The 56,410-nt window shown below is 57.8% G+C and carries 55 protein-coding genes and 1 pseudogene (1 of these 56 only partly in view); 38 read left to right on the top strand and 18 right to left on the bottom strand.

Annotation, left to right across the window (positions count from 1 at the left end):
* Positions 1-192: 192 nt before the first annotated feature.
* Positions 193-2,484 carry a beta-glucosidase BglX gene (gene bglX, locus IF654_RS16425; RefSeq protein WP_083333338.1) on the bottom strand — a complete coding sequence of 764 codons (2,292 nt, stop codon included), beginning with the start codon at positions 2,482-2,484 and terminating at the stop codon, positions 193-195.
* Positions 2,485-2,746: 262 nt separating this feature from the next.
* On the opposite strand from bglX, the gene IF654_RS16420 reads away from it, so the two are divergent.
* The 6 genes from IF654_RS16420 (at position 2,747) to IF654_RS16395 (ending at position 7,183) form a co-directional block, all read left to right on the top strand.
* Positions 2,747-3,358 (top strand): LemA family protein, encoded by a 612-nt coding sequence (locus IF654_RS16420; protein WP_047276808.1) that lies wholly within the window; start codon positions 2,747-2,749, stop codon positions 3,356-3,358.
* Between the two features lie 65 nt (positions 3,359-3,423).
* Positions 3,424-4,167 (top strand): TPM domain-containing protein, encoded by a 744-nt coding sequence (locus tag IF654_RS23135; RefSeq protein ID WP_047276805.1) that lies wholly within the window; start codon positions 3,424-3,426, stop codon positions 4,165-4,167.
* Positions 4,168-4,194: 27 nt separating this feature from the next.
* Positions 4,195-4,809 (top strand): TPM domain-containing protein, encoded by a 615-nt coding sequence (locus tag IF654_RS16410; RefSeq protein ID WP_194862224.1) that lies wholly within the window; start codon positions 4,195-4,197, stop codon positions 4,807-4,809.
* A 107-nt stretch (positions 4,810-4,916) separates the two neighbouring features.
* Positions 4,917-6,134: a class I SAM-dependent methyltransferase gene (locus IF654_RS16405; protein WP_047278048.1), complete on the top strand. Its 1,218-nt coding sequence runs from the start codon at positions 4,917-4,919 to the stop codon at positions 6,132-6,134.
* A 146-nt stretch (positions 6,135-6,280) separates the two neighbouring features.
* Positions 6,281-6,862, top strand: a complete 582-nt coding sequence (locus tag IF654_RS16400) for a DJ-1/PfpI family protein (RefSeq protein ID WP_047276800.1) — start codon at positions 6,281-6,283, stop codon at positions 6,860-6,862.
* Positions 6,863-6,877: 15 nt separating this feature from the next.
* Entirely contained in the window at positions 6,878-7,183 is a 306-nt protein-coding gene (locus IF654_RS16395) for a ribbon-helix-helix domain-containing protein (RefSeq protein ID WP_047281031.1), read from the top strand.
* Positions 7,184-7,216: 33 nt separating this feature from the next.
* On the opposite strand, the gene IF654_RS16390 is transcribed toward IF654_RS16395, so the two are convergent.
* The 3 genes from IF654_RS16390 to IF654_RS16380 all read right to left on the bottom strand — a co-directional run bounded on the left by IF654_RS16390 (position 7,217) and on the right by IF654_RS16380 (position 11,373).
* The gene (locus tag IF654_RS16390) at positions 7,217-9,766 is read right to left on the bottom strand and encodes a TonB-dependent receptor (protein ID WP_194862225.1); all 2,550 of its coding nucleotides are present in this window, start codon (positions 9,764-9,766) and stop codon (positions 7,217-7,219) included.
* Between the two features lie 120 nt (positions 9,767-9,886).
* The gene (locus IF654_RS16385; RefSeq protein WP_048376294.1) at positions 9,887-10,837 is read right to left on the bottom strand and encodes a FecR family protein; all 951 of its coding nucleotides are present in this window, start codon (positions 10,835-10,837) and stop codon (positions 9,887-9,889) included.
* Positions 10,834-11,373 (bottom strand): RNA polymerase sigma factor, encoded by a 540-nt coding sequence (locus tag IF654_RS16380; protein WP_047276793.1) that lies wholly within the window; start codon positions 11,371-11,373, stop codon positions 10,834-10,836. The genes IF654_RS16385 and IF654_RS16380 overlap by 4 nt, the downstream gene beginning before the upstream one ends.
* A 174-nt stretch (positions 11,374-11,547) precedes the next feature.
* On the opposite strand from IF654_RS16380, the gene IF654_RS16375 reads away from it, so the two are divergent.
* A complete protein-coding gene (locus tag IF654_RS16375; RefSeq protein WP_194862226.1) occupies positions 11,548-11,880 on the top strand; it encodes a YegP family protein in 333 nt (110 codons plus the stop codon).
* Positions 11,881-11,938: 58 nt separating this feature from the next.
* Here IF654_RS16375 and IF654_RS16370 read toward each other — a convergent pair whose 3' ends face one another.
* Both IF654_RS16370 and IF654_RS16365 read right to left on the bottom strand, forming a co-directional pair.
* A complete protein-coding gene (locus IF654_RS16370; protein WP_047276790.1) occupies positions 11,939-12,826 on the bottom strand; it encodes a dihydrodipicolinate synthase family protein in 888 nt (295 codons plus the stop codon).
* A 30-nt stretch (positions 12,827-12,856) separates the two neighbouring features.
* Positions 12,857-13,639, bottom strand: a complete 783-nt coding sequence (locus IF654_RS16365) for an aldolase (RefSeq protein ID WP_047276788.1) — start codon at positions 13,637-13,639, stop codon at positions 12,857-12,859.
* A 150-nt stretch (positions 13,640-13,789) separates the two neighbouring features.
* Here IF654_RS16365 and IF654_RS16360 point away from each other — a divergent pair, with 150 nt between their 5' ends.
* Positions 13,790-14,332 (top strand): helix-turn-helix domain-containing protein, encoded by a 543-nt coding sequence (locus IF654_RS16360; protein WP_047276786.1) that lies wholly within the window; start codon positions 13,790-13,792, stop codon positions 14,330-14,332.
* 14 nt (positions 14,333-14,346) lie between these two features.
* Here the strand turns inward: IF654_RS16360 and IF654_RS16355 are convergent, their stop codons facing one another.
* Entirely contained in the window at positions 14,347-15,372 is a 1,026-nt protein-coding gene (locus tag IF654_RS16355) for a DUF4917 family protein (RefSeq protein WP_194862227.1), read from the bottom strand.
* Positions 15,373-15,519: 147 nt separating this feature from the next.
* Between IF654_RS16355 and yiaY the strand changes: the two genes are divergently transcribed.
* Positions 15,520-16,668: an L-threonine dehydrogenase gene (gene yiaY / locus IF654_RS16350; RefSeq protein ID WP_047281025.1), complete on the top strand. Its 1,149-nt coding sequence runs from the start codon at positions 15,520-15,522 to the stop codon at positions 16,666-16,668.
* A gap of 123 nt (positions 16,669-16,791) precedes the next feature.
* Here yiaY and IF654_RS16345 read toward each other — a convergent pair whose 3' ends face one another.
* Complete coding sequence (locus IF654_RS16345) at positions 16,792-18,315, bottom strand: fumarate hydratase (protein ID WP_047276780.1); 1,524 nt, start codon at positions 18,313-18,315, stop codon at positions 16,792-16,794.
* A 311-nt stretch (positions 18,316-18,626) separates the two neighbouring features.
* On the opposite strand from IF654_RS16345, the gene IF654_RS16340 reads away from it, so the two are divergent.
* Together IF654_RS16340 and IF654_RS16335 are read left to right on the top strand one after the other, a co-directional pair.
* Positions 18,627-19,565, top strand: a complete 939-nt coding sequence (locus tag IF654_RS16340; protein ID WP_094987787.1) for an iron-sulfur-binding ferredoxin reductase — start codon at positions 18,627-18,629, stop codon at positions 19,563-19,565.
* Positions 19,566-19,595: 30 nt separating this feature from the next.
* The gene (locus IF654_RS16335) at positions 19,596-20,351 is read left to right on the top strand and encodes an enoyl-CoA hydratase-related protein (RefSeq protein WP_047278034.1); all 756 of its coding nucleotides are present in this window, start codon (positions 19,596-19,598) and stop codon (positions 20,349-20,351) included.
* Positions 20,352-20,408: 57 nt separating this feature from the next.
* Here IF654_RS16335 and pyk read toward each other — a convergent pair whose 3' ends face one another.
* Positions 20,409-21,860 (bottom strand): pyruvate kinase, encoded by a 1,452-nt coding sequence (gene pyk, locus IF654_RS16330; protein ID WP_047276775.1) that lies wholly within the window; start codon positions 21,858-21,860, stop codon positions 20,409-20,411.
* A 160-nt stretch (positions 21,861-22,020) separates the two neighbouring features.
* Here pyk and IF654_RS16325 point away from each other — a divergent pair, with 160 nt between their 5' ends.
* From IF654_RS16325 to sbcB, 3 genes are all read left to right on the top strand, one after another.
* Positions 22,021-22,395 (top strand): tetratricopeptide repeat protein, encoded by a 375-nt coding sequence (locus tag IF654_RS16325; RefSeq protein ID WP_047276773.1) that lies wholly within the window; start codon positions 22,021-22,023, stop codon positions 22,393-22,395.
* A 207-nt stretch (positions 22,396-22,602) separates the two neighbouring features.
* Positions 22,603-22,962 (top strand): pilus assembly protein PilZ, encoded by a 360-nt coding sequence (locus tag IF654_RS16320; protein ID WP_047281023.1) that lies wholly within the window; start codon positions 22,603-22,605, stop codon positions 22,960-22,962.
* 71 nt (positions 22,963-23,033) lie between these two features.
* A complete protein-coding gene (sbcB, locus tag IF654_RS16315; RefSeq protein WP_194862228.1) occupies positions 23,034-24,470 on the top strand; it encodes an exodeoxyribonuclease I in 1,437 nt (478 codons plus the stop codon).
* A 90-nt stretch (positions 24,471-24,560) separates the two neighbouring features.
* Here sbcB and mvaT read toward each other — a convergent pair whose 3' ends face one another.
* On the bottom strand, positions 24,561-24,938 hold the full coding sequence (gene mvaT, locus IF654_RS16310) for a histone-like nucleoid-structuring protein MvaT (protein WP_047276768.1): 378 nt from the start codon (positions 24,936-24,938) through the stop codon (positions 24,561-24,563).
* Between the two features lie 352 nt (positions 24,939-25,290).
* Here mvaT and purU point away from each other — a divergent pair, with 352 nt between their 5' ends.
* Entirely contained in the window at positions 25,291-26,139 is an 849-nt protein-coding gene (purU, locus tag IF654_RS16305; protein ID WP_047276766.1) for a formyltetrahydrofolate deformylase, read from the top strand.
* 116 nt (positions 26,140-26,255) lie between these two features.
* Positions 26,256-26,429, top strand: a complete 174-nt coding sequence (locus IF654_RS16300; protein ID WP_162841624.1) for a hypothetical protein — start codon at positions 26,256-26,258, stop codon at positions 26,427-26,429.
* Positions 26,430-26,461: 32 nt separating this feature from the next.
* On the opposite strand, the gene IF654_RS23400 is transcribed toward IF654_RS16300, so the two are convergent.
* Positions 26,462-27,226, bottom strand: a complete 765-nt coding sequence (locus tag IF654_RS23400) for a methyl-accepting chemotaxis protein (RefSeq protein ID WP_428982728.1) — start codon at positions 27,224-27,226, stop codon at positions 26,462-26,464.
* Positions 27,227-27,319: 93 nt separating this feature from the next.
* Positions 27,320-28,351: pseudogene (locus tag IF654_RS23395) on the bottom strand (HAMP domain-containing protein); the annotation flags it as partial.
* A 196-nt stretch (positions 28,352-28,547) separates the two neighbouring features.
* Between IF654_RS23395 and IF654_RS16290 the strand changes: the two are divergent.
* Positions 28,548-30,026 carry a helicase HerA-like domain-containing protein gene (locus IF654_RS16290; RefSeq protein WP_047278027.1) on the top strand — a complete coding sequence of 493 codons (1,479 nt, stop codon included), beginning with the start codon at positions 28,548-28,550 and terminating at the stop codon, positions 30,024-30,026.
* Between the two features lie 13 nt (positions 30,027-30,039).
* Here the strand turns inward: IF654_RS16290 and IF654_RS16285 are convergent, their stop codons facing one another.
* Positions 30,040-30,504 (bottom strand): DUF721 domain-containing protein, encoded by a 465-nt coding sequence (locus IF654_RS16285; RefSeq protein WP_047278025.1) that lies wholly within the window; start codon positions 30,502-30,504, stop codon positions 30,040-30,042.
* Positions 30,505-30,812: 308 nt separating this feature from the next.
* On the opposite strand from IF654_RS16285, the gene secA reads away from it, so the two are divergent.
* The 3 genes from secA to IF654_RS16270 all read left to right on the top strand — a co-directional run bounded on the left by secA (position 30,813) and on the right by IF654_RS16270 (position 35,989).
* Positions 30,813-33,566 (top strand): preprotein translocase subunit SecA, encoded by a 2,754-nt coding sequence (secA, locus tag IF654_RS16280; protein ID WP_047278023.1) that lies wholly within the window; start codon positions 30,813-30,815, stop codon positions 33,564-33,566.
* A 117-nt stretch (positions 33,567-33,683) separates the two neighbouring features.
* The gene (gene argJ, locus IF654_RS16275) at positions 33,684-34,901 is read left to right on the top strand and encodes a bifunctional glutamate N-acetyltransferase/amino-acid acetyltransferase ArgJ (RefSeq protein ID WP_194862229.1); all 1,218 of its coding nucleotides are present in this window, start codon (positions 33,684-33,686) and stop codon (positions 34,899-34,901) included.
* A gap of 143 nt (positions 34,902-35,044) precedes the next feature.
* On the top strand, positions 35,045-35,989 hold the full coding sequence (locus IF654_RS16270; RefSeq protein ID WP_047282929.1) for a Nudix family hydrolase: 945 nt from the start codon (positions 35,045-35,047) through the stop codon (positions 35,987-35,989).
* A gap of 89 nt (positions 35,990-36,078) precedes the next feature.
* On the opposite strand, the gene IF654_RS16265 is transcribed toward IF654_RS16270, so the two are convergent.
* From IF654_RS16265 to IF654_RS16255, 3 genes are read right to left on the bottom strand one after another with little or no spacing between them, the layout of a single operon-like run.
* The gene (locus tag IF654_RS16265) at positions 36,079-36,660 is read right to left on the bottom strand and encodes a cob(I)yrinic acid a,c-diamide adenosyltransferase (RefSeq protein ID WP_047276751.1); all 582 of its coding nucleotides are present in this window, start codon (positions 36,658-36,660) and stop codon (positions 36,079-36,081) included.
* Between the two features lie 2 nt (positions 36,661-36,662).
* Positions 36,663-38,675, bottom strand: coding sequence for a sensor histidine kinase (locus tag IF654_RS16260; RefSeq protein ID WP_047276749.1), 2,013 nt, complete (start codon positions 38,673-38,675; stop codon positions 36,663-36,665).
* A gap of 45 nt (positions 38,676-38,720) precedes the next feature.
* Positions 38,721-39,674: a putative 2-dehydropantoate 2-reductase gene (locus IF654_RS16255; RefSeq protein ID WP_083333353.1), complete on the bottom strand. Its 954-nt coding sequence runs from the start codon at positions 39,672-39,674 to the stop codon at positions 38,721-38,723.
* 115 nt (positions 39,675-39,789) lie between these two features.
* Here IF654_RS16255 and IF654_RS16250 point away from each other — a divergent pair, with 115 nt between their 5' ends.
* Together IF654_RS16250 and IF654_RS16245 are read left to right on the top strand one after the other, a co-directional pair.
* Positions 39,790-40,275 (top strand): YajQ family cyclic di-GMP-binding protein, encoded by a 486-nt coding sequence (locus IF654_RS16250; protein WP_047276745.1) that lies wholly within the window; start codon positions 39,790-39,792, stop codon positions 40,273-40,275.
* Positions 40,276-40,418: 143 nt separating this feature from the next.
* Positions 40,419-41,261: a mechanosensitive ion channel family protein gene (locus IF654_RS16245; RefSeq protein ID WP_047278015.1), complete on the top strand. Its 843-nt coding sequence runs from the start codon at positions 40,419-40,421 to the stop codon at positions 41,259-41,261.
* A gap of 230 nt (positions 41,262-41,491) precedes the next feature.
* Here IF654_RS16245 and IF654_RS16240 read toward each other — a convergent pair whose 3' ends face one another.
* The gene (locus tag IF654_RS16240) at positions 41,492-42,775 is read right to left on the bottom strand and encodes an OprD family porin (RefSeq protein ID WP_047276741.1); all 1,284 of its coding nucleotides are present in this window, start codon (positions 42,773-42,775) and stop codon (positions 41,492-41,494) included.
* Between the two features lie 733 nt (positions 42,776-43,508).
* Here IF654_RS16240 and IF654_RS16235 point away from each other — a divergent pair.
* Together IF654_RS16235 and IF654_RS16230 are read left to right on the top strand one after the other, a co-directional pair.
* Positions 43,509-43,940 (top strand): HIT domain-containing protein, encoded by a 432-nt coding sequence (locus IF654_RS16235; RefSeq protein WP_083333354.1) that lies wholly within the window; start codon positions 43,509-43,511, stop codon positions 43,938-43,940.
* Positions 43,937-44,143, top strand: coding sequence for a SlyX family protein (locus tag IF654_RS16230; RefSeq protein WP_047278009.1), 207 nt, complete (start codon positions 43,937-43,939; stop codon positions 44,141-44,143). The genes IF654_RS16235 and IF654_RS16230 overlap by 4 nt, the downstream gene beginning before the upstream one ends.
* A 71-nt stretch (positions 44,144-44,214) precedes the next feature.
* Here the strand turns inward: IF654_RS16230 and IF654_RS23170 are convergent, their stop codons facing one another.
* Positions 44,215-44,817 (bottom strand): cold-shock protein, encoded by a 603-nt coding sequence (locus IF654_RS23170; protein WP_083333355.1) that lies wholly within the window; start codon positions 44,815-44,817, stop codon positions 44,215-44,217.
* Between the two features lie 735 nt (positions 44,818-45,552).
* Between IF654_RS23170 and IF654_RS16220 the strand changes: the two genes are divergently transcribed.
* The 14 genes from IF654_RS16220 to ybgF form a co-directional block, all read left to right on the top strand.
* On the top strand, positions 45,553-45,915 hold the full coding sequence (locus tag IF654_RS16220) for a ribbon-helix-helix domain-containing protein (RefSeq protein WP_047278006.1): 363 nt from the start codon (positions 45,553-45,555) through the stop codon (positions 45,913-45,915).
* Positions 45,916-46,093: 178 nt separating this feature from the next.
* Complete coding sequence (locus IF654_RS16215; RefSeq protein ID WP_047276733.1) at positions 46,094-46,315, top strand: FmdB family zinc ribbon protein; 222 nt, start codon at positions 46,094-46,096, stop codon at positions 46,313-46,315.
* Positions 46,316-46,427: 112 nt separating this feature from the next.
* Positions 46,428-48,203 (top strand): aspartate--tRNA ligase, encoded by a 1,776-nt coding sequence (gene aspS / locus IF654_RS16210; RefSeq protein ID WP_047276729.1) that lies wholly within the window; start codon positions 46,428-46,430, stop codon positions 48,201-48,203.
* 120 nt (positions 48,204-48,323) lie between these two features.
* Positions 48,324-49,070, top strand: a complete 747-nt coding sequence (locus IF654_RS16205; RefSeq protein ID WP_047276727.1) for a YebC/PmpR family DNA-binding transcriptional regulator — start codon at positions 48,324-48,326, stop codon at positions 49,068-49,070.
* Between the two features lie 128 nt (positions 49,071-49,198).
* The gene (gene ruvC / locus IF654_RS16200; RefSeq protein WP_047276725.1) at positions 49,199-49,723 is read left to right on the top strand and encodes a crossover junction endodeoxyribonuclease RuvC; all 525 of its coding nucleotides are present in this window, start codon (positions 49,199-49,201) and stop codon (positions 49,721-49,723) included.
* A gap of 107 nt (positions 49,724-49,830) precedes the next feature.
* Positions 49,831-50,439 (top strand): Holliday junction branch migration protein RuvA, encoded by a 609-nt coding sequence (gene ruvA, locus IF654_RS16195; RefSeq protein ID WP_047276723.1) that lies wholly within the window; start codon positions 49,831-49,833, stop codon positions 50,437-50,439.
* Positions 50,440-51,498 (top strand): Holliday junction branch migration DNA helicase RuvB, encoded by a 1,059-nt coding sequence (gene ruvB, locus IF654_RS16190; protein ID WP_047276721.1) that lies wholly within the window; start codon positions 50,440-50,442, stop codon positions 51,496-51,498. It abuts the gene before it with no gap.
* Between the two features lie 138 nt (positions 51,499-51,636).
* On the top strand, positions 51,637-52,104 hold the full coding sequence (gene ybgC / locus IF654_RS16185) for a tol-pal system-associated acyl-CoA thioesterase (RefSeq protein ID WP_047276719.1): 468 nt from the start codon (positions 51,637-51,639) through the stop codon (positions 52,102-52,104).
* Positions 52,094-52,789 (top strand): protein TolQ, encoded by a 696-nt coding sequence (tolQ, locus tag IF654_RS16180; protein WP_047276717.1) that lies wholly within the window; start codon positions 52,094-52,096, stop codon positions 52,787-52,789. The genes ybgC and tolQ overlap by 11 nt, the downstream gene beginning before the upstream one ends.
* Positions 52,790-52,812: 23 nt before the next feature.
* A complete protein-coding gene (gene tolR / locus IF654_RS16175; RefSeq protein WP_162199712.1) occupies positions 52,813-53,265 on the top strand; it encodes a protein TolR in 453 nt (150 codons plus the stop codon).
* Positions 53,265-54,359: a cell envelope integrity protein TolA gene (gene tolA / locus IF654_RS16170; protein ID WP_047276713.1), complete on the top strand. Its 1,095-nt coding sequence runs from the start codon at positions 53,265-53,267 to the stop codon at positions 54,357-54,359. The genes tolR and tolA overlap by 1 nt, the downstream gene beginning before the upstream one ends.
* A gap of 47 nt (positions 54,360-54,406) precedes the next feature.
* A complete protein-coding gene (tolB, locus tag IF654_RS16165) occupies positions 54,407-55,657 on the top strand; it encodes a Tol-Pal system beta propeller repeat protein TolB (RefSeq protein ID WP_213936080.1) in 1,251 nt (416 codons plus the stop codon).
* A gap of 55 nt (positions 55,658-55,712) precedes the next feature.
* A complete protein-coding gene (pal, locus tag IF654_RS16160) occupies positions 55,713-56,213 on the top strand; it encodes a peptidoglycan-associated lipoprotein Pal (RefSeq protein ID WP_003441254.1) in 501 nt (166 codons plus the stop codon).
* A gap of 6 nt (positions 56,214-56,219) precedes the next feature.
* A protein-coding gene (gene ybgF, locus IF654_RS16155; protein ID WP_047281010.1) for a tol-pal system protein YbgF crosses the window boundary here: on the top strand, positions 56,220-56,410 show its beginning. 631 nt of this gene lie beyond the right edge of the window; 191 of the gene's 822 nt are visible here — the first part of the coding sequence; the start codon lies at positions 56,220-56,222; the stop codon falls past the right edge of the window.

The raw sequence follows: 56,410 nt of genomic DNA, 5'->3' as shown, positions 1-56,410 counted from the left end.
GCATTCCACCGTCTGTCACTGTTTTTGCCGGGATGAAATCGGGCGCGCTGGATTTTGAGGGCGCGAACCCTACCACAAAAAACAGCGCTGTCCGAACGCATTTTGAGGCGGGCGCAAAGATCGAAAAGGTCAAGCGGATATTGCGCTCAAGAAGTGCCGGGAAGACCGTTCAAAGCCTCCCCGGCGGCGTCGTCAGAGCAGTTGGAAACTCGTCTGCTGGACGTTTTGCGAATCCAGGCCAATTTGCACGTTGAATTCGCCGGGTTCGGCAGCGTACTGGAGTTGGGTGTTGTAAAACTTCAGGGCGTCTTCGTCGATGCTGAACTGCACGACCTTTTCTTCCCCCGGCTGGAGCATCAGCTTCTGGAAGTTTTTCAGCTCTTTGATGGGGCGGCTCATCGACGCACTCACGTCCTGTATATAAAGCTGCACCACGGTTTCACCGGCGCGCTGCCCGGTGTTCTTCACCGTCACGCTGGCCGTCAGGGCTGACCCTGGCTTGAGGGTGTTGGCCGACAGTTGCGGCGCCGACACACTGAAGTCGGTGTAGCTCAAGCCATAACCGAACGGGTAGAGCGGGGTGTTCGGGGCATCGAAATACTGCGAGGTGTAGTTGCCCGGCTTGCCCGGCGTGAACGGTCGACCGATGCGCAGGTGGCTGTAGTAACTCGGAATCTGGCCCACCGAGCGGGGGAAGGTGATCGGCAGCTTGCCCGAGGGGTTGTAGTCACCGAACAGCACGTCGGCAATCGCATTGCCGCCTTCTGTGCCGCTGTACCAGGTTTCCAGCACGGCATCGGCCTGTTGCACCTGATCGCCGATTGACAGCGGGCGGCCATTCATCAAGACCAGCACCAGCGGTTTGCCGGTGGCCTTGAGGGCACTAATCAACGCGCGTTGCGTCGCAGGCAAGTCGAGGTCGGTGCGGCTGGCCGCTTCGTGGGACATGCCCCGGGCTTCGCCTACCACGGCCACAATCACATCGGCCTGTTGCGCCACCTTGACGGCTTCATCGAGCATCGCTTGCGCCGGGCGCGGGTCGTTGGTCAGGTCGAGCATGTTGGGGTTGGAGTAATTGAGGTAGTCGACCACGGCCTGATCATCGGTCACGTTGGCACCACGGGCGTAGGTCAGCGTGCCCGGTTTGCCCACGGCAGCGCGCAAGCCTTCAAGCACGGTCACCGACTGCGCGGGAACCCCGGCGCCCGACCAGCTGCCGAGCATGTCGATCTTCGAATCGGCCAGCGGCCCGATCAACGCGATGTTCGCCCGCTTGTTCAAAGGCAGGGTGCGCGATTCATTCTTGAGCAGCACTTGGCTCTTGCGCGCCACTTCGCGGGCCTCGGCCCGGTGCAGGCGACTTTCGGCATTGATGTCAGCCGGGTCGTCTTCGGCTTTGCCGATACGCAGGTACGGGTCTTTAAACAGGCCCATGTCGTACTTGGCGCCCAGCACTTCACGCACCGCGTTGTCCAGATCGCTTTGTGGCACTTTGCCGGACCTGATCAAGCCCGGCAGCTCCTTGCCATACACCAGGTCATTCATGCTCATGTCGACCCCGGCCTTGATCGCCAGCGTGGCGGCTTCACGCTCATCCTTGGCCACGCCGTGCTTGATCAGTTCCAGAATCGCGCCGTGGTCACTGACCGCCACGCCTTTGAAGCCCCATTGCTTGCGCAACAAATCCTGCATCAGCCAGGTGTTGGAGGTGGCCGGTACACCGTTGATCGAGTTCAGCGCCACCATCACGCTGCCCGCGCCAGCGTCAATAGCGGCGTGGTAAGGCGGCAGGTAATCCTGAAACATGCGCGTCGGGCTCATGTCGACGATGTTGTAGTCGCGGCCGCCTTCGACGGCGCCATACAGGGCGAAATGCTTGACGCTGGCCATGATGTTGCCGGGCAGGGCCGGGGACACGCCTTGATACGCCTGCACCATGACTTTGGCGATGCGCGAGACCAGGTAGGTGTCTTCCCCGAACCCTTCAGAGGTGCGCCCCCAGCGCGGGTCGCGGGCGATGTCGACCATCGGGGCAAAGGTCAGGTCAAGGCTGTCGGCGCTGGCTTCTTTGGCCGACACCCGACCGCTCAGGGCGATGGCGTCCATGTCCCAGCTGGAGGCCAGCGCCAGGCTGATCGGGAAAATGGTGCGGTGCCCGTGAATCACGTCGTAGGCAAAAAACATCGGGATTTTCAGCCGGCTGCGCATGGCAGCGTCTTGCATGGGGCGGTTTTCGGGGCGCGTCACCGAGTTGAACGTGCCGCCGATGCGGCCTGCCGCAATTTCCGTGCGAATCAACTCTCGCGGCATGTCTGACGCAATGCTGATAAGGCGCAACTGCCCGACTTTTTCATCGAGGGTCATCCGGTTCATCAAGTCCGTGATGAACGCCGCTTTATGCTCCAGCGCGACGGACGGGGTCTGCGCCCACGCGCAGGAACTGGCCAGGCTGATGGCGATGCCCAGCAAACACATTTTTCTCATGGAATTCTTCTACGCAGCCGCTCACATAAAGCGAGGAAGCCCTGCGCTCTTGAAGCGATATTGTTCTGGATTGGGATAGGGACTACTTAACCTAAAGAATTACCCTATCTTTAGTAGGAGTAGCCCTACATGCGAGAAGTCTTTTATCTGATTCGTTGCCCGCAATCCAGTGCTGCTGGCGATATTCAATGAAGGCGATGGAGTTTTTCTCGGGCAGGCGGTGTCTATGAATTCAATGCGATCATTTTGGAGCGTCACGACCATGGGAATACAACGCGTACAGGCCGCCACCGGCTGGAAAGTCATGGCGTTGCTGCTGATGAGCAGCGTCTTGGCCGGATGCGGTATCAACACCATTCCGACCCTTGACGAGCAGGTCAAGGCGGCCTGGTCACAGGTGCAAAACCAATATCAGCGTCGTTCGGATCTGATCCCCAACCTGGTAGAGACAGTCAAGGGCGCGGCCAAACAGGAGCAGGCGACGCTGACCGCAGTGATTGAAGCGCGGGCCAAGGCCACCTCGATTCAAGTGGATGCCAGCACCCTCAATAACCCTGAAAAACTCAAGCAGTTTCAGGATGCGCAAAATCAGCTGACTGGGGCCTTGAGCCGATTGATGGTGGTTTCCGAGCGCTACCCGGACCTCAAATCCAACCAGAACTTCCTCTCGTTGCAATCGCAGCTCGAAGGCACGGAAAACCGCATCAGCGTGGCCCGTCGCGACTTCATTCTCGCGGTCGAGCGCTACAACACCGAGATCCGCACCTTCCCGGGGCGTCTGTGGCATGCCGTGATGTATAGCGATTTGCCCGTGCGTCCGACGTTCGAAGCCACCAGCCCGGACGCCGACAAAGCGCCTGAAGTGAAGTTCTGACGCTCGGCCCGTGTGCCAGCCTGTGGCAGCGGCCACAGGCGCTGTGTCCCATTGATGAGGTGCTAATGCGCGTATTGAAACCGGGTCTTTGCGTGTTGCTGTGGCTTTTTATGGCCACGGCGCACGCGTTGACTTTTCCCGCGCTCAGCGGCCGCGTGGTCGATGACGCCCACATGCTCGACCCCGCCACGCGTCAACAGCTGACGCAAACCCTTGAAAGCCATGAAAAAGCCACGGGCGAGCAAGTGGTGGTGGTCACCGTGCCTGACCTGCAAGGCACCTCCATTGAAGACTTCGGTTACCAATTGGGGCGCGCCTGGGGCATCGGGCAAAAAGACAAGAACAACGGTGCATTGCTGATCGTCGCCCGCGATGATCGCAAACTGCGCATTGAGGTCGGTTATGGGCTGGAAGACCGCCTGACAGACGCGCAGTCGTCCGTCATCCTCAACCAGGTCATCACCCCTGCGTTCAAGGCGGGCCAGTTCAGTCAGGGCATCAGCGACGGTGTGGCCGCGATGCTGCATGTACTGGGCGGCGATCCCCTGGCAGAACCGGCCTACGCCAGCGGCCAGGGGGAGGGCAGTGATTTCATGGCCGAGCATCCCTTTGTCGTACTGCTGCTATTTGTCCTGTTTGTCATAGTGGTCGCCGCCTGCCAGTTTTATGGCATTTGTACTGCCGGGGGCTCAGGCGGTTCGCGCTCCGGTGGCTTTGGCGGGGGCGGCTTCGGCGGTGGCCGAGGAGGTGGCGGCTTCAGTGGCGGTGGCGGCAGTTTTGGCGGCGGCGGTGCTTCTGGCGGCTGGTAATTCATTTTTAGACGAGCATTGATCCCCATGGCTTTACTCACACAAGCGCAACAACGGCAGGTCGAAGACGCCGTGACCCGTGCCGAACAACGCACAGACGCCGAAATCGTCACCGTCCTGGCGCCGCGCGCAGACGACTACAGTTACATCCCCTTGTTGTGGGCGAGCCTGATTGCGCTGCTGGTGCCTGCACTGGTGCACTTCTTCATGGCCGGTATGCAGACGTATTCCTTGCTGATGCTGCAATGGGCCACATTCGTGGTGTTAAGCCTGATTTTTCGCATTCCTGCGATCACCACGCGGCTGATCCCGCCCCGCGTACGGCACTGGCGTGCGAGCAACCTGGCGCGCCGCCAGTTTCTTGAGCAAAAACTGCACCACACCGAAGGGCGCACGGGCGTACTGATTTTTGTCAGCGAGGCCGAGCGCTACGTCGAAATCATCGTGGACGAAGGCATTTCCCGGCATCTGGACAACAGTGACTGGGGCACCATCGTCAGCGATTTCACGCGTCGCGTGGGGCTGGGCCATACCGCCGAAGGGTTCATTGCCTGCATCGACGCCAGCGCTGAACTGCTGGCCACCCACATCCCGAAAACCCATCCGCGTAACCAACTGCCGAATCGGTTGGTGGTGTTGTAATTGACGCCCCTTGAAATAACCCCGTGCTCATGGCGGCCAACACGCCTAAAATGGCCGCCATTCCTTTCCTGATTTCCCCTCCTGCATCCCCCGAGGCGCTTTTTTCAATGTCAGTGACTGCTACCACCGCCGCGTCTGCGCCGGATCATCGTGCGCAATTTTTGAACCTGCTGGACACCGGCCTGGCGCAAAACTCGTTTATCAAGCTGGTGCTGGCCAAGTACGTGGGGCCTGAGCCTGAGCTGCAGCGGGTCATCATCAAGCAGGTCACGGTCAAGGATCAGCCTTGCCTGTCGTTTGTGTACCGCTACAAAACCCGCGATATCACCAAGAATTTACCGCTGGACGAGGCGGTGACGACGATTGCCGGTTTGTTGCCGCAAGCGTTCAAGAACGCGCACCTGCTGACCCTGACCGACGAAGTGCAGCTGGAGTACAGCAAAAAAGGCAAAAGCTCACTGTTCAAGGGCAAAAGCCAGCACGCGCGGGAAGTGCCGTCAGCTGAGCATAATCGTGAGAAAAATCGCTTTCTGGACCTGACGCGTCCGTTTTTGGCTGATCTGGGCGTGACCAATAAACAGCAAGAACTGATCCCGGCCATGTCGCGCAAGTGGAAGCAGATCAACAAGTTCATTGAAGTGTTTTCCCACGCGCTGAGCAGCTCGCCGCTCACGCTGGATCAGCCGGTCAAGGTGGTGGATTTCGGTTCGGGCAAGGGCTACCTCACGTTTGCGATTCACGATTACCTGCGCCACAGCCTGCACGCTGAAGGCGTGGTCACCGGCGTTGAGCTGCGTGAAGACATGGTCACGTTGTGCAATAACGCGGCGCAGCGTCTGGAGCATCCGGGCCTGAGCTTTCTGCATGGTGACGTGCGCAGTTTTGCACCGACGCCGATTGACGTGATGATCGCGCTGCATGCCTGTGACATCGCCACCGATTACGCGATTCACATGGGCATCCGCTCGGGCGCCGCGATCATCATGTGTTCGCCGTGCTGCCATAAGCAGATCCGCCTGCAAATCCAGAGCCCGGCGCTGCTCAAGCCGATGCTGCAATACGGCCTGCACCTGGGCCAGCAGGCCGAGATGGTGACAGACAGCCTGCGGGCGTTGTTTCTGGAAGCCTGCGGTTATGACACCAAGGTGTTTGAGTTCATCTCGCTGGAACACACCAACAAGAACAAAATGATCCTCGCGGTCAAACGCGCCGAGCCTGTAGACCCTGCGCAGTTGCTGGTGAAGATTCAAGAACTCAAGGCGTTCTACGGCATTGAGGAACACTGCCTCGAAACCCTGCTCCGGGCCGATGGGTTGCTGAAGTAAGCCTGTGTAGTACCGGGTTATTACCCGTGTAGGTACTCAGTGACTACTCTTGTGGGGTTTCCGAGCTTTCGAAAACCAACGATGACCCGCAGGCCTGCCTCCGGCAGCGCCTGCCAGGGCAATCCTCACTCACGGGAGTACGCGACATGGCGGCGAAAAAAATTCTGATGCTGGTGGGCGATTACGTCGAAGACTACGAAGTGATGGTGCCGTTTCAGGCGCTGTTGATGATCGGCCATCAGGTGCACGCCGTCTGTCCGGGCAAAACCTCGGGGCAGACCGTGCGCACGGCCATTCATGACTTTGAAGGCGATCAGACCTACAGCGAAAAGCCCGGCCACCTGTTTGGCCTGAATTGTGATTTCGACACGGTCAAGGCGGGCGACTACGACGCCTTGTTGGTGCCAGGTGGTCGTGCGCCGGAATACCTTCGCTTGAATGAAAAAGTACTTGAACTGGTGCGCGACTTCGACAAGGCCGGTAAGCCCATCGCTGCGGTGTGCCACGGTGCGCAGTTGCTGGCGGCGGCCGGGATCCTGGAAGGTCGCGAGTGCAGCGCCTACCCTGCGTGTGCCCCGGAAGTGCGACTGGCGGGCGGTACGTTTATGGATATCGACGTCAGCCAGGCCCATGTGCAGGGCAATTTGGTCACCGCGCCTGCCTGGCCCGCGCACCCTGCGTGGCTGGCGGCGTTTGTGAGCCTGCTGGGCACCACCATTACCGTGTAAGACGAGGGCGTGACCATGTGTGAACTGTACGTCAAAGCCGATCCGATTCTGTACGAGTCACGCTCGCGATCGTTGCGTATCGGTGGCGTGGTCACGACGTTGCGTCTGGAAAACCAGTTCTGGGACATCCTCAGTGAAATCGCCGACGCCGATGGCATGACCACCAATCAACTGGTGGCCAAGCTCTACGAAGAAGTGATGGATTACCAAGGCGAAGTGGTCAACTTCGCCTCGTTCCTGCGGGTCAGTTGCACCCGTTACCTGAGTCAGCGTCGGGTGCCGTCGATCGGTTTGAATGTGGTGCCGCGCAAGCACGGTTGATGGTCGTGCTCGCCGCAGCGGCCAGGGTCGCTCTCAGAAGAAACGGGTCACGCTGATCTTGGCATTGCGGCCCTGGCTGTAGGCGTTATCCCCACTGAGCATCGGCTGGTAACTTTTGTTGAACAGGTTGTCGACCGTGAAGTTGACCTCGGTGCCTTTGAGGTAAGGCTGCTGAGGGGTCCAGTTGGCGAACAGGCCCTGCACGTTGTACCCGTCATTGGCGTGTTGGTCGTAGTAGCGATCCCCTAACACACTGATCTCGTTACCCGAGTACTTGTCGCTTGGCAGACGGTCGGTCTTGCGCACGAACTCACCTTTCCAGCCCACGCGTGCATCCCATGCCGGAATTTTGGTCCCCAGCACGGCGACCCATTTAGGCGCCGGAATGTCACGTGCCCAGACGTTTGGCCCCCACGGGTTGGTGTAGGCACCTTGGTGTTTGCCAGTCATCCACGCGTACGACAGTGATCCGAACAGGTACGTGGATTCGTAGAAACTTTCAACTTCAAAGCCCTTGATGGTCACACTGCCAATGTTGCGGTAGTTCGGTATGTTGCCCGGCCCGCAGTCTTTGGACAGGCTGCCCGCCGCTGTCTGGGCGGCACAGCCGACGCCGGTGGCCTTGAATATTTCATTGTCGACGGTGTTTTGAAACAGCGTGGTGCGGATCAGTGCATGGTCGCTGTCAGTAAAGATCTGATCGAAGTTGGTGATGTTGCCTGCTCGCCAGCCTGTGATCCTTTCCGGTTTCAGATTCAGGCTGGTCGCTGTGCGACTGCCGAGCCCTTGTAGCTCGTATTGTTCGTCGATGACCGGGGCGCGCCAGGTTTTGCTGTAGTCGACAAACAGCGCTGTGTTGGGGGTGATTTTCCAAAAGGCTGACAGGCGAGGCGACCAGCCCGTGTAGGTTTTGTCGCTGTAGTCGTGACCCAATTCCGCGTGGTTATAGAACGGTGCATCGTTTTCTTCACCGCGGTTACGCACGTGGTCGTACCGCACGGACGGGGTCAGGGTGAAGTCACCGAGAGTGATCGCGTCTTGCAGGTAAAAGCTGTGGGTGTCGACTTTGCCTTTGGGCATGAAGCTGGGCTGGTAGTGGCCGTAGTTGTATTTTTCTACTTCGTAGGTCTTGCCCGGCATCCACATGTCGACATCACGCTGGTGCTTGCGCACCTGCATGCCCGTGGTCACGGCATGGTCCAGCGGGCCGCTGGCAAACAGACTGACGTTTTCGATTTGCACCATGTCGTCGGTGTAGCCGGTTTCCATCTTGCGACCGCCGGTGGACGGCTGGAAATAAGCTTGAGCGCCCCGCGTATCGGTTTGCTCGGTATTGGAATGCGAGTACTTGACCTCAAGGTTCACCAAGGGGTTTTCAAGGGGCTGGTACTTGTATTTGGCGGACCACGTGGTGTCGATGGTCGAACGGTTCGACAAGTAACGCCGGGTGGCGATGTCGTACCCATATTTGTCGATGTTGGCCTGGCTCGGCGGGGCCGGGTAGCTGATGGCCGAGAAGGGCACCCACAGGTAGTTGTTGGAGCGTGAGTACGACATCCCCAGGCTGTGCTCTTCGTTGAAGTGCAGGTTCACTTTGAGCAGTTGCGCGTCCAGGTCCTGGGCGGTGTTGGGCAAGCGTTTGGGGTTGATCGGGTAGGCATTCTTGGGGTCTGGCATGTGCCCGGCCAGCTTCATGTTGTCGCCATCGCGCTTGGTGTAATACACCAGCGCATCCGCGCGACCATCATCGGTGCGGCCATACACGGCGCCACTGTAAACCTGCTGGTGATCGTTGCTGCTGTAGCCGTACTTGAGCATGGCGCCGGTGTCTTTGCCTTCTGCGAGCAAGTCCGGGGCGTCTTTGGTTTCCATGTGCACGGAGCCGGCAAAGCCGCCGTTGCCGGTGCGTATATCGTGCGGGCCTTTCTCGACCACCAGCCCCTTGATCAACTCCGGCTCAATGAAAATGGTGCCTTGCATGTAGCGTTCGAAGCCGCTTTTGGTCGCGCCATCGACGGTCATCTGCACGTCTTCGGCTTCGCCCATGCCCCAAATGTTGATGGTCTGGCCACCGGGCTTGAGCGAGCCGCCGAGGTTGATGCCGGGCAGTGTCGCCAGCAGGCTGGGAATGTTGTTGGCCTGATAGCGATTGATTTCAGCTTGGGTCAGGGTCGATTTACCGACGTTGCTGGAGTCGACTTCATTGCCGGTGCCGATCACGCTCATGACACTGAGCTGCAGGCTGTTGCTGGTCGTCGTGCCTTCTTCCTTGGGGCGCACGACGAAGGTGCGGTCGACTTGGGTCAGGCTGAAATCGGTGCCGCGCAACAATTGGTTGATGGCCTCTTGCGCGCTGTAACGGCCGCTCAGCGCCGGGGCCTTGATGTTGCGCAACAGTGCTTCGTCAAACAGCAACTGGATGTTGGCTTGCCGGGCCACGGCACTCAACGAATTGGCCAGCGACTGTGCAGGCAGTTGCAGTTGGACCGACTCGGCGTGAGCCTGCAGGCAGAACGCCAGGCAGGCGGCCAGCAGGGTCGGGCGTGTGCAGAAATGCGAGACGTGATGCGGTGCGCGAAACATGAAATCCCCCAGTGCGGCAACAAAGGCCAAAAAGACATGCGTTAACAACGCAGACCGAAGGAAGACGCGGGGCCATTAAAAAACCACATATGCGAATGCAAAATATTCGCATATGTTTTTTTAGCGGGGTTCGATGCGGATTTTTCCGTTGTCCAGCCACACGGTGTTCACCGGGATCAAGGCGGGCAAGGCTTTCACCAGTGCCAGCGGATCATTGACGTCGAGGTGGCCTGACACTTTGTACTGTTGGAGCGGCCCATTGGCCAGTTCGATGATGCCGGGCCGGTAGAGGTCCAGTTCGTCGATCAGGCTGGCCAGCTCGCGGTTGCGAAAGGCCAGGTGCCCGTTGCGCCAATCGCCGACTTCGCTGGCCGTGAGGGTGTGTTCAGTCAATGTCTGGCGCGCGTAGTCGTACGTGGCACGCTGATCGGCGCCGAGCAGGGCAGAGCGCTTGGCGTCAGGCACGAACGCAACCTGGCCGTGGGCGACGCTGACCACCAGTTGGCGTGGGCTGCGCCGCACATCGAAACCGGTGCCGACCACCCGTATGCGCGCGTCACCGGCGTGCACCACCAGCGGCTGGTCTTTATTGGCCGCGACCTCGATGTACAGCTGACCGCGTTCCAGGTAAATGTCGCGTTGTTGTGCGTTGAAATCGAGGCGCAGTTGGGTGTTGGCATTGACGTAGAGGGTGCTGCCATCGGGCAGTGTCAGGGTTTTCGCACCTTGGGACTGGGTCGTGAGCTGTTGCTGGTGCAGCGTGACGGGGGTGCCGATGTTCAAGGCCAGCACGGCACCCAACACGGCTGCCGCCGCAGCCAGGGCAAACGTCGAACGACGCTTGATCGCCGGTTTTACTGGCAGTGGCAGCGGTTTGTTCCGGTGTTGCAGTTCGCCCAAGTCGGCCCATAGCGACTCGAACTCGGCATACGCCCGTGCATGCGCCGGTTGCGCATGCCAGGCGTCGAATTGCGCGCGGGTCTGTGCGTCGGGCCGATTGCGATTGCGTGCAAACCAGCTGGCCGCCTGCGCATCAATGCTGTCGTGGGCGGCCGATTGAAAAGGGCTCATTGTGGCTGCTCCTTGCCGCTGTCCCGCTGTAAATGTTGCTTGCAGTGCAACAACGCAAAGGCGATGTGCTTTTCTACCATGCTGACCGAGATTCCCATGCGTTGCGCGATCTGCGCCTGACTCAACCCTTCGAAGCGGTGCAGGATAAGGGCTTCACGGCGCCGGGGCGAGAGCTCTGCGAGTACGGTCTTGAGCTGTTCAAGCCGTTGCAGGCGGTGTGCGGCCAGCATGGGGTCATCCCTCTCATCGCTTAACGGCTCGTCTTCGCGTTCAACCTGATCCGCATGAACGGATTGGCGCACCTGCTGGCGTCGCCAGTGATCGCGCAGCAGGTTGCGCGCCATCTGAAACAAAAACGCCCGGGGTTGCTGGACCTTGGCCCGGTCCTGATAGCCCAACCATTGCGTGAAAACGTCTTGCGTCATGTCAGCTGCATCGCTGGCGTTGTCGGTGCGCTTACGCAGGAAATGCAGAATCTGCGTATAGAACTCGCGTAAGGATTCGGCCAACGCGGGGTCAGGTTTAAAGCGAGACATGAAAATCCTTGTGGACTCAGCGATGCAAAATAAGCTGCGAATGGTATCGAGAATTATTACTATTTGTCTCTATGTAAATTCACCTTTTCTTTTTTCCTACAGATAAATGGCTAATTGCTGGGTGAGCGCTTTACTGAAGGGGACACATGACCTTCAGCCACAAGGAGAAACGCTATGTCGGGTTGGTATGAGTTGAGCAAGACCAGCAACGGGCAGTTCCGATTCGTATTGAAAGCAGCGAATGCCGAAACCATTTTGGTGAGTGAGCAGTACACCACGCACGAGGCGGCGAAAAAGGGCATTGCTTCGGTTCAGGCCAACAGCTCGCTGGATGAACGCTATGACCGCAAGGTGGCGAAAGACGGCAAACCGTATTTCAACCTGAAGGCGGCCAATCACCAGATCATCGGCACCAGTGAGCAATACAGCACCGAAGCGGCGCGAGAGAAGGGCATTGCCAGTGTGAAAAGCAATGGGCCCACCACGGTCATCAAAGAGAAGCTGTGAGGGGCCGGTGGCCGACGTGCCGGGCGAGGCAGCCCGGTGCGCGTCGGCCGGAGCAGGGTTATTTCAGTTGAGCCAGCAACCCGTGTAACTGCGTTACGCCAGCGTCGGCCAACGGGAACACGGGCAGTCGCGGGTCGCCCGCTTCCAGGCCGGTCAGGCGCAAACCCGCCTTGATGGTGGCCGGCAGACCGCCTTTGAGGATGAATTCAAGCAATGGCAACTGGCGGTAGAACAGCGCGCGTGCGGCGTTCAGATCGTTGGCCAGTACGGCGTCATACAGCGCCAGATTCAGCGCCGGGATCAGGTTCGGCGCCGCTGTGCACCAACCTTTCGCACCCGCAGCGAAGGCCTCCAGTGCCAGCGGGTTGCACCCGTTGTAGAACGGCACTTGGCCTTCCCCTCGTTGTTGCAAGCGGTGCATGCGCTGAATGTCGCCCGTGCTTTCCTTGACCATGGTCACGTTGTCGACCGTGTTGAAAATGTTCAGGATCAAGTCCACCGACATGTCAGTGCCGCTGGTGGCCGGGTTGTTGTAGAGCATGATCGGGGTGTTGATGCTGTCGCCGATGGCACGGTAATGGGCCAGGATTTCAGCCTCGCTGAGTTTCCAGTAGGAAGCCGGCAGCACCATGACCACGTCCGCGCCGTGCTGTTCAGCAAAGCGGGCGCGGCGCACGGCTTTGGCGGTGGTCAGGTCGGAGACGCTGACAATGGTCGGCACGCGTTTGGCCACGTGGGCGAGGCTGAATTCGCTGACCTGATCCCATTCGGCGTCGCTCAGGTACGCGCCTTCGCCGGTGCTGCCCAGTGGCGCGATGGCGTGCACGCCGTTGTCGATCAATTGGTCAATGGAGCGCCCGAGCGCGGGCAGGTCGATGGCGCTGCCGTCTGCGCTGAACGGGGTGATGGTGTAGCCGATGATGCCGTGGATTACTGGAGTCGTCATGGTGGGTGTCCTGTGGGGGAGGGAGGTGGCTCAGTTCAGGCAGTCGGCATGACGACGCAGGTTTTGCCGGGCGTAGTAATTGAAAGCGGCCGCATGACGTTTGGGGCGGCTGATCCAGTCATGGGCTTCGCGGCCCAGGGCCGGGATGATGGGCTTGAGGGTGCCTGCGGCCATGGCCAGCAATTGCAGTTTGGCTGCCCGCTCGATCAGTTGCGCGATGACGCAGGCTTCTTCAATGCTGGCGCCGGTGGACAATTGACCGTGGTGCGAGAGCAGGATTGCCCGCTTGTCCCCCAGCGCACCGGCGATCAGTTCGCCCTCTTCATTGCCGACCGGCACGCCCGGCCAACCTTCCAGAAACGCGCAGTCTTCGTACAGCGGGCAGAGGTCCATGTGCGAAATCTCCAGCGGCACTTCCAGCATCGACAGCGCGGCCACATGGGTGGGGTGCGTGTGGATGATGCAGTTCACATCCGGACGGGCACGGTACACCCAGCTGTGGAAGCGATTGGCCGGGTTCGGCATGCCGTGGCCTTCAAGCACCTCCAGGTCTTCGTTGACCAATAGCAGATTGCTGGCAGTGATTTCATCAAACCCCAGGCCCAGTTGCTGGGTGTAATAGGTGCCGGGTTGTGGCCCGCGGGCGGTGATTTGCCCGGCCAGACCGGAGTCGTGGCCGTTTTCGAACAGAATGCGGCAGGTGAGTGCCAGCTTTTGCCGGTCAGTCCACGTATTATCCGCCAGCGTATTTTGCATCTGCACAAGCGCTTGCTTGACCAGTTGCTCTTTCGGGAGTGCTAAGGTCTTGGCCATGTCGGTGTCCTCGGTGATTGCCGGATGTGTCTGCCCCCATGGCGTCGAAGGTGATGGGTGGCAGTGCTTATGACACTTAAGAGGCTATATGACACAAAGTGTCATTGGCAAGTAAAACTCGCAGCTCCCTTGATGGATTAATCGCTCTACATGTCTATCCGTTTGAAATTACTCAGAAAAAAACTGGGCATCACCCTTGAGGCGTTGGCTGAACATTCCGGCCTGACCAAGAGCTATTTGTCGAAAGTCGAGCGTGGCTTGAACACCCCTTCAATCGCCGCCGCGCTCAAGTTGGCCAAGGCGCTGAACGTCAATGTCGAAGAGTTGTTCGCTGAGGACAAGGCCGGGATTGAGGGTTACAGCCTGGTGCGCAGCGATCAGCGCCAGTTGCTATCGGGCAGCGAGCACTCACCGGGCTACGCTGTGCTGGCACACCAGGTCAGTGAGCGTAACTTGCTGCCATTCATGATTTACCCGCCCGCAGCGTTCGCTGATCCCAGCTTCAAAGCGCATGTGGGGGAAGAATTTTTGTTTGTGCACGAAGGTGCGGTCGAGGTCGACTTCATGAATGAGCGGGTGATTTTGCAGCGCGGCGATGCCCTGCATTTCAATGCGCAAAAACCTCACCGCGTGCGTTCGGTGGGTGAGGTTCAAGCGCAATTGTTGGTGGTGGTGCACAGCACCGAGGAGTAAGGCGAAGGGCGTTTTCAGCGCTCGACCGGTACTGAGTGACGGCTGTCGCCCAATGGGTGCGTTTTAGCGTTAAAGAAGCGCAATGCCACCTTGTTCTGTGCAAATAGCTGCGTGTAATGGTTTTTCTGGAAGCGGATGAAGGCTTCGCTGCGCGGATAAATCGAGATGCACAAGGTTTTGAGGGGCGCCAGGCGCAGGGCGTCAATCAGGTGTTGATCTTGCTCACCCAGGCTGTGGCCGAAGATGCACAGGCTGTCTTTGTGGGCCATCAACTGTTCATGGCAAAACGACAGGTAATCCGACATCCGGATCGACTTGCGCTTGTCGTCGCTGGTGCCTTCGCTGACAAACAGCGGCACGTCATCCAGCGCGCTGATGGAGTGATTGATGGCGAAGTTGCTGAGCAGCGCGGCGGGATCGCCCACGGATTTGCGTGCCTTGCCTTCCTGATTTTTCACCAGGTGCAGCGCGCCGTGCAGGTACAGCACGCGGGTGGTTTTGCCTTTGGCTGCGGCCTGCGCCAGTTCAAAAGTGGCGCCCGGCGTCTGGAACAAATCGTTGAAACGCTTGGGCGCCTGCATCAGCGCCCACGGCGCCAGCAGGTCATAGTTGGAGCAATACACCGTGCTGTAGCGGGCCAGTTCTTCCTGCCAGCAATCCAGCGTGGCGGCGGACATCAAGCGCCAGGGAATATGGACATCCTGAGTGCTGTTGATCAGGGCTTCCTTGATGGCGTAGTAGCGTTTGCGCGGTGATGCAGAGCTGATGGCCAGCGCCTTGTTGACCTTGCTCGCGGTTTTCAGGGCACTGAGTACGTGCTCGAAATTGCGCGTGTTCAAGGCGTCAAACACGCTGAGTTCCGTCTGGCTGAGGGGTTTTTCGGCCACGCTTTTGGTTTTTTCAAACAGCGAGTCGTAATAAAAGTCATGCCACACGGCCATGCTTGCGCCATTGCCGAGCAGCAAGCCGCTGCACGGGGTGCTGGTGCGTAGGGCGTTCCAGTCTTCTAGTTCGGCATCAAATTCCTGGAAGGGGGTCATCGCGTAGGTCATCTCAAAGCGTGGGCGGTGCGGGACTTTATCACGACCATGTGTTGAGCCAGATCAACATCCGGATGCGCTGATGAGTTGAAGCTATGCTCATTGACTTCATCAGCGTCGCGGGTGCGCCCGCAAAGAGGACTCGCCATGACCAGTACCTTTTTTATCCCGGCCGTGAACATCATGGGCAACGGTTGTCTGGATGAAGCCATGACTGCAATTCGCAATTATGGGTTTCGCAACGCGTTGATCGTGACCGACGCCGGGCTGGCCAAGGCGGGCGTGGCGGCCATGATTGCCGAAAAACTGGCCGCGCAGGACATCAATGCGGTGGTGTTCGACGGGGCCAAACCCAACCCGAGCATTGCCAACGTGGAAGCCGGTCTGGTTGTGCTCAAGCAACATCAGTGTGATTTCGTGCTGTCGCTGGGCGGTGGCTCGCCCCACGATTGCGCCAAGGGTATTGCGCTGTGCGCCACCAATGGCGGGCATATTCGCGATTACGAAGGCGTCGACCGCTCGGCCAAGCCGCAACTGCCCCTCGTGGCCATCAATACCACCGCCGGCACGGCCAGTGAAATGACGCGTTTTTGCATCATCACCGATGAAGAGCGCCACGTGAAAATGGCCATCGTCGACCGCAACGTGACGCCGCTGCTGTCGGTCAACGACCCGCAATTGATGGTGGCCATGCCCAAAGGCCTGACGGCGGCCACCGGCATGGACGCGCTGACGCACGCCATTGAAGCGTACGTGTCCATTGCGGCCAACCCGATTACCGATGCCTGTGCGATCAAGGCGATGGAGCTGATCAGCCAAAACCTGCGTCAGGCGGTTCATGACGGCAAGGACCTGACCGCGCGCGAGAACATGGCGTATGCGCAATTTCTGGCCGGCATGGCGTTCAACAATGCGTCGCTGGGGTTTGTGCACGCGATGGCGCACCAGTTGGGCGGCTTTTACGACTTGCCCCACGGCGTGTGTAATGCCGTGCTATTGCCCCACGTGCAGACCTTCAACGCCAGCGTGTGTGCGTCACGCCTGACTGACGTGGCCCATGCGCTGGGCGCGGATATCCGCGGGTTGAGCCCGGAAGAGGGTGCTCAGGCGGCGATTGCGGCGATTCGGACCTTGGCCAAAGCTGTCGACATCCCGGCGGGCCTGCGGGACTTGGGCGCCAAGCTGGATGACATCCCGATTCTGGCGACCAACGCATTGAAAGATGCGTGTGGTCTGACCAATCCGCGCAAAGCCGATCAGGCGCAGATTGAAGAAATCTTCCGTAACGCGTTTTGAGTCCAGGCCTGCCCTCACCCCAACCCTCCCTTTAGCAGAGGGTTGAGTGAGGGGCTTGTGCATTGCGCGCATAAAAAAACGGCCGGTTTAACCCGGCCGTTTTTGTGTCTGACTTAAAAGCGCTTACTGCACTTCTACCGCCAGGCTTTCGCTGATTTTCTTCTGCCAGATCGCCGGGCCGGTGATGTGCACCGACTCGCCTGAACTGTCGACAGCCACGGTCACCGGCATGTCTTTTACGTCGAACTCGTAGATCGCTTCCATGCCCAGTTCGGCGAACGCCACCACGCGCGACTTCTTGATCGCTTGAGCCACCAGGTAAGCCGCGCCGCCGACGGCCATCAGGTACACCGCTTTGTGTTCCTTGATCGCTTCGATGGCGGTCGGGCCACGCTCGGATTTGCCGATCATGCCCAGCAGGCCGGTCTGATCGAGGATCTGGCGCGTGAACTTGTCCATCCGCGTTGCAGTTGTCGGACCGGCAGGGCCCACCACTTCGTCACGCACCGGATCAACCGGGCCCACGTAGTAGATAAAGCGGCCCTTGAGGTCGACCGGCAAGGTTTCGCCCTTGTTCAGCATTTCAACCATGCGTTTGTGCGCGGCGTCACGGCCGGTGAGCATTTTGCCGTTCAGCAGGACGGTTTCGCCCGGCTTCCAGCTTTGCACGTCTTCCGGGGTCAGGGTGTCGAGGTTGACACGGCGAGCCGACGGGCCGGCTTCCCAGACGATTTCCGGGTAGGCGTCCAGCGGTGGCGCTTCGAGCGCGGCCGGGCCGGAGCCGTCCAGTACGAAGTGGGCGTGACGGGTGGCGGCGCAGTTCGGGATCATGCACACCGGCAGCGAGGCGGCGTGGGTCGGGTAGTCCATGATTTTTACGTCGAGCACGGTGGTCAGGCCGCCCAGGCCCTGGGCGCCGATACCGAGTTGGTTGACCTTTTCGAACAGCTCCAGACGCATCTCTTCGATACGGTTGGACGGGCCGCGCTTGATCAGCTCGTGAATGTCGATGGATTCCATCAACACTTCTTTGGCCATGACGGCTGCTTTTTCAGCCGTGCCGCCGATCCCAATGCCCAGCATGCCCGGTGGGCACCAGCCAGCGCCCATGGTCGGAACGGTTTTGAGCACCCAGTCTACGATCGAGTCGGACGGGTTGAGCATGGCCATTTTCGACTTGTTCTCGGAACCGCCGCCTTTGGCCGCTACGTCCACTTCCACGGTGTTACCCGGGACGATGGAGTAGTGGATGACCGCCGGGGTGTTGTCCTTGGTGTTGCGACGGGCACCGGCCGGATCGGCCAGGATCGAAGCACGCAGGACGTTTTCCGGCAGGTTGTAAGCGCGACGCACGCCTTCGTTGATCATGTCGTCCAGGCCCATGGTGGCGCCATCCCAGCGCACGTCCATGCCCACACGTACAAACACGGTGACGATGCCGGTGTCCTGGCAGATCGGGCGGTGGCCGGTGGCACACATGCGCGAGTTGATCAGGATTTGTGCCATCGAGTCACGGGCTGCCGGCGATTCTTCGCGCAGGTAGGCCTCGTGCATGGCCTGGATGAAGTCCACGGGGTGGTAGTAGGAAATGAATTGCAGGGCGTCAGCAACGCTCTGAATCAGGTCGTCTTGCTTGATCACGGTCATGGGTCGCGCTCCTCTATAAGACGGGAACATTCAATAAGGTGTTTGCGACCTGGGTCGTTCGGTCTGTCGTAAACATCTTTGCAGGGATGCACCGGGCACGCATGACCGGCACAAAAAAGGCGCGGCAGTATAACCCGGCCCTCTCATTGATACACCTGAGCAGGCAAAACTTGTAGTCGCCGCCCAAGGCTGCGATAAGGGCCCAGAGCCTGCGCATGCTATTGATTGCACGGGTTTGCGGGCGTGCGGGGCACTCGGCCCCTCACAACCCGCTAGCGTCTATAAGACTAATTGCCCACAGGAGCCCCGAAGTGCCCGAGTTACACGTCGCCAATCAGTGCTGGCCGGTTACCGTCGGCAGTAATTTGCTCGACAGCCTGAATCAGGCCGGGGTGGGTGTGCCCTACAGTTGCCGTGCGGGCAGTTGCCATGCGTGTCTGGTGCGTTGCGTGCAGGGCGAGCCGCTGGACTTGAAGCCCGAAGCCTTGACCCGTGCCCAGCGCGAGCAAGGCTGGCGCCTGGCTTGTCAGTGCCAGGTGGTCGGGGATTTGCAGGTTGAGGCGTTTGATCCGGTGCGAGACGGCCTGCCTGCCCGGGTGGCAGCGCTGGACTGGTTAAGCCCGACGTTGTTGCGGCTTCGGCTCGTGCCGGAGCGCCCGCTGCGCTATCGCGCCGGGCAGCATCTGGTGTTGTGGACGGCCGACGGGGTGGCACGGCCGTATTCGTTGGCCAGTTTGCCGGGAGAAGACCCGTTTCTGGAGTTTCATCTCGAGTGCGCCAAGCCCGGTGCCTTTGTCCGCGCGGCGCGTCAGCTCGCGGTGGGGGATGCGGTGCGGTTGGGCGAGTTGCGCGGGGGGGCGCTGCATTACGACCCGGACTGGCAGGAGCTGGCGTTGTGGTTGCTGGCGGCGGGTAGCGGGCTGGGCCCGTTGTATGGCGTATTGCGTGAAGCCTTGCGCCAAGCGCACCACGGCCCGATTCGTGTGGTGCATGTAGCCCGTGATGAGGCCGGGCATTACCTCAAGGCCGAACTGCAAGCGTTGGCCCAAGCCCACCCTCAGTTGCAGGTCGAATACGTACGGCAGGATGAATTGGCGGATTTTCTAGTCCGGATGCGCCTTGTTTCGCGCCAGACACGTGCCCTAGTGTGTGGGCATCCTGACACGGTGGAGGCGTTCGCCAAGCGTTTGTTCCTGGCCGGGTTGTCGCGCAACCAACTGCTGGCGGATGCCTTTTTAAGTCGGGGTTGAGTGCTGTCTTTCCCCTTTTTGAGCGTGCCCATGACTCAAACCATCGTTAGTGAACGTGACGGCGCGGTGTTGACCCTGCGCCTGAATCGCCCCGAAAAGAAAAACGCCCTGACCCGCGACATGTACAGCCGCCTGGCCACTGCGCTGCAGCAGGCCGATGCTGACGCGTCGGTGCATGCCATCGTGTTGTGCGGCAGTGCGCACTGTTTCACCAGCGGCAATGACATCGTGGACTTTCTTGAAGTCCCGCCGACGGACATGGACAGCCCGGTGTTTTGCTTTATGCGCAGCTTGCTGGCCTGCCGTAAACCGGTGGTGGCTGCGGTGGCTGGCGCTGCGGTGGGCATTGGCACCACGCTGTTGCTGCATTGCGACCTGGTGTATGTGGCCGGCGATGCACGGCTGCGCATGCCGTTTGTCAACTTGGGCCTGAGCCCGGAATTCGGGTCGAGCCTGCTGTTGCCGCAACGGCTGGGGCAGGCAAGGGCGGCCGGGTTGTTGCTGCTGGGTGAGGGGTTTAGCGGGGAGCAGGCGGCGAACTGGGGGCTGGCCAATGCCGCGCTGGAGGACGGTGAGGCGGTGCTGCGCCAAGCCCATGCGGCTGCGCATCGACTGGCTGCGCTGGCCCCGGCCGCGGTGCAGGACAGCAAGCGGTTGATGAGGGCGCCGGGGCGTGAGCAGTTGCAACGGGTGATTGAAGAAGAAAGCTGGCTGTTTATTCAGCGCTTGAAATCGCCTGAGGCAGTGGCGGCGTTATCCGGTTTTATCCATAAAGCCGCTCCCTGAAGCAAAAAGCCCCGCCGGATTGCTCGGGCGGGGCTTGGGGTGTGGGCCGGTTAAGGCTTACACCATTTTGTCGCCGACATGCAGGATCTTCATGCCGTTGGTGCCACCGATGGTGTGGTAGCTGTCGCCCTTGGTCAGGATGACCCAGTCGCCTTTTTCGACAACGCCGCGCTTGAGCAGCTCGTCAATGGCAGCCTGGCTGACCTGTTCTGGCGGCAACGAGGCCGGGTCGAACGGCACGGTGTAGACGCCACGGAACATGGCGGCACGGGCCTGGGTTTCGCGGTGCGGGGAAAACGCGTAGATCGGCACCGAGGAGCGAATGCGCGACATGATCAGCGGCGTGTAACCACTCTCGGTCAGGGCGATGATGGCCTTGACGCCCGGGAAGTGGTTGGCGGTGTACATGGCCGCCAGCGCGATGCTCTGGTCACAGCTTTCGAAGGTTTTACCAATGCGGTGGCTGGAGGTTTTGCTGGTCGGGTGCTTTTCAGCGCCGACACAAATACGCGCCATGGCTTGTACGGCTTCCAGCGGGTAAGCACCGGCAGCACTTTCAGCCGAGAGCATCACGGCGTCGGTGTAGTCGAGCACGGCGTTGGCCACGTCGGACACTTCAGCGCGGGTTGGCATCGGGTTCTGGATCATCGACTCCATCATCTGGGTCGCAACGATCACGGCCTTGTTGTGACGGCGTGCGTGCAGGATGATTTTTTTCTGGATGCCTACCAGCTCGGCGTCACCGATCTCGACGCCCAGGTCGCCACGGGCAACCATCACCGCGTCGCTGGCCTTGATCAGACCGTCGAGGGTTTCGTCGTCGGCCACGGCTTCGGCACGTTCGATCTTGGCCACCAGCCAGGCGGTGCCGCCGGCTTCGTCGCGCAGTTGACGGGCGTATTCCATGTCCGCCGCATCACGCGGGAACGAAACGGCCAGGTAGTCGACCTGCATCTCGGCCGCGAGTTTGATGTCTGCTTTGTCTTTTTCAGTCAGTGCCGGGGCTGTCAGGCCGCCACCGCGACGGTTGATGCCTTTGTGGTCCGACAGCGGGCCGCCGATCAGCACGGTGCAGTGCAGGGCGTCATCGGTGGCGGTGTCGACACGCATGACCACGCGGCCATCGTCGAGCAGCAGTTCGTCGCCCACGCCGCAATCCTTGACCAGATCCGGGTAGTCGATGCCGACGATTTCCTGAGTGCCTTCTGTCAGCGGGTGGCTGGTGGAGAAGGTGAAACGATCACCGATTTTCAGCTCGATGCGTTTGTTGGCGAATTTGGCGATGCGAATTTTCGGGCCTTGCAGGTCACCCAGCAGAGCGACGAAGCGGCCGTGCTTGGCGGCGATGTCGCGCACCAGCTTGGCGCGGGCCTTATGCTCATCGGGCGTGCCGTGGGAAAAGTTCAGACGGGCAACGTCCAGGCCAGCCAGGATCAGCTGCTCCAGCATTTGCGGTGAATTACTGGCAGGGCCAAGGGTGGCAACGATTTTGGTTCGACGAACGGACATGCAAAGACTCCTGAGTTCAAGCGCTGCCAAAGGCTACTATGGTCTCAAGTTGTAGTCATTGTTCCTCTGCACTACTTTCGACTTAAGTTGTGGTGCATACGGTCATTGGTTGAAGAATTCGCTCGCCGGGTCGATACCCTGCTGAGAACAGGAGATACCCATGCGAATTTTGCTCGTTGTACTGTTGGCCACCAGTGTGGTCGGTTGCACCCGCTGGTCGATGAATCACCACTTGAACAATGCTTATCGCGCCTACGACCGAGGCAATTGCGAGGCGGTCATGCTGGAGCTGTCGGAAGTCGATCGCGACAGCCGTAGCCGTCCTTATATCTGGCCACAAACGGCCATGCTGCGCGGTTTGTGCCTGGAGCGTACGAAGTTTTACCTGGATGCTGCCCAGACCTACGAATGGATCATCAAGGAGTTCCCGCAGAGCGAGTGGGCGTATCGGGCCAAGGCGCGTATTGAAACGTTGCGCATCCTCAAGTTCATACCCGGCAACGCCAATTCGCAGGCCATCCCGGCAAAAATTTAACCGCGAGCTGGCCATTTGCCCTGCATTTACTAATATTGCTGTGCGATATGCGAAGTGACGTTTGTGTGTCTGCACAGTCTGACCGTGAGTGACATAAGCCTTTGCGAACCACTTGAGTGGTCATTTCAGCTCCCGGGCGTCGTGCAGCTTTGGGGGCCCTGGTACTAGCGCGGCCATGCTTAATGGCCTTTCAAAGTGATATTCAGCATGTTTACTGATCGCCGTATCGAGCGTCATCAACTGCCGTATTTCTTGAAGGTGTTCAATCGCTTCACGGACAAACCCATGGGGTATCTGGGCAACGTCTGCGAGGACGGGCTGATGCTCATCAGCCAGCTCCCGTTGTTGGTCGATGCCAATTTCGAATTGCGACTCAAGCTGCCGGACAGTGATGGTCATGTGCAAGTGGTCGACCTGACAGCGCGCTGCCTGTGGTGCCATGAAGATGTCACGCCGCGCTACTACGACGCCGGTTTCACCCTCTATCAGCCGCCTCCCGAATACACCGCCCTGATCACGGCCTTGCGCCAGTATTTCAGCTTTTATCCCTTGCCAGCGTCGGCCTGAGGCCGCACAGGGCTGGTCTTGCTCAGGGCTGAACGCCTAGACTTGCGGGGTCTACTGTTCAGGAACACCCCGTGACCACTATCTTCTGGTACGACTACGAAACCACCGGCATCAACCCTCGTTGTGACCGGCCAGTACAAGTGGCCGGCATTCGCACTGACCTTGAATTGAACGAGATTGACGAGCCGCTCAATCTCTACTGTCAGCCCAGCGACGACATCCTTCCGCACCCTATGGCCTGCCTGATCACCGGTATCACGCCCAGTCGCCTGGAAGACCGGGGGCTGGTCGAAGGCGAGTTCATGACGCGCACTCACGCGCACCTGTCATTGCCCGGCACCTGCGGCGCAGGCTACAACACCTTGCGATTTGATGACGAAGTGACGCGCTACAGTCTGTACCGCAACTTCTTCGATCCCTACGCCCGTGAATGGCAGGGTGGCAACAGCCGCTGGGATTTGATCGATGTGGTGCGCACCGCCTATGCCTTGCGCCCTGAAGGGATTGTGTGGCCTGAAGAGGAGGGGCGCGTCACCCTGAAGCTGGAGCGCTTGACCGCGGCTAACGGGATTGATCACGGTCAGGCCCATGACGCGTTGTCGGATGTGCGCGCCACCATTGCCCTGGCCCGATTGATTCGCGACAAACAACCCAAGTTATATGAGTGGCTCTTCCAGTTGCGAACGAAACAGCGGGTGCTGGATCAGGTTCGACTGTTACAGCCGATGGTGCATATCTCAGGACGGTTTTCGGCGGCGCGTCATTATTTAGGGGTGGTGCTGCCCTTGGCGTGGCATCCGAAAAACCGCAATGCGCTGATTGTCTGTGATTTGCACTTTGACCCACGGCCATTATTGGAATTGGACGCAGAGTCACTGCGTGCACTGCTCTATACACGTCGAGAAGATTTGCCCGAAGGGCAATTACCGGTGCCGCTCAAGCTAATACACGTTAATCGTTGTCCGGTGGTGGCGCCGATGAATGTAGTGCGTGCACAGGATCAGGCGCGTTTGCAATTGGACGTTGGCCAATACCAGGCACGGGCGCAAACACTTATCGAAGCGCAGGAACTTTGGCGGGATAAATTAACGGCGATTTATGCCGGTGAAGACTTTGTGCCGAGCAGCGATCCCGAGCAGCAGTTATATGATGGTTTTATCGGTGACCGTGACCGGCGCTTGTGCGAACAAGTAAGACTCAGTGATCCGCAGGCTCTGGCCAAAGATACGTGGCCTTTTGATGACGAGCGATTACCTGAATTATTGTTTCGGTACCGGGCGCGTAACTTTCCCGATACGTTGAGCGAGCAAGAGCAGGCACGCTGGCGGGTGTTCTGCCAGCAGCGATTGTCCGATCCGCAGATGGGCGCGCCGTTGACCCTCGATGCATTTCTGGAGAGCCTGGCAGCCCTGTCACGCAGCGCAACGCCTGCGCAATTGACGTTGTTGGATGAGTGGCGCCGGTATGCCGAAGGGATCAGCCGTCGCCTGTTTGTCGAAGGCGAGTAGGGCAGCGAGGATTAACCGGCGCCAATAAAAAAACGCCAGCGAACTGGCGTTTTTTTAGAGCATCGCAACTAGGCTGCGAGCGGGTGTTACTTAGTCGAGCAAAGTTGCCCAACCTTCTACCACGTCACCGCCCCACTTGGCTTTCCACTCTTTCAGCGTTTTGTGGTTGCCGCCTTTGGTTTCAATCACTTCGCCGTTGTGCGGGTTTTTGTATTGTTTAACCTTACGGGCACGTTTGGTACCGGTAGTTTTCACAACACCGCGTGGCGTTTTGCTTACTTTGGACTCTGGGTCCAGAAGCGCAATAATATCGCGTAGCGATTTTTGGTATTCGCCCATCAGCGTGCGCAGTTTGCCTTCGAATTCCAGCTCAGTTTGAAGTTTGTCGTCTTCCGACAGGTTCTTCAGGCGAGCTTGCAGCTCTTTGATAGCTTCTTCAGTTGCGCGGTATTCGTTGATCAGGGACATGAGGATAACCTTATGTTGAAAAGGGTTAACAGGGACACAGTGGGGCAATAATAGTCAGACACTTTGAGCAAGTAAACCTGTCTTCGCACATTTAGTTAAATTTTTATTCATTAACTTCGCGGTATTGAATAAGCGCGCTATTAAATAGAGGTCACGCTATCAGCCTAATAAAAACGATTAATCAGCTACATTCGGGCCGTGTTAAAAAGCATGCAGGCCGCGGTACTGTTGAGGCTGGCCCGTGACAGCGCGAGTGCAGGGGGGGCGCGTAATCAGTCTCAACGAATACTGTCGTTTTGCTGCGCACTCGCTAGAATGGCGGCCTTAGTAAAGTTTTTGGAGTTTGCCCTACATGCGCACTTTTCGACTGGTGATTGCGTGCCCCGATGGCGTCGGCATTGTCGCCAAGGTCAGTAATTTTCTGGCCTCACACAATGGCTGGATCACTGAAGCGAGCCACCACTCGGACGACCAGAGTGGTTGGTTCTTTATGCGTCACGAAATTCGTGCCGATTCGCTGCCGTTCGGCATCGAGGCATTTCGTGAAGCATTTGCACCTATCGCTGAAGAGTTCTCGATGGTGTGGCGCATTACGGATACGGCGCAGAAGAAGCGCGTGGTGCTGATGGCCAGCCGCGAATCGCACTGCCTGGCGGATTTGCTGCACCGCTGGCACAGCGATGAACTCGATTGCGAGATCGCGTGTGTGATCTCTAACCACGATGACCTGCGCAGCATGGTGGAGTGGCACGGTATTCCTTATTACCACGTGCCGGTTGATCCAAAAGACAAAGAGCCGGCGTTTGCCGAAGTCTCGCGTCTGGTCAAACAACACGAGGCTGAAGTGGTGGTTCTGGCGCGCTACATGCAAATTCTGCCGCCGGACCTGTGCAAAGAATACGCAGGCCAGGTCATCAACATTCACCACAGCTTCCTGCCTTCCTTCGTCGGCGCCAAGCCTTACCACCAGGCGTCGCTGCGCGGCGTAAAACTGATCGGCGCTACGTGCCACTACGTGACCGAAGAGCTGGATGCGGGCCCGATCATCGAACAAGACGTGGTACGTGTGAGTCACAGCGACAGCATTGAAGACATGGTGCGCTTCGGCCGTGATGTCGAGAAGATGGTGCTGGCTCGTGGCCTGCGCTATCACCTGGAAGATCGCGTGTTGGTGCACGGCAACAAGACGGTCGTGTTCTGACCAAACCTTTGTCGAGCACCCACCATGACGACCCACGCGAGGCTGCGCTCTGAGTGCAGCCTCGCGTTGTCTTTCTATGACACCAAGCGCTGTAATTCCACGCGGGGTGATGTGCGATGACCGATCCACTCGACAAGGCGACGTCCAGCGCACCGGCCACGTTGGGTGAGGGGTGTTTGAGTCGTTACGACCCGCAAGCTCTGGGCCCCGAAGATGGAACCGAGTTTCCTGACGCTGCCCGGCTGTGGGAGGCGTTACAGCAAGAGGGAGAAACCGAACCTGATCTGTAGCCGCGTCCGGCGGCCACAGATCAAGCGTTCCTTTATATGCGGAAGCTGCCGACCAGTTGTTTCAGGCGGGCGGCTTGTTGCTCGAGGTCAGAACAGGCGCGCAACGTCGCCTGCAGGTTTTCCACGCCTTCCTGATTGAGGGTGTTGATCTCGGTAATGTCCATGTTGATCGATTCCACAACCGACGTTTGCTCCTCGGTGGCAGTGGCGACCGACTGGTTCATCCCGTCGATTTCCCCAATGCGTTCGGTCACGCTGGTCAGGCGCGCGCCGGCACTGTTGGCAATCTCTACGCTGTCTTTGCTGTGACGCTGGCTCTCTTCCATGGTGTTTACCGAGTCGCGGGCACTGACTTGCAATTCCTCGATCATCTTTTGCACTTGTTGCGCAGACTCTTGAGTGCGATGCGCCAAATTGCGAACTTCGTCGGCCACGACCGCAAACCCGCGTCCGGCCTCGCCGGCACGTGCCGCTTCAATCGCGGCGTTCAAAGCCAGGAGGTTGGTTTGCTGAGAAATGCTGGTGATGACCTCCAGGATCTGCCCGATATTCACGGTCTTGTCATTCAGCGACTCGATATGGCCGCTGGAGGTGCTGAGCATCTGCGACAGTTGCTGCATCGAGCCAATGCTGCGCTCAACCACTTGCTGGCCTTCTTCGGCCAGGCCGCGTGCATCGCTGGCCTGATGCGAGGCCTGGGCCGCATTGCGGGCGATTTCTTGCGCCGCGGCGCCCAGTTCGTTGATCGCTGCGGCCACGCTGTTGGTGCGGCTGGCTTGTTCGTCTGAGTTAACCATGGACGAGTTGGACGCACTGACCACACGCAGCGCGACTTCATTGACGTGCTCGGTGGCGGAGGCCACTTCCGTCATGGAGGTGTGGATGCGTTCCACAAACTGGTTGAACGCGCTTCCCAATGTGCCGAATTCATCTTTGGACTCGACGACCAGGCGGCGCGTCAGGTCGCCTTCACCTTCCGCGATGTTTTGCATGGCACGGGTCATGACGTGCAGCGGCCGCATGAGTAGACGAATCAGCAAGCCGAGCAAGGCAATGATCGAGATCACCGCAATCACGGTGGCGATGATCGCTGAAGTGCGGAAGGTGCTGAGCATGGCAAATGCCTGCGCTTTATCGATCGACAGCCCGACGTACCAATTGACGGACCCCAGGCCTTTGACCGGGGCAAACGTCACGATGCGTTCTTTGCCATCGAGTGTGACTTCGCTGATGTCGGAGCTGATTGGCGGGGTGTCTTGCGGGTAGATATCCTTCAGGTTTTTCATCACCAGCGTGTTATCGGGGTGAACCAGAATTTTGCCGTCCCCGCTGATCAGGAAGGCATAGCCCATGCCGCTGAAATCAAGTGCGTTGATACTGTCGGTGACCGTCTTGAGTGTCAGGTCGGTGCCGACGACGCCGAGGGTTTGCCCGGCTTTTTTCACTGCCGTGCCAATGGAAATGATCATCTGCCCGGTGACCGCATCAATGTACGGTTCGGTCAGGCTGGCGCCGTTGCTGTTCAGCGCGTCTTTGTACCAGGGGCGGCTGCGCGGATCGAAGCCGTCCGGCATTTTGCTGTCGGGGCGGATGGTGAAAGCGCCCTGGGTGTCACCGAAGTACACCGCGAGGAACGAGCTGGTCAGCGCTTTTTGCTCCAGCAAGCGGGAGACATACTCGGGTTCAGGGTTAAGGGCGAGGGTTTCACCCAGGTTTTCAGTGAGCAGGATGCGCCCGCCGAGCCAAGTCTGAATGTTGTTGGCCGTCGTACTGCCCATTTCACGCAGATAGCTGTCCAGATCGTCGCGAATGGCATTGCGCTGCAGGTAATCGTTGTACAGCGTAAATAGCGAAAAAGCGGCTATTACGATCAGGGACGCGGCAAGCAGGATTTTATGACTGAAACGCAGGTTTTTGTTCATGGCTTGAAGGGTCCGCTTAGGTCTAAAAGTGTGATGCCTGCCGACATGAAATACGCACAACATAGAAAGCACTGACTGAACCCGAGCAATTTCTATATTTATTTGCGCTCTTTCCGACGTTAATTTCGGATTTTTCTGGTCTAGCATTAACGTTGTATCGACGTGTTACCGCGAAAGATTAATTTAAGGTGGAAAAATGCCTGATTCCTCAGCTTTAGTTCTCGGCGCCGACCTTGCGGGTCAGCCCGTCGCCCAGTCATTGCGTCTGGCCAATCGTCACGGCTTGATCGCGGGCGCCACGGGGACAGGTAAAACCGTCACGCTGCAACGCTTGGCAGAGCAGTTCAGTGACGCCGGTGTGGCGGTGTTTGCGGCCGACATCAAAGGGGACTTGTGCGGTCTGGGGGCTGCCGGTAACCCTCAGGGCAAAATCGCGGAGCGCATCGCGGGCATGCCGTGGCTTAACTTCCAGCCCAAGGCTTATCCGGTGACGCTATGGGATATTCAAGGCAAGACCGGTCATCCATTACGCACAACCTTGAGTGAAATGGGGCCGCTCTTGCTGGGCAGTCTGCTGGAGCTGACGGACAGCCAACAGTCAGCGTTGTACGCAGCCTTTAAAGTGGCCGATCGCGAAGGCCTGTTGCTGCTGGATCTCAAAGACCTCAAGGCGTTGCTCAATCACCTGCGTGACCACCCCGAGGTGCTGGGTGATGACGCGGCGTTGATGACCACCGGTTCGAGCCAGGCGCTGCTGCGTCGATTGGCGACGCTGGAGCAGCAGGGTGCTGAGGCGCTGTTTGGTGAACCGGCATTGCAACTGGAAGATATTTTGCAGCCAGACCGCGACGGGCGAGGGCGCATTCATTTGCTCGATGCCAGCCGTTTGGTGCATGAGGCGCCCAAGGTCTATGCCACCTTTTTGCTGTGGCTGCTGGCCGAATTGTTTGAGCAGTTGCCCGAGCGCGGTGATGCGGACAAACCGTTGCTGGCTCTATTTTTTGACGAGGCGCACTTGCTGTTTGCCGGTACGCCGAAAGCGCTACAGGATCGACTGGAGCAAGTGGTGCGCTTGATCCGCTCCAAAGGCGTGGGGGTGTACTTCGTCACGCAATCACCGGCGGACTTGCCTGACACGGTTCTGGCGCAATTGGGGTTGCGCATTCAGCATGGTTTACGTGCATTCACTGCCAAGGAGCAGAAATCCCTCAGGGCCGTGGCTGACGGGTTCCGACCCAATCCGGCGTTCGATGCGCTCGCAGTGCTGACGGAGCTGGGCACGGGCGAAGCCCTGGTCGGTATGTTGGAGGACAAAGGCACCCCGGCAATGGTGCAGCGGGTGTTGATTGCGCCGCCGCAGTCGCGGATCGGTCCTTTGAGCGAGGCCGAGCGTAACGGCCTGATTGCCACCTCCCCATTGCAGGGGCGTTACGACAAGCCGATTGATCGAGAGTCTGCTTACGAAGTGCTCATGGCGCGCAAAGGCGGTAGCAGTGAAGAGCCGGCGCCGGGGCAGGCCAAAGAGCCCGGGTTTCTGGATCAGGCCGGGGAGTTCCTCGGGACGTCGACGGGCAAAGCTTTGCAGTCGATGGCGCGTCAGGCCGTTAATCAGATGGGGCGCCAATTGGTGCGGGGCTTGCTCGGGTCGTTGCTGGGTGGCAACAAGCGTAAATGATAGCGAGGCGGATCTAGGCCGGATCGGGCTTGGGCTTCGCATGGCTGGCCAGCCGCTCAAGGGCCGCCCGCAGTGCCGGGTCAGTGATGCCCTCGGCGGTGGCTTGAATGGTCTGCGCGGCGTTTTCTGACAAGTCCAGCGTGTGGCCGGCGACTTTGGCCAGCACGGTGGGCGGCTGCACTTTGAATAGAATGCGGGTCAGGCTGGCAAATTCGTCGAACGCCTGCAATTGACGTTGCAGGCGTTTTTGCTGGTAGCGCAAGCGTGTTGCCCAGTGGCCGTCTGTGACAATCAGTAGCAGGCTGCCTTCGCGCCACGAGGCCACATGGCAGTGTTCGCGGGCCGCGGGCTGGAGTTGGCTCTCAAGCAGGCGTTGCAGGTGGGCCAAGCGCTTGGCGTGGCCGAAAATGGCTTTTAACGGTTTGGCCTCGCGCAGCAGGACAGAGGGTGCCCGCGCTGGATGTGGGCGAAATGCCATGTTCAAACACCTGAGAAAACTGAGGCGCAATCTTAGCAGAAACCGCCCGCCTGACTGCGCTCGATCCGCAGGCTTGCCACTTTGGCAGCAAAATCAATGAGTAACTTCTTGGTCTTATGGGTTGAAGTTCAGTAAAAAGCCCTTATTTTAGTGAAGCCCCGTCACAACGCTGCACCAGTATCGTGGAATAACGCCACTTTCCTCACCGCCGTTTCCGGGTAGAATGCTCGCTCGCATGCGGCCATCAGGGCTGCTCGGGCGACTCTCGGGGCCGCCCTCCATCCCTATGTGTGGAAGATCCTGCCGATATGTTTGCGCCTTTGTTAAAGAAACTTTTTGGAAGCAAGAACGAGCGCGAAGTTAAACGCATGCTCAAGAAGGTTCAGGTCATCAATGCCCTCGAAGAGCAGATGGTTGCTCTGACCGATGAGCAATTGCGTGCCAAGACCGAAGAGTTCAAGGCCCGCATAGCAAAAGGTGAGACCCTCGATCAACTCCTGCCTGAAGCCTTCGCGGTCTGCCGTGAGGCGGGCAAGCGCGTCATGGGCATGCGCCACTTTGACGTCCAGCTGATCGGTGGCATGACCCTGCACGAAGGCATGATCGCAGAAATGCGTACCGGTGAAGGTAAGACCTTGGTAGCGACCTTGGGCGTTTACCTCAACGCGTTGTCCGGCAAGGGCGTACACGTTGTGACGGTGAACGACTACCTCGCGCGCCGGGATGCCAACTGGATGCGCCCGCTTTATGAATTCCTGGGCCTGACGGTCGGCGTCGTGACGCCGTTCCAGCCGCCACAGGAAAAGCGCGAAGCCTATGCCGCCGACATCACCTACGGCACCAACAACGAGTTTGGCTTCGATTACCTGCGTGACAACATGGCTTTCAGCATGGAAGAAAAATTCCAGCGTGAGCTTAACTTTGCCGTCATCGACGAAGTCGACTCGATCCTGATCGACGAAGCCCGTACGCCGCTGATCATCTCTGGTCAGGCCGAAGACAGCTCCAAGCTGTACACCGAAATCAACAAGCTCATTCCGCGCCTCGAGCAGCACATCGAAGAAGTGGAAGGCGAAGTGACCAAGCCGGGTCACTTCACCATCGACGAGAAGACCCGTCAGGTCGAGCTGAACGAAGCCGGTCACCAGTTTGTTGAAGAAATGCTGACCCAGATCGGTTTGCTCGCTGAAGGTGAAAGCCTGTATTCGGCGCACAATCTGGGCCTGCTGACCCATGTGTACGCGGCACTGCGCGCTCACAAACTGTTCCACCGCAACGTTGAATACATCGTTGAAGACGGTCAGGTGCTGCTGGTTGACGAACACACCGGGCGTACCATGCCGGGCCGTCGTTTGTCCGAGGGGCTGCACCAGGCCATCGAAGCGAAGGAAGGCCTGAACATTCAGGCAGAAAGCCAGACGCTGGCTTCGACCACCTTCCAGAACTACTTCCGTCTGTACAACAAACTGTCCGGCATGACCGGTACGGCAGACACCGAAGCGTTCGAGTTCCACCAGATTTACGGTCTGTCGGTGATGGTTATCCCGCCGAACAAGCCGCTGGCGCGTAAAGACTACAACGACCTGGTGTTCCTGACGGCGGACGAGAAGTACGCAGCCATCGTGGCGGACATCAAGGACTGCATGGCCAAAGGCCGTCCGGTGCTGGTGGGTACGGCGACCATCGAAACCTCCGAGCACATGTCCAACCTGTTGAAGCAGGAAGGGATCGAGCACAAGGTTCTGAACGCCAAGTTCCACGAAAAAGAAGCTGAAATCATTGCACAGGCGGGCCGTCCAGGCGCGCTGACCATCGCCACCAACATGGCGGGCCGTGGTACTGACATCCTGCTGGGCGGTAACTGGGAAGTGGAAGTGGCTTCCCTGGAAAACCCGACCCCTGAGCAGATTGCCCAGATCAAGGCCGATTGGCAGAAACGTCACCAGCAAGTGCTGGAGTCGGGTGGCCTGCACGTGATCGCTTCCGAGCGTCACGAGTCGCGCCGTATCGACAACCAGCTGCGTGGCCGTGCCGGCCGTCAGGGTGACTCGGGTTCCAGCCGTTTCTACCTGTCGCTGGAAGACAGCCTGATGCGCATTTTCGCCTCTGACCGGGTGAAAAACTTCATGAAAGCCCTGGGCATGCAGTCCGGCGAAGCGATTGAACACCGCATGGTGACCAACGCTATCGAAAAGGCCCAGCGCAAGGTTGAAGGCCGCAACTTCGATATCCGTAAGCAATTGCTGGAGTTCGACGACGTCAACAACGAGCAGCGTAAAGTGATTTATCACATGCGTAATACGTTGCTGGCCGCTGACAATATTGGCGAAACCATCGCTGACTTCCGTAAGGACGTCCTCGACAGCACCATCAGCGCTCACATTCCGCCACAGTCGTTGCCGGAGCAGTGGGACGTTGCAGGTCTTGAGTCCGCCATCGAAAGCGGCTTCGGCGTGAAACTGCCGATCCAGCAGTGGCTCGATGAAGACGATCACCTGTACGAAGAAACCCTGCGCGAGAAGCTGCTGGCTGAGCTGATTGCGGCGTACAACGAGAAAGAAGAGCAGGCGGGCGCTGAAGCGCTGCGCACGTTCGAGAAGCAGATCGTTCTGCGTGTACTGGACGACCTGTGGAAAGACCACCTGTCGACCATGGATCACCTGCGTCACGGCATTCACTTGCGCGGTTATGCGCAAAAGAACCCGAAGCAGGAGTACAAGCGCGAGTCTTTCAACCTGTTCTCCGAGCTGCTTGACTCGATCAAGCGCGATTCGATCCGCGTGCTGTCGCACGTTCAGGTACGTCGCGAAGACCCTGTTGAAGAAGAGGCGCGTCTGCGTCAGGAAGCTGAAGATCTGGCGTCGCGCATGCAGTTCCAGCATGCAGAGGCCCCGGGTCTTGATCAGCCGGATGCATTGACCGAAGCGCTGGACGGTGCAGACGTTTCAGACGTCTCGCCTGCAACCGACCCTGTTCGTAATGAGCAGAAGCTCGGTCGCAACGAACTGTGCTACTGCGGTTCGGGCAAAAAATTCAAGCACTGTCACGGGCAAATCAACTGATAATCCGTTTCATCTGCTGAAACACCTGCGCCGCGACCGGCATTAGCCGTCGCGGCGTTTTACCATTGAATTCCCGCCTTTCAAGGGCGGCGCAGACAGCTTATTGAGGAGCGCATCATGGCAGTTGGTCTTGGTCCTTTGCCCACTTTGCACCCGGTTGCGGGTTTTGAGCTGGGGATTGCTTCAGCCGGTATCAAGCGCCCAGGGCGTAAGGATGTGGTGGTGATGCGCTGCGCCGAGGGCTCCAGCGTGGCGGGTGTGTTCACCCTGAATGCGTTTTGCGCAGCGCCGGTGATTCTGGCCAAGCAGCGTGTGCAAGGCCCTGTGCGGTATTTGTTGACCAACACCGGCAATGCCAATGCGGGCACCGGCGCGCCGGGTCTGGCAGCTGCCACACGTACCTGTGCCAAGCTGGCCGAGTTGACGGGAGTGGACGCCAGTGCTGTGCTGCCGTACTCCACGGGGGTGATTGGCGAGCCTCTGCCGGTCGAGAAAATTGAAGGCGCACTGCAAGCAGCCCTGGACGATCTCGCAGAGGATCACTGGGCTGAAGCGGCTACTGGCATCATGACCACTGACACCTTGCCCAAAGGGGCGAGCCGCCAGTTTCAGCATGATGGCGTGACCGTCACCGTCACCGGGATCAGCAAAGGCGCAGGCATGATTCGCCCGAACATGGCCACCATGCTCGGTTACATCGCGACGGACGCCAAGGTGTCGCGCGAGGTGCTGCAGGATCTGTTGCTCGACGGCGCTAACAAATCGTTCAACCGCATCACCATCGATGGCGACACGTCTACCAACGATTGCTGCATGTTGATTGCCACAGGCAAGGCCAACCTGCCTGAAATCACCCAAGCCCGCGGGCCCTTGTTCGACGCGCTCAAGCAGGCGGTGCTGGACGTGTGCATGGAGGTGGCGCAGGCCATCGTGCGCGATGGCGAAGGTGCAACCAAGTTCGTCACCGTTGAAGTCAATGGCGGCGCCAACCATCAGGAGTGTCTGGACGTCGGCTATACCGTGGCCCATTCACCGTTGATCAAAACCGCGCTGTTCGCCTCTGATCCCAACTGGGGCCGGATATTGGCCGCTGTGGGCCGTGCCGGTGTGCCGGATCTGGATGTCAGCAAGATCGACGTGTTCCTCGGCGAAGTGTGTATCGCCAGTGGTGGCGCACGTGCGGCGACCTACACCGAAGAGCAAGGTTCTGCGGTGATGGCGCGCGAAGAGATCACCATCCGCATCGAGCTGGGTCGCGGTGTGTGCAGCGAAACCATCTGGACCACCGACCTGTCCCACGAGTACGTGAAAATCAACGCCGAGTACCGGACCTAAGTCGTCTCGACACCGCGTGTCAGTCAGGCAAGCATAGTGCGCTTGACTGGCGTGCGAATCACCGACCGGTGCAAGTCAAGACTGCTGATTGAGTAGTCCACGTTCAAGGCCTGGCAACAGGCCGGAGTAGAGGAAGTTCAAGGGTGAAACGCGTTCATGTGGCTGCGGCCGTCATTCGAGGCAGCGACGGCAGAATCCTGATTGCCCGTCGTGCTGATACACAGCATCAGGGCGGCCTGTGGGAGTTTCCCGGCGGCAAGGTTGAAGCTGGCGAGTCTGTCAGCGCTGCTTTGGGCCGTGAGCTCAAAGAAGAGCTGGGGATCGACGTGACCTCGGCTCGCCCATTGATCACCGTGAAGCACGATTATCCCGACAAGCATGTGCTGCTGGACGTGTGGGAAGTGTCGTCGTTTACCGGTGTGGCCCACGGCATAGAAGGTCAGCCTTTGGCGTGGGTGGCCCCGCGGGACTTGGCGAATTACGCATTTCCGCCCGCCAATCAGCCTATCGTTGCGGCAGCGCGCTTGCCTGATCAGTACTTGATCACCCCCGACGGCCTGGAGCCTCCTGAACTGTTAAAGGGGGTGCAAAAGGCCATAGCGGGCGGCATCAAACTGATTTCCCTGCGTGCCCCCAAAGGCTATGACCCCAAGTATCGGGATCTGGCCGTGGACGCCACGGGGCTGTGCGCGGGCAAGGCGCAACTGATGCTCAAAGGGCCTCTGGAGTGGTTGGGTGATTTTCCGTCAGCCGGCTGGCATTTGACGGCAGCGCAATTGCGTAAATACGCCGCCAAAGGCCGACCGTTCCCTAAAGATCGCTGGCTGGCAGCGTCGTGTCATAACGCTGAGGAATTGGCGTTGGCAGAACAGATGGACGTGGACTTCGTGACCTTGTCGCCTGTGTTGCCCACCGAGACCCATCCCGGTATGGAGCCTTTGGGGTGGGAGCAGGCGCAGCAATTGATCGCCGGTTTTAACAAGCCAGTGTTTCTGCTGGGCGGGCTGGGGCCTGATGACCGTCAGCAGGCATGGGGCGTCGGCGCACAAGGTGTATCGGGTATTCGCGCGTTCTGGCCCCAGGCATGAGCTGACGCCACCGCGCATCAACGCACAACTGCAGTCCCTGGCGTACCTGCGGTGTTGCCGCGCAGGCGCCAGTGACGGCAGCCTGCGCATCAGTCAGCGGGTTTATCGGCGGCCTGCCACAGGACTTCGGCAACCCCCTGTCGCTTGGCAATCAAGCGTGCCGCCACAAACAGCAGGTCTGACAACCTGTTGATGTAGGCCAGCCCCGGACCGTTCAGTGGCTCGACGGCATTGAGGTGCTGGCAGCGGCGCTCGGCACTGCGCGCGAGGCAGCGGCACACATGGGCTTGGGCGATCAGGGTAGAGCCTGCTGGCAATATGAAGTTTTCCAATGGCCCAAGCGTCTCGTTCCAGTGGTCAATTGCCGCCTCAAGCCGTTCGACTTCGCTCAGCTTGAGCGCCTGATAAGCAGGCATTGCCAGCTCGCCTCCCAGGTCAAACAGGCGGTGCTGGCAGGGCGTCAGTACCTCGATCAGTTCCTCAAGGCCGGGTGTCTGGACCCTTTGCTCATGCAAGCCGGCCAGCAACAGGCCCAGTTGGCTGTTTAGCGAGTCCACTTCTCCAATGGCCTCGACCCGAGGATGATCTTTGGGCACGCGACGGCCATCCCCCAGACCTGTTTCGCCTTTGTCGCCGGTGCGGGTGTAAATCTTCGATAAGCGAAAGCCCATGGTTACAGTTCCAGCTTGGTAGAGTCGTGGACGGGCGCCAATGGCAAACGCAACGTAAAGCACGTGCCTTGGCCCGGGGTTGAATGCACTTCCATTTGCCCTTTGTGGTTATTGGTAATGATGAAGTAGGACACGGAAAGACCCAGCCCCGTGCCCTGGCCAACTTCCTTGGTGGTGAAGAAGGGTTCAAAAATACGTTTGCGCACGTTCTCAGGCATGCCTGCGCCGTTGTCTTCGACCTGGATCTCTGCCCAGGGTGGATTGAGCTTCGTGCGCAGGATGATGCGGCCGGGTTCGGTGGTGTCCTGGCGCTGATGAATCGCCTGTGCAGCGTTTTTCAGCAAGTTGAGCAGCACCTGTTCCAATTCGTTGGGAATGCCGGGCACCGGGCCAAGTTGAGGGTCGAACTGACGAGTGATGGCCTGGCCCTTGAAGTCGAAACCGATGGCGAGGTCGAAGTCATTGCTCGCGATATCAATCGCCTGATCGATCAGCGCTGACAGGTCGCAAGGGCTCATTTGGCGATTGCTGCGGCGACTGAAGCTGAGCATGTGGGTCACGATTTTGGCTGCACGCGCCCCCGCCTGTTGAATGCCATCCAGCAGTTTCGGGATTTCGCGGGCCTGCAAGTAGCGGTTGATCGCATCGAGGTCTACGCCTGTCAACGCGGCGTGCTCAATGTTCTTGGGCAGGTCGTTGGACAGGCGCCGCCGGATGTTCTGCACGTTATGCAAAATGGCACCCAGTGGATTATTGATCTCATGGGCCATCCCCGCCGCGAGACCGCCCACAGAGAGCATCTTCTCGGATTGAACCATCATGTCTTCCATGGAAAGACGCTGGGTGATGTCATCGATGCGGATCACAGCACCGCGCCCGCCGCCGCCCATCAGTGGATAGAAGGTCAGCGCGTATTGCCTGGTGTCCTCACCTTGGGTCCAGGTCACGCGCTCAATCTTGACCACGCGGTGATGGGCGATGGTGTCTTTGATTTGTGGCAAAAAGGGTTTGAGGGGTTCAAACGCCAGATACACCGGTTGATTCAAGGCTTCATCCAGAGGGGTGCCGGAGAGGGCGCTGGCCTCCTGGTTCCACTGGGTGACGTAGAGCTGTTCGTCCAGTGCGATCAGGGCAGAAGGCATCGAATCGATGATGCTGTTGAGGTAGATCTGAAAACCGGTGAGCTTTTTCTCGATCTTGCTTCTCACCTGTACTTCAAGTTCCAGCTTGCGATTGGTGTGGCGGGTTTCTTCTGCCAGCGCTTGGGCTTGATCGTAGGCTGCCTGCGCTTCATCCCGGGCGCGCTTGAGTTCCTGCTCACGCGCCTCGATGCGCGAGAGCATGGTATTGAACGCCTCCGCGAGGCTACCGATTTCATCGTTATTGCCTGGTTTAGCCCGTAACGAATAGTTCTCTTCGCGTGTGACCTGTCGGGACAGCTCTTCGAGTTGATAGATGGGTTGGGTGATCAGGCGCTTGATCTGGCGCGCGATCAACAGCCACAGCAATACACTGAACACCAGAATTCCGAGGCTGGCGGTGAATGTGCCGGTGTAAAACGCCATGGGCAGTTCACTGCTGGCCACGAGCAGCAGGTGCCCGCCCTTCGGAAGGCGGGAGGTGTGATGGCTGCGCAGTTCAGTCCGGCCCCAGGCTTGAACCTGGCCAATCTGTTCGGGCAACGCCAAATGATCGCCGTGCTGCACCTGTGCCAACAATTGTCCGGACGCGTCATAAATGGCACCGGCCCGCAGGGGGGCGTAGCTGCCCATTTCTGTGAGCAGTGCCTTGGCGCTTTCGGGCGAATCCAGCGCATGCTCCATCAGGCCGGGATTGGCTGCCAGGCTGCCCAGGGTCTGCAATGCCTGCGGGGCGGTGCTCTCGTGGGATATCCAGTAAGCCACGCTGATGAAGGTCAGGTTGGCCACCAGCAACACGGTTGCCAACAAAACAAGCAGGGCGGCCAGCAGCTTTTGGCCGACCGGCAGGTTTTCGAGACGCTGGCGCAAGGGCATGACGGGGCCGTATGGAGTGGGTGAGCGGGCAGGTTAGCGCGGCGCTCAGTGAGAGGGCAAACCGAGGTGCGTCAGGTGGGCTATCAATTGCTGATGGATGGCGTGCAAGTGAGGTGTGTCCAGGCCAATGCGTTGCGCTGCCTGGCAGGCATAACCGGACAAATAGCTGATCTCTGTGCGCCTGCGCTGCGCCACATCCTGATACATCGAGGAATAATTCTGGGCAGTGGCATCAATCACCCGGTGCACTTCAGCGCTCAGGTTTACAGCGGCTTCTGGCTGCGCGCAGCCTACCAGCAGCGCGCTGAGTTCGATGCACAGCGCATCCACTGTTTGCGTATGGGCCTTCAGTCCTCCGTTTGTGCATTGATGCAGCACGGTCAACGGGTTGATTGCGCAGTTGAGCGCCAGTTTGCGCCACAACCGGCTCATGATAGTCGGGCTCCATTCGTGACGGATGCCACTGTGCTGTAAATCGTCAAGCCAGGTGGGTGCGGCGCCCTGCTCAGGATCGCCCAGCCAGTTGTGGCCTTGCCCGGCAAAAACCACACGCCAGTCGCCATCACGAAACGCCCCCTCGGTGCTGGAGGCAAACACGCAGCGCGCGTGTGGAACTTGCGCGGCCACGGCCTGCTGGCTGCCCAGTCCGTTTTGCAGCAGGATCAGGTGCGCCTCAGGGCTTAAGCGGTGTGCGATTTGGGCGACGGCATATTCAGCGTCATAGGCTTTGCACGCCACCAGCACGCGAGTGATGGGGTCTGCAGCGTCAGGCGTCTGCGCAGCAATGGGCAGCAAAATGGCGTTGCTTCCCTCTACGAGGGTCAAACCTTGCGCGGCGTGGTAAGCCTGTAATCGCGCTTGATCGCGCAATATCAGCCGCACGTCATACCCGGCCCGTGCCAGGCGGGTGGCCCATAACGACCCCATGCTGCCTGCCCCCAGAATGTGCCAGGGCGCAGAAGGCTGTCGCGAGGTGCCGCAGAAGCTATGTACAGACATGAATGCTCGCCCGTGAATGAAGTCGAAGAACCGCTATAATGCCCGCGCATTTTAACTGTCAGGTCAGGCGTGCTCCATCAGTGTTGAGCGCGCCCTTTATTATTGGAGAAAACACATGCCGTCGTTCGACGTGGTATCCGAACTGGACAAGCACGAAGTCACCAACGCAGTCGAGAACGCTGTCAAGGAACTGGACCGCCGTTACGACTTGAAGGGCAAGGGCTCTTTTGAGTTCAAGGAAAAGGACCTGACGGTCAACCTGACTGCCGAAGCTGATTTTCAACTGGAAGCAATGATCGAAATTCTCAAGCTGGCTCTGGTCAAGCGCAAGATCGATGTGCAGTGCCTTGAGGTCAAGGACGCTTATGCATCGGGCAAGCTGATGAAGCAGGAAGCGGTGCTCAAGGAAGGTATCGACAAAGAGATGGCGAAGAAAATCGTCGCCCACGTCAAAGAGGCCAAGCTCAAGGTTCAGGCCGCCATTCAGGGTGAGCAAGTGCGTATTACGGGTAAAAAACGCGACGACCTGCAAGAAGCCATCGCAGCCCTGCGCGCCAAGACGTTCGACCTGCCTTTGCAGTTCAATAATTTCCGCGATTGATCAATGATCATTGGCCATGGGGGAACCTCTGGCGATCATCGGCGTCCGATTTTTTCGGGCACTGCAGAAACGATTGAGCCTGTCGGGTTCAGTCGTTTCACTGAATAAATGACGTCGCCGGGTATCGGTACAAGGAGAGATAAATGGACTTGAACGCTGAAGTGGATCACTTGATCAAGGCTTCGCAAGCCTGGATTCCGATGATCATGGAGTACGGCAGCCGCGTGCTGCTGGCCCTGATTACACTGGCTGTGGGCTGGTGGTTGATCAACCGCCTGACCGCCAAGCTGGGTAATCTGCTGGCGTTGCGCAAGGCTGATCTGGCCCTGCAAGGCTTTATCAGCAGTCTGGCCAACATCATTCTCAAAGTGCTGCTGGTGGTGAGTGTCGCCTCAATGATCGGCATTCAGACCACCTCATTTGTGGCGGCGATCGGTGCGGCGGGGCTGGCAATCGGTTTGGCGTTGCAAGGCAGCCTGGCGAACTTTGCCGGCGGGGTGCTGATTCTGTTGTTCCGTCCGTTCAAGATCGGTGACTGGATTGAGGCGCAGGGCGTGAGCGGCACCGTCGACAGCATTCAGATTTTCCATACCGTGCTGCGCACAGGCGATAACAAGACGGTCATCGTGCCCAATGGCAATTTGTCCAACGGCATCATCACCAACTACAACCGCCAACCGACGCGCAAGGTGGTGTTTGATGTGGGCGTTGATTACGAGGCCGATCTGCAGAAGGTGCGCGAGGTGTTGCTGGCGTTGGCGGATGACCCGCGCGTACTCAAAGATCCTGCTCCGGTAGTAGTGGTGACCACGTTGGGTGACAGTGCTATCACCATGTCGTTACGCGTGTGGGTGGATACGCCGAACTATTGGGACGTGCTGTTCATGTTCAACGAACAGTCCCGTGATCGACTAAAAGCAGCCAATATTGATATTCCGTTCCCGCAGCGCGTGATCCGCGTGGTGCAAGAGTCGGCAGCAGAATAATTGCTGGGAATATCACGGCCTGGACGTCTGTGTGATTGAACAATTGAAGGGGCGAGAGCCTCTTTAATTGTTTTTGGCGGGTGCCTTTAGTGGTCGGGACGGTATCGACAAGCACTAAAGAAGTTAGTTAGCTTGCTATATGGCTGAGTCCGGACATTAAAAAGCCATGCCCTCTTTGAAGGGCATGGCTTTGTTTGAACACGATGCGGTTAAGGCGTTAACGCACTTAATTACAAGATGTTCAGCGGGTACTCAACGATCACGCGAACGTCGTTGGTATCAACGCCGTAGTTGCTGGTGGTGCGGTAAACCGAGCTACGCAGGCGGAAAGACAAGTCTTTGGCCGGGCCTTCTTGCATCACGTATTTGCTCTCGAAGTTGAATTCGTGTTCTTTGCCTTCGCCTTCGGAGGTGGAGATGTTGTCACCGTTGACATAACGGGCCATGAAGCTCAGGCCGGGTACGCCGTAGCTGGCCATGTTCAGGTCGTAACGACCCTGCCAGGAGCGTTCGTCCTTGCCGTTAAAGTCGGAGTACTGCACGGAGTTGGCGAGGAAGATAGAGCCGCCGCCGTCTACGCCGTAGTAGTAGCCGCTGTCACCGGTGGAGCGCTGGTAGGCCAGGGTGAATTTGTGTGCGCCCAGGCTGTAGGCTGCTGCCAAGCTCCAGATTTTGTTGTCGACGTCGCCCGCCAGCTCTTTGCCCTGGCTAGAGGTGCGGTAGCCGTTGAAGTCGAAGTTCAGGGCCTGGGACTCGGCGATCGGCAGGGTGTAGTTCAGGTTGACGTATTGCTTCTTGAAGTAATCGTCAACGTCCGATGCGGCTACGCCACCGACGAAGTTATCGGTGAACTGGTAGGTCGCGCCGGCGATGTTGGCTGCCGTCAGGCCGGGCTCGCCCGGGCCGTTGATGCTGTCGCGACCCATGCCGGTCTGGGAGCTCAGGCTGGTGAAGCGACCTGCGCTCAGTTCAAGCCCTTTGATTTCCTTGCTGGTGAGCAAGGTGCCGGTCGCGACTTCAGGCAGCAAGCGGCTGTCATCGGTAGAGAAGACCGGGCTGGCGACAAACTGGTTGCCGTATTTCAGAACGGTGTCGGAGATGCGGAATTTGACTGCGCCACCGATCTTCGATTGTGTGTCTTCAGGATCACCATTGCCTCGCGTGGCGAACAGGCCGTTGCCCTGGCGACCTGCACCGCCATCCAGGCGTACGGTGCCCATTGCAAAAGCATCGACACCTACGCCCACGGTGCCTTGAGTGAAGCCGGACTCGTAGTTGAGCAGTTCGCTCAGGCCCCAGTCTTCGCGATAACCGCTTTTGAATCCGCCACCCTCTTTAGCGATGTTGCCAGCGCCATTACGGTAGTCACGGTTCATGTACAACATGCGGGTTTTGGACGTCAGGGTGCTGTCTTCAATGAAACCCTTGGCTTCGTCCTGAGACGATGCCATTGCGAACTGCGTAGTCCCGGCTGATACAGCCAGTGCGATCATGCTCCACTTCATCACGCGCATCGTGATTTGCTCCTTTGGTTTTCGGAAGAGTACTGCCGTCCCACCTGAATTTTTATCTGGGCGGCTCTTTCTTTTTGTGTCGGCGCAAACTTATATCACGCCGGCCCTATTGGCGATACTTACCCTCATAAGCTTTCAGCTTCTTTACAGCCGTGTCGCAAAACACGTTTTTGAAGTCGTAAATATGCGGCGGTCATGAGTGTTTGTACATGTTGTCGAAACTGCTTTTACTGTTTGGGGGGCGGCGCGTTCTGTCGTGAAACCACGGGTTAGAAGCGCCACTTCCCAGATTCTGATCTAGGGTTGTTAATCGCAGGCCCGTTCCCTTCCCAAGGGCGTGCCCTCGATATAGATAGGCTCTATGCAACAAGCATGCTCAAATCTTGAAAAATTTTGAAAAAATTTATAAGTCGGGGATTGCGGGTATTGGTGCGGCCTTGAGCGAAGGGGCTGCGCGCCTTGTATCAGGCTTGGCGCAACGTGTGTTACCCGATTGTAAAATTTCCGGGCGTTGGGGCGACCAAGATGTTACCGGTTCACACCTAACCTTGGTTTCGGTGACAGTTGTGTGCACCAAAACCAGTCAGCTGTTTCGTTTTGGTGCGGCTTTGTGTAATCGCTCTAGCCGTGTTACGTGATGCAAGCCTGAATCACAGGTATCCTGCACTGCGCTGGCTGGCGGTTGATGCGTCTGGTCACTGGTAAAATTCCCCGTCGTACAGGAGAACATTCAGTGTTCGCTTTGGATTCTCGTCTCAAACAGGATACGTGGCTGATAGGGGAGCTCCCTTTGTGCAGCCTTTTGCTGTCCAACGACTCAAATTACCCCTGGTTCATTTTGGTGCCGCGCCGCGAGGGTATAAGTGAGTTGTTTCAATTGGATGACGATGATCAGCAATTGATGTGGCGTGAAACCACTGCAGTGGCGCGTGTACTGATGGAACTGTTGTGTGCGGACAAAATGAATGTGGCCACGTTGGGCAATGTGGTCAAGCAGATGCACATGCATGTCATCGCCCGTTACACCACGGATCCTGCCTGGCCTGGCCCGGTCTGGGGCAAGCATCCGGCCAAGCCCTACACGCGTGATGCGGTACTGGGCTTGCGTGACAAGCTCAAAGCGATTATGGGTGACGTGTTAACTATTTCGGAGGGTGCGTTGTGACGCTTGAAGCTCGTGTGACGGATCTTGAAACCCGTTTGGCTTTTCAGGATGACACCATCCAGGCATTGAATGACGTGCTGGTGGCTCAACAAAATGCGGTTGATCGGTTGCAAATGCAGATCGCGGCATTGCTCAAACGTCAGGAAGAAATGGGTGGGCAGTTCGAGTCTTTTGAGGATGAGGCGCCTCCGCCTCATTACTGATTCTGCTGGCAGAGAATAAAAAAAACCGCGATCAGCCAAGCTGTTCGCGGTTTTTTATTTGGCGCGGGAAATCAGCGGCGTGGCAATGCTGCAATGACGTCTTCAGCTTGCAAGCCTTTGTCGCGGTTCATGACCGAAAACTCGACGCGTTGGCCTTCTACCAGAACGCGGTGGCCTTCGCCGCGAATGGCACGAAAGTGCACGAAAATATCATCACCGGAGTCGCGGGAAATAAAACCGAAGCCTTTAGAGGTGTTAAACCACTTCACGGTCCCTGTATCGCGGTTGGTCATATCGTAGTTTTGCGAAGCTGACGAAGGTGAGGATTTGTAAAAACTCACTGCCAGATGCAGAAGCACGGCCAGTACAGCCGGTACAAGGCTGAGCAGGACGGCAGGCTGATCGCCGATCGGCCGCAGAAGGTCAAACAGGGTGAGTGTTTGCAGAACCACCGAAAGGACAAGCAAGGCGCTGACAAGGTTTTGCAGTTGGTGGCGTGCTCCTTTATTCCAGAATGGAATGACAGGTGCCAGTGTGAGGTTGAGTAAGCCGAGAAATACCAGGTAAAGGGCATCGGCGTGTTGCAGGTAAGGGACCGCTTCGGACTGTAGGCTGGGTACGAAGGACAGCAGCAAGGCCGCTGTTCCCGTCACCAAGTGGACGATTTTCAACATTTCGATTGACTCACATTAAGATGGATCGCAAGGAAGAGCTGAGTGGGTACGGTTCGCTTCTGAAAAAAAATGGAGGCGTTGGACACGTACGTTTATCAGCCTATGCACCTTCACCAAGCCTTGGTGGAAGCGACACGCTGCCTATTTAACAGTAAAGCGGGGTGCTTCTCAAATTATGGGTCCTGAACGGTAAATAAAGGTGTTTCCTTCGAGTGCGTAGGATGCATCCTTTTCTTGCTTTGGCTATGACTCGGCGGGTGCATGATTTGATGTTGTAGCGTTGTGGATTTATTTCTAAAGCTGAAAGGTGTTGAGGTTTTTTGGTAATGGATGAATTTTGTTTCGCTTTGAAGTTTGGCGGTTTTTAAATAAAGCCTATATATATTTATTCAGTCGTATGGGAGGTGCGCTGTTTTTTTTTAGTTGGTGTGAGTGGGGGCGGTGTTGCGCATATATGAGGTGAAGGAAAAGTGGGTGTGAAGTCTATGGGTGTTACTCAATGGATAGGAAAGGTCGGTCGCTCGGTTGGGTGAGTTTGAATGACGGCCTGCCTAGGGGGTGGGCGCTTGAGGGGTCGGGCTTGGGCGTTCAAGAATTCAATCGGTGCAGCGGGAGAGCTCCTACGTATTTGCGGGTGAGATCTGCTGGATTAGAACTTTTACATAATGTTTTATGTAAGGGTGTTTCAGGAAATATTAATTAACTTAAATGGTGTTGCGATGGAGTGCTCTAAATATGGGGCGATTAATCAGGCATGAAGGGGCGGGTGGCAGAGTAGTTCAACGGGTCAAAATTGATCCTGCCATTCTTGATTTTGGGATGTCTTTGGCTCGACCGTTATCGCGATCGGTCAGATTAAACGGGTTTGCAACATGTCTTCGTCTGGAGGAGGTGTATTGGGAGGTGTTATCCGAGATAGCGCGCAATAATGATTGCTCAATAAATGCTTTGTTGTCTTACGTCGACAGAGAGGTCCACCTGCGGCACGGCGGGGTAAAAAACTTCAGTGGACTGATTCGTGTTGTGTGCGTCATGCACCTCTCCAATGCTGTGCGCGGAACGACTGAAGCGCCACAAAAGCAGTTCTTTTGGGGGTAAGTCACCCATTGGCAAATCGAGTGCCGGTGTTCAGAGACTTGTAATCGCTCAATCTTTATGGTGCCTTTAGCTTGATATGGCCGCTCGCGCGGCTGCAAAGGCTCGATTTACCAGATATAATCTCGCGCTTTGTGGCCCTCTGAAGGGGGCGCCGCTAACAGATAGTCGAGATACGCCAATGCCCATGTACGATTATCAATGTGCTTCCTGCGGTCATCAGTTGGAAGCCATTCAAAAAATCAGTGACACGCCACTGATCGATTGTCCTGCCTGCCAGGCGCCTGAATTGAAGAAACTGCTGTCCATGCCGGGCTTTCGCCTGAGTGGCACGGGCTGGTATGAAACAGATTTCAAGACAGGCTCGAAAAAGAATCTGGCAAGCGGCGACAAATCCGACTGAGATTGAGCGAAAACAGTCTGAATATGAGCGGGGTCTTGCGCATCACTCTCCAGTAGTAAGGGTGCGCAAGGCCTCCACCGAATTTCGAATTACGAGAAGTGAAAACACGACCATGATGCGCAGCCATTATTGCGGCCAACTGAACGAAAGCCTGGAAGGCCAGGAAATTACCCTTTGCGGATGGGTACACCGTCGCCGTGACCACGGTGGGGTTATTTTCCTCGATATCCGTGATCGTGACGGTCTGGCCCAAGTGGTTTTCGATCCGGACCGTGCTGAAACCTTCGCTGCCGCAGATCGCGTGCGTAGCGAGTACGTCGTAAAGGTGACCGGTAAAGTCCGTCTGCGTCCGGCAGGTGCCGGTAACGCCAACATGGCGTCTGGCATGATCGAAGTGCTGGGCTACGAGCTGGAGGTGCTGAACGAAGCAGAGACCCCGCCGTTCCCGCTGAACGAATTTTCTGACGTAGGCGAGGAAACCCGTCTGCGTTATCGCTTTATTGACCTGCGTCGCCCAGAAATGCTCGAGAAGCTGCGCCTGCGTTCGCGCATGACCACCAGCATTCGTCGCTATCTGGATGAAAACGGCTTCCTGGATGTCGAAACGCCGATTCTGACCCGTGCCACGCCAGAAGGTGCGCGTGACTATCTGGTGCCGAGCCGTACTCATGCAGGCAGTTTCTTTGCCTTGCCTCAATCGCCACAGCTGTTCAAGCAGCTGCTGATGGTTGCCGGTTTTGATCGCTACTACCAGATCGCCAAGTGCTTCCGCGACGAAGACTTGCGTGCCGATCGTCAGCCTGAGTTCACTCAGATTGACATCGAGACCAGCTTCCTTGATGAAAAAGACATCATGGGCCTGACTGAAGGCATGATTCGCACCCTGTTCAAGGAAGTGCTGGATCTGGAATTCGGCGAATTCCCGCACATGACGTTTGAAGAGGCCATGCGCCGTTATGGCTCCGACAAGCCAGATTTGCGTAACCCGCTTGAGCTGGTAGATGTTGCCGATCAACTCAAGGATGTTGAATTCAAGGTCTTCAGTGGCCCGGCCAACGACCCTAAAAGCCGCGTTGCAGCGTTGCGCGTTCCGGGCGGGGCGAGCATGCCGCGCAGCAAGATCGATGATTACACCAAATTCGTGGGCATTTATGGTGCTCGCGGCCTGGCCTACATCAAGGTCAACGAGCGCGCCAAGGGTGTTGAGGGTCTGCAGTCGCCGATCGTTAAAAACATTCCGGAAGCGAATCTCAATGTCATCCTTGATCGCGTAGGTGCCGTGGATGGCGACATCGTGTTCTTTGGCGCCGATAAAGCCAAGATCGTGAGCGAGGCGCTGGGTGCGCTGCGTATCAAGGTGGGTAACGATCTGAACCTGCTGACCTGCGAGTGGGCCCCGATGTGGGTCGTTGACTTCCCGATGTTCGAAGAGAACGAAGACGGTAGCTTCAGCGCCTTGCATCACCCGTTCACGGCGCCCAAGTGTTCGCCTGAGGAGCTGGAAGCCAACCCTGCAACCGCGCTGTCCCGTGCTTACGACATGGTGTTGAACGGTACTGAGTTGGGTGGCGGTTCCATCCGTATCCACCGTAAAGAAATGCAACAAGCGGTCTTCCGCCTGTTGGGCATCGACGAAGCGGAACAGGAAGAGAAGTTCGGCTTCCTGCTGGACGCATTGAAGTACGGTGCGCCGCCGCACGGTGGTCTGGCGTTCGGTCTGGATCGTCTTGTCATGCTGATGACCGGCGCTCAGTCGATTCGTGAAGTCATTGCGTTCCCGAAAACCCAGAGTGCTGCCTGCGTCATGACTCAGGCCCCTGGCATGGTGGATGCGAAGGCGCTGCGAGAGCTGCATATTCGTTTGCGTGAACAGCCTAAGGCTGAGTAAGACGGAACAGCGAAGGCGCATCCCCGGATGCGCCTTTCTCGTTGGACCGGAAATTTTATTGCTGACTGGCACTTCGGTGCCAATTGGCAAGGTTTCACAGACAAGGATTCGGAGTAGGTTATGGCAGGTCATTCTAAGTGGGCGAACATCAAGCACCGCAAAGAGCGTCAGGATGCCAAAAAAGGCAAGATTTTCACCAAGTGGATTCGTGAGCTGACCGTCGCGGCGCGTCAGGGTGGCGGTGATCCGGCGTCCAACCCACGGTTGCGTCTGGCGCTGGACAAGGCGCTCGGGGCAAACATGAGTCGCGATGTCATTGATCGTGCGGTCGCCCGAGGTGCCGGTGCGGCTGATACCGATGACATGGTGGAGCTGAGTTACGAAGGTTACGGTCCCGGTGGCGTGGCGGTGATGGTTGAGTGCATGACCGACAACCGCAACCGGACTGCAGCGGCTGTGCGTCATGCTTTCAGCAAGTGCGGTGGCAATCTGGGTACCGATGGCTCTGTGGCCTACTTGTTCGAGCGTAAAGGCCAGATTTCGTATACCGCTGACGTTGATGAAGATGCGCTGATTGAAGCGGCGATGGAGGCTGATGCGGATGACGTTGTGACCAATGAAGACGGGTCGATCGATGTGTTTACATCGTTCTCGAGCTTCTACGCGGTTCGCAACGCATTGGAGGCTGCAGGTTTTAAGCCGGCTGATGCCGAAATCGTGATGTTACCCACCACGAGTGCCGAGCTGGATCTGGAGGGGGCTGAAAAGATCCTCAAGCTGATCGATATGCTTGAGGATCTGGATGACGTGCAAAACGTTTACTCCAACGCCGAGATTCCCGAGGCTGTGCTGGAACAGCTTGCCTGATACCTCGCTGTAATCCTGGAAGCCGGAGGTGCAACGCTGCGATGATCGCAGGCTGTGCACCTCCGGCTTCTGCCTTTAAGCTGTCCGGGTTCATGCCCGAGGGCATCACTTCTAAAGCTGCAGGCGTTATGACTCTTATTCTTGGTATCGATCCCGGTTCGCGAATTACCGGCTATGGCGTGGTGCAGGATACCGGTCGTGGCTGTGTGTACGTGGCTTCGGGGTGTATTCGTACAGGCAACGGCGAAATGCATGAGCGGCTGCAGATCGTTTATCGCGGCGTGCGCGAAGTGATCCAGACGTACGGTCCGGTTACGATGGGCATTGAAAAAGTGTTTATGGGGCGTAATGCGGACTCTGCATTAAAGCTGGGTCAGGCCCGCGGCGCGGCGATCGTGGCTGGCGGTGAAGAGAGCCTGGAAATTGCCGAGTACACGGCGACTCAAATCAAGCAGGCCGTTGCAGGCACGGGGGGCGCGAATAAAGAGCAGGTCATGATGATGGTCATGCATTTGCTCAAGCTGACCACAAAGCCGCAAATCGATGCTTCCGATGCCCTGGCAATTGCGTTGTGCCACGCGCACACGCGCTCCAGTCTGCTGCCGCACGGGTTGGGCGCAGCGCGCAGTCGGGGCGGTCGTCTGCGTCTTTAAGGGCATGTATGCCGTGTGTGAGCGCTGCGAATGATTGCCTGTGCAATTGTGCAGCGCCCCGGTCTCATTAGTTAGCCATTGATCTGGCCTGAAAAAGGATCTGAAACGTGATTGGACGCTTGCGCGGTACTCTCGCTGAAAAACAGCCCCCTCACCTGATTCTGGATGTAAATGGCCTGGGTTATGAGGTCGAGGTCCCGATGACTACGCTCTATCGCCTGCCTTCAATCGGCGAGCCCTTGACCCTGCATACCCATCTGGTGGTTCGCGAAGATGCGCAGTTGCTCTATGGTTTCAGTGGCAAGCGAGAGCGCGATTTTTTTCGCGAGCTGATTCGACTCAATGGCGTGGGCCCGAAACTGGCGCTGGCATTGATGTCCAGCCTGGAAGTCGATGAACTGGTGCGTTGCGTGCAGGCACAGGACACGTCGGCGCTGACCAAGGTGCCGGGGGTTGGCAAGAAAACTGCCGAGCGCCTGTTGGTCGAGTTGAAGGATCGGTTCAAGGCCTGGGAGCAGGTGCCGAGCATGTTTGCGCTGGTGCCCAATCAGCCGGATGCGCCGGTGCAAGTCGCCAGCGCTGAAAGCGATGCGGTCAGCGCTTTGATTTCTTTGGGCTATAAGCCTCAAGAGGCGAGTAAAGCCGTGTCAGCCATTAAGGACAAAACGTTGAGCAGTGAAGATATGATTCGCCGGGCCCTGAAGGGAATGATTTAAGTGATTGAAGCTGATCGTTTGATAACCGCTTCCAGTGGACGTGACCGCGAAGACGTTCAGGATCGTGCGATCCGTCCACTGAGTCTGGCTGACTATATTGGCCAGCCGGCAGTGCGTGAGCAGATGGAGTTGTTCATTCAGGCGGCGCGGGGGCGTGCTGAGTCGTTGGACCACACGTTGATTTTCGGTCCGCCGGGCTTGGGTAAAACCACCTTGGCGAACATCATCGCGCAGGAAATGGGGGTTTCCATCAAAAGTACGTCGGGCCCGGTACTTGAGCGGCCGGGAGATCTGGCGGCCTTGCTGACCAATCTGGAGCCCCATGATGTGCTGTTCATTGACGAGATCCATCGTCTGTCGCCCATTGTCGAGGAAGTTTTGTACCCGGCCATGGAAGATTTTCAGCTGGACATCATGATCGGTGAGGGGCCTGCTGCCCGCTCGATCAAGCTGGACTTGCCGCCGTTTACGCTGGTTGGGGCAACAACCCGTGCCGGGATGCTGACCAACCCACTGCGCGACCGCTTCGGTATCGTTCAGCGGCTTGAGTTCTACGGCACGGATGATCTGGCGACGATCGTCAGTCGTTCCGCGGGAATTTTCGGTTTGCCGCTGGATCCTGAAGGTGCGTACGAAATTGCACGGCGTGCCCGCGGTACGCCGCGTATCGCCAATCGATTACTGCGTCGGGTGCGTGACTTTGCCGAAGTGCGGGCCAAGGGGCACATCACCAAATCGGTGGCGGATCTGGCACTCAACCTACTGGATGTGGATGAGCATGGTTTTGATCATCAGGACCGGCGATTGCTGTTAACCATGATCGAGAAGTTCGATGGTGGGCCGGTTGGGGTCGACAGTCTTGCAGCGGCGATCAGTGAAGAGCGCCATACCATTGAGGATGTGCTGGAGCCGTATTTGATTCAGCAGGGCTATATCATGCGTACGCCGCGAGGGCGGGTCGTGACCCGGCATGCGTATTTGCACTTCGGTCTGAATATTCCGTCGCGTTTGGGCGAAATGCCGGGCGCTAATGAATTCTCGAACGCGCTGGATGATTAATTAAGGCGTAATGAGTCGATTTTTTTGCCGTTTTTGATGTCACAAGGGCTGGCGCTGAAAATCCTGGGTCTTAAAGTCTAAGAAGAGTGAAAAACAGTGGTCTGGCGGATTGGCAACCTGAGGAGTAAGCACTAGAGTATGCGCGCGCAAAACAGGCTTGAGCCGTTCGCACATCGCTGTCGCGTTTATTACGAAGACACCGATGCGGGTGGCGTCGTGTATTACGTAAATTATCTAAAGTTTATGGAGCGGGCTCGAACCGAAAGGCTGCGGGAGCTGGGGTTTGCCCAGTCCGAGCTGGCAGGCGAGAACCTGTTATTTGTCGTGCATTCCAGCGAGGCGCGTTATCACGCACCGGCGCGACTGGACGACGAACTGTTGGTAACTGCGCAAGTAATAGAACTCAACCGTGCCAGCTTGCGTTTCAAACAGCAGGTCTGGCGGGCTGCGGACTCAACGTTGCTCTGTGAAGGGCAGTTTTTGGTGGCCTGTGTGCGCGCCGATAGTTTCAAACCCCGGGCCATTCCCGAAGCTTTACGTACGGCCTTTGCCGACGTGAGCGGCGCGGGTAAACATTTAGAGCAGGAGATAAAGCGTGGAAGCTAACGTCGTCGACCATTCCTCCATGTGGAGCTTGGTCAGCAATGCCAGCATTGTTGTGCAATTGGTAATGTTGACCCTGCTGGCCGCATCGGTTACCTCGTGGGTCATGATTTTTCAGCGCAGCACCATGCTGCGTGCCGGTCGACGTGCCCTGGAAAGCTTTGAAGAGCGCTTCTGGTCGGGTATCGATCTGTCCAAGTTGTATCGCCAGGCGGGCAGTAACCCTGACCCGGATTCGGGCGTTGAACAGATCTTTCGTGCGGGTTTCAAGGAGTTTTCCCGTCTGCGTCAGCAGCCAGGCGTCGATCCTGAGGCTGTCATGGAGGGCGTGGCCCGTGCCATGCGCGTGGCCATTTCCCGTGAAGAAGAAAAGCTGGAGCAAAGCCTGCCGTTCCTTGCAACGGTCGGTTCCGTTAGCCCGTACATCGGTCTGTTCGGTACGGTGTGGGGCATCATGAACTCCTTTCGCGGGCTGGCGACTGCACAGCAGGCCACGCTGGCAACCGTAGCACCCGGTATCGCCGAAGCACTGGTGGCTACCGCGATCGGTCTGTTTGCTGCAATCCCGGCTGTTATCGCTTACAACCGCTTTGCTGCGCGTAGCGAAACCCTGATCAGTCGCTACTACACCTTCGCCGATGAATTCCAGGCGATCCTGCACCGCAAAGTGCACACCAGCGAAGAATAAGCAGGTATTTTCCAATGGCTTTAATCGCTCGAGCTCGCAAGAAGCGCAAGCCGGTCGCCGAGATGAACGTAGTGCCTTACATCGACGTGATGTTGGTACTACTGGTCATTTTCATGGTGACGGCGCCCATGCTCAACCAGGGTGTGAAAGTGGATTTGCCCAAAGTCTCCAGCGAGGCTTTGCCGCAAGACAACAACACTCAGGTTCTGACTATTTCGATCAAGGCTGACAAGACCTACTTCTGGAACCTTGGCAGCGAAGTCGACACTGAAAAGCAGATGGACAAGGCCATGACCTTGCCGCAGATGACCGATGCCGTGACCAAAATCATTCGTGCCGGCAATGAGGGTGGCAAACACACCCAAGTCTTTATTCGCGGTGACAAGTCGGTGGATTACGGCGCGGTAATGGGTGCCATGGGCGGCTTGCAGAAAGCCGGCGTCGGTAACGTTGGCTTGATCACCGAGGCTCCCTGATGCGCGAACAGCGGGAGCCGTCCGCCTCTGAAAATTATTTTTGGCCTACAGTTTGGGCGGTGGGGCTGCACGTCCTGATTTTTGGCATGCTCTTCGCCAGTTTTGCCATGACGCCGGAATTGCCACCCTCCAAGCCGATTGTTCAAGCAACCTTGTATCAACTGAAGTCAAAAAGTCAGGCGACGACCCAAACCAATCAAAAGATTGCGGGTGAGGCAAAGAAATCTGCCGCACGTCAGACCGAAGTTGAGCAGATGGAGCAAAAAAAGGTTGAGCAGGAAGCCGTGAAAGCGGCAGAGCAAAAGAAAGAAGAGGCTGCCGAGAAAGCCGCAGAGGCCAAGAAGGCTGACGAAGCCAAGGCCAGCGAAGCCAAAAAGGCCGAAGAAGCTAAAAAAGCGGACGAAGCCAAGAAGGCTGATGATGCTAAAAAAGCTACCGAAGCTAAAAAGGCTGAAGAAAAGAAATTGGCTGACATAGCCAAAAAGAAATCTGAGGAAGAGGCCAAAAAAGCCGCTGAAGAAGAGGCGAAGAAAAAGGCCGCCGAAGAAGCCAAGAAAAAGATTGTCGAAGATGCGAAGAAGAAAGCGGCTGAAGATGCCAAGAAAAAGGCCGTAGCGGACGAGGCAAAAAAGAAAGCCGCCGAAGACGCGAAGAAAAAAGCGTCTGCCGATGCTGCCAAGAAGAAGGCAGTAGAAGCAGCGCGTAAATCGACCGAAGAGAAAAAGGCCCAGGCCTTGGCAGATTTGCTTTCTGACACGCCCCAACGCCAACAAGCCTTGGCAGAGGAGCAGGGCGATGAGGTCGCCGGTAGTTTTGATGACCTGATTCGTGCCCGGGCAGCAGAAGGGTGGGCTCGTCCTCCTTCGGCTCGCAAGAACATGACAGTGGTGCTGCAAATCGGCATGTTGCCGGATGGCACGGTAACTTCGGTTACGGTTGCCAGGTCCAGCGGTGACGGACCTTTTGACAGTTCGGCTGTGGCGGCGGTCAAGAATATTGGCCGTTTAACGGAGATGCAGGGTTTGAAGCCCAGCGAATTCAATCCTTATCGATCATTCAAGATGACATTCACACCTGAGGATCTAGCCTTGTGATTAACTTTTTTCGAGGACTGCTAGTCGTCGTCTGCTGCTTTGCAGGGATGGCAATGGCGGAAGAAAAGAACATTCTGGTCACCAGCGGTAGCGACCGGGCCACACCGATTGCCGTGGTTCCATTCGGCTGGCAGGGTGGTTCCGTTCTGCCGGACGACATGGCGGAGATCATTGGTAATGACCTGCGCAACTCGGGTTACTACGCGCCGATTCCAAAGCAGAACATGATCAGCTTGCCGACCCAGGCGAGTGAAGTCATTTTCCGTGACTGGAAAGCGCTGGGTGCCCAATACGTTATGGTCGGTAATATTGTTCCGGCGGGCGGTCGTTTGCAGGTGCAATATGCCCTGTTCAACGTGGCCACCGAGCAACCGGTTCTGACCGGCAGTGTTTCCGGTACTGCTGAGCAACTGCGAGACATGGCGCATTACATCTCCGATCAGTCGTTTGAAAAGCTGACCGGTATTAAAGGTGCATTCTCAACCCGTCTGTTGTACGTGACGGCTGAGCGCGCCAGCGCCAACAACACGCGCTACACTTTGCAGCGTTCGGATTACGACGGTGCGCGTGCAGTCACACTGCTGCAATCGCGTGAACCGATTCTGTCGCCGCGTTTTGCGCCAGATGGCAAGCGCATTGCTTATGTATCGTTCGAACAAAAACGTCCGCGTATCTTCATGCAGAACATTGATACCGGCCGTCGCGAGCAAATCACCAACTTCGAAGGCCTCAACGGTGCTCCTGCGTGGTCACCGGACGGTTCGAAGCTGGCATTTGTGTTGTCCAAAGATGGCAACGCTGAAATTTACGTGATGAACCTGGCTTCTCGTCAGTTGACGCGCGTGACCAACAGCCCGGCTATCGATACCGAACCGTTCTGGGGTAAAGATGGGTCTACTATCTACTTCACCTCTGACCGTGGCGGTAAACCACAAATCTACAAAACCACAGTCGGTAGCGGTAATGCAGAACGCGTGACATTTATCGGGAACTACAACGCCAGTCCGAAGCTTTCGGCAGACGAAAAGACCCTGGTAATGATTCATCGTCAGGATGGTTTCACGAACTTCCGTGTCGCAGCGCAAGATTTGCAGCGTGGAAGCGTAAAAATACTCACAGATACCAACCTTGATGAGTCAGCTACTGTTGCGCCCAACGGCACCATGGTAATCTACGCCACCCGCCAGCAGGGCCGGGGAGTCTTGATGCTCGTGTCCATTAACGGACGCGTAAGGCTCCCTCTTCCTACCGCTCAAGGCGAAGTCAGAGAACCTTCCTGGTCCCCTTACCTGAACTGACGTGGTGATAGCTTTACGTTGCACTTAACACTTGGGGTTCATTAGGAGTTTTACGATGGAAATGCTGAAGTTTGGTAAATTTGCTGCGCTGGCACTGGCCATGGCTGTAGCTGTAGGTTGCTCGTCCAAAGGCGGCGACAATGCCGGTGAAGGCGCTGCTGTTGATCCAAACGCTGGTTACGGCGCAAACACAGGCGCTGTTGATGGCTCCCTGAGCGAAGAAGCTGCTCTGCGTGCTATCACTGTTTTCTACTTCGAATACGACAGTTCGGACCTGAAACCAGAAGCTATGCGCGCTCTGGACGTTCACGCAAAAGACCTGAAAGCTAACGGCGCTCGCGTTGTTCTGGAAGGTAACACTGACGCCCGTGGTACTCGTGAGTACAACATGGCACTGGGCGAGCGTCGTGCGAAAGCCGTTCAACGCTACCTGGTACTGCAAGGTGTTTCTCCAGCACAGCTGGAGCTGGTGTCCTACGGTAAAGAGCGTCCGATCGCTACTGGCAACGACGAACAGTCGTGGGCTCAGAACCGTCGCGTCGAACTGCGTAAGTAATTCGTCATGCGAACGTGCCGCCGTGCTGTAACTATTCTGACTCTCAGCCTCATGCCGCTTGCGGTTTGGGCTGCGGTTCCTGTGGTCGATGACAACTCTGGCTATAACAATAGCGGGGGGAGTTATCCGTCAACGGGTTACGGTGCGAGCGGCGCCTATGCCGGGGGAGGGGTTTCGGCCCCTGTCTCGGCACAGGG

Source organism: Pseudomonas lundensis, from assembly GCF_015377145.2.
Lineage (GTDB): Bacteria > Pseudomonadota > Gammaproteobacteria > Pseudomonadales > Pseudomonadaceae > Aquipseudomonas > Aquipseudomonas lundensis.
This window is presented reverse-complemented; position numbering and strand designations above follow the sequence as displayed.

Coding starts and splice junctions, on each gene's coding strand:
- ruvC (WP_047276725.1), top strand. CDS start 49,199: ATGACTCTTATTCTTGGTATCGATCCCGGTTCGCGAATTACCGGCTAT.
- tolB (WP_213936080.1), top strand. CDS start 54,407: ATGGCAATGGCGGAAGAAAAGAACATTCTGGTCACCAGCGGTAGCGAC.
- mvaT (WP_047276768.1), bottom strand. CDS start 24,938: ATGTCCCTGATCAACGAATACCGCGCAACTGAAGAAGCTATCAAAGAG.
- IF654_RS16290 (WP_047278027.1), top strand. CDS start 28,548: ATGCCTGATTCCTCAGCTTTAGTTCTCGGCGCCGACCTTGCGGGTCAG.
- IF654_RS16335 (WP_047278034.1), top strand. CDS start 19,596: ATGACTCAAACCATCGTTAGTGAACGTGACGGCGCGGTGTTGACCCTG.
- IF654_RS16220 (WP_047278006.1), top strand. CDS start 45,553: ATGGGGCGATTAATCAGGCATGAAGGGGCGGGTGGCAGAGTAGTTCAA.
- IF654_RS16360 (WP_047276786.1), top strand. CDS start 13,790: ATGTCTATCCGTTTGAAATTACTCAGAAAAAAACTGGGCATCACCCTT.
- pal (WP_003441254.1), top strand. CDS start 55,713: ATGGAAATGCTGAAGTTTGGTAAATTTGCTGCGCTGGCACTGGCCATG.
- IF654_RS16355 (WP_194862227.1), bottom strand. CDS start 15,372: ATGACCCCCTTCCAGGAATTTGATGCCGAACTAGAAGACTGGAACGCC.
- IF654_RS16300 (WP_162841624.1), top strand. CDS start 26,256: ATGACCGATCCACTCGACAAGGCGACGTCCAGCGCACCGGCCACGTTG.
- IF654_RS16370 (WP_047276790.1), bottom strand. CDS start 12,826: ATGACGACTCCAGTAATCCACGGCATCATCGGCTACACCATCACCCCG.
- IF654_RS16405 (WP_047278048.1), top strand. CDS start 4,917: ATGTCAGTGACTGCTACCACCGCCGCGTCTGCGCCGGATCATCGTGCG.
- IF654_RS16420 (WP_047276808.1), top strand. CDS start 2,747: ATGGGAATACAACGCGTACAGGCCGCCACCGGCTGGAAAGTCATGGCG.
- aspS (WP_047276729.1), top strand. CDS start 46,428: ATGATGCGCAGCCATTATTGCGGCCAACTGAACGAAAGCCTGGAAGGC.
- IF654_RS16365 (WP_047276788.1), bottom strand. CDS start 13,639: ATGGCCAAGACCTTAGCACTCCCGAAAGAGCAACTGGTCAAGCAAGCG.
- IF654_RS16250 (WP_047276745.1), top strand. CDS start 39,790: ATGCCGTCGTTCGACGTGGTATCCGAACTGGACAAGCACGAAGTCACC.
- IF654_RS16400 (WP_047276800.1), top strand. CDS start 6,281: ATGGCGGCGAAAAAAATTCTGATGCTGGTGGGCGATTACGTCGAAGAC.
- IF654_RS16410 (WP_194862224.1), top strand. CDS start 4,195: ATGGCTTTACTCACACAAGCGCAACAACGGCAGGTCGAAGACGCCGTG.
- bglX (WP_083333338.1), bottom strand. CDS start 2,484: ATGAGAAAAATGTGTTTGCTGGGCATCGCCATCAGCCTGGCCAGTTCC.
- IF654_RS16285 (WP_047278025.1), bottom strand. CDS start 30,504: ATGGCATTTCGCCCACATCCAGCGCGGGCACCCTCTGTCCTGCTGCGC.
- secA (WP_047278023.1), top strand. CDS start 30,813: ATGTTTGCGCCTTTGTTAAAGAAACTTTTTGGAAGCAAGAACGAGCGC.
- IF654_RS16380 (WP_047276793.1), bottom strand. CDS start 11,373: ATGTCTCGCTTTAAACCTGACCCCGCGTTGGCCGAATCCTTACGCGAG.
- IF654_RS16260 (WP_047276749.1), bottom strand. CDS start 38,675: ATGCCCTTGCGCCAGCGTCTCGAAAACCTGCCGGTCGGCCAAAAGCTG.
- IF654_RS16375 (WP_194862226.1), top strand. CDS start 11,548: ATGTCGGGTTGGTATGAGTTGAGCAAGACCAGCAACGGGCAGTTCCGA.
- IF654_RS16265 (WP_047276751.1), bottom strand. CDS start 36,660: ATGGGCTTTCGCTTATCGAAGATTTACACCCGCACCGGCGACAAAGGC.
- yiaY (WP_047281025.1), top strand. CDS start 15,520: ATGACCAGTACCTTTTTTATCCCGGCCGTGAACATCATGGGCAACGGT.
- pyk (WP_047276775.1), bottom strand. CDS start 21,860: ATGTCCGTTCGTCGAACCAAAATCGTTGCCACCCTTGGCCCTGCCAGT.
- IF654_RS23170 (WP_083333355.1), bottom strand. CDS start 44,817: ATGTTGAAAATCGTCCACTTGGTGACGGGAACAGCGGCCTTGCTGCTG.
- argJ (WP_194862229.1), top strand. CDS start 33,684: ATGGCAGTTGGTCTTGGTCCTTTGCCCACTTTGCACCCGGTTGCGGGT.
- IF654_RS16345 (WP_047276780.1), bottom strand. CDS start 18,315: ATGACCGTGATCAAGCAAGACGACCTGATTCAGAGCGTTGCTGACGCC.
- ybgC (WP_047276719.1), top strand. CDS start 51,637: ATGCGCGCGCAAAACAGGCTTGAGCCGTTCGCACATCGCTGTCGCGTT.
- IF654_RS16325 (WP_047276773.1), top strand. CDS start 22,021: ATGCGAATTTTGCTCGTTGTACTGTTGGCCACCAGTGTGGTCGGTTGC.
- IF654_RS16205 (WP_047276727.1), top strand. CDS start 48,324: ATGGCAGGTCATTCTAAGTGGGCGAACATCAAGCACCGCAAAGAGCGT.
- IF654_RS16245 (WP_047278015.1), top strand. CDS start 40,419: ATGGACTTGAACGCTGAAGTGGATCACTTGATCAAGGCTTCGCAAGCC.
- IF654_RS16215 (WP_047276733.1), top strand. CDS start 46,094: ATGCCCATGTACGATTATCAATGTGCTTCCTGCGGTCATCAGTTGGAA.
- IF654_RS16395 (WP_047281031.1), top strand. CDS start 6,878: ATGTGTGAACTGTACGTCAAAGCCGATCCGATTCTGTACGAGTCACGC.
- IF654_RS16320 (WP_047281023.1), top strand. CDS start 22,603: ATGTTTACTGATCGCCGTATCGAGCGTCATCAACTGCCGTATTTCTTG.
- IF654_RS23400 (WP_428982728.1), bottom strand. CDS start 27,226: ATGGTTAACTCAGACGAACAAGCCAGCCGCACCAACAGCGTGGCCGCA.
- tolA (WP_047276713.1), top strand. CDS start 53,265: ATGCGCGAACAGCGGGAGCCGTCCGCCTCTGAAAATTATTTTTGGCCT.
- purU (WP_047276766.1), top strand. CDS start 25,291: ATGCGCACTTTTCGACTGGTGATTGCGTGCCCCGATGGCGTCGGCATT.
- IF654_RS16390 (WP_194862225.1), bottom strand. CDS start 9,766: ATGTTTCGCGCACCGCATCACGTCTCGCATTTCTGCACACGCCCGACC.
- IF654_RS16240 (WP_047276741.1), bottom strand. CDS start 42,775: ATGCGCGTGATGAAGTGGAGCATGATCGCACTGGCTGTATCAGCCGGG.
- IF654_RS23135 (WP_047276805.1), top strand. CDS start 3,424: ATGCGCGTATTGAAACCGGGTCTTTGCGTGTTGCTGTGGCTTTTTATG.
- IF654_RS16385 (WP_048376294.1), bottom strand. CDS start 10,837: ATGAGCCCTTTTCAATCGGCCGCCCACGACAGCATTGATGCGCAGGCG.
- IF654_RS16255 (WP_083333353.1), bottom strand. CDS start 39,674: ATGTCTGTACATAGCTTCTGCGGCACCTCGCGACAGCCTTCTGCGCCC.